Annotated in this window: 42 protein-coding genes (2 of these 42 cut by a window edge); 7 read left to right on the plus strand and 35 right to left on the minus strand. The window is 43.4% G+C overall.

The genetic code is table 11. From position 1 onward, the window contains the following. Positions 1-804, plus strand: the 3' portion of a protein-coding gene (locus tag J8L84_RS12240; protein ID WP_211070948.1) for a LacI family DNA-binding transcriptional regulator. 237 nt of this gene lie to the left of the window's left edge; the window shows 804 of its 1,041 coding nt (coding positions 238-1,041); its start codon lies beyond the left edge, outside the window; it ends in the stop codon at positions 802-804. A gap of 163 nt (positions 805-967) precedes the next feature. Here the strand turns inward: J8L84_RS12240 and J8L84_RS12245 are convergent, their stop codons facing one another. The 22 genes from J8L84_RS12245 to sdhC form a co-directional block, all read right to left on the minus strand. Continuing rightward, positions 968-2,602 carry an alpha-amylase family glycosyl hydrolase gene (locus tag J8L84_RS12245; RefSeq protein ID WP_211071095.1) on the minus strand — a complete coding sequence of 545 codons (1,635 nt, stop codon included), beginning with the start codon at positions 2,600-2,602 and terminating at the stop codon, positions 968-970. A gap of 119 nt (positions 2,603-2,721) precedes the next feature. Continuing rightward, positions 2,722-4,215, minus strand: a complete 1,494-nt coding sequence (locus J8L84_RS12250; RefSeq protein ID WP_211070949.1) for an MFS transporter — start codon at positions 4,213-4,215, stop codon at positions 2,722-2,724. A 38-nt stretch (positions 4,216-4,253) separates the two neighbouring features. Further along, the gene (locus tag J8L84_RS12255) at positions 4,254-6,149 is read right to left on the minus strand and encodes a glycoside hydrolase family 13 protein (protein WP_211070950.1); all 1,896 of its coding nucleotides are present in this window, start codon (positions 6,147-6,149) and stop codon (positions 4,254-4,256) included. 235 nt (positions 6,150-6,384) lie between these two features. Further along, positions 6,385-8,199, minus strand: coding sequence for an alpha-amylase family protein (locus tag J8L84_RS12260; RefSeq protein ID WP_247670750.1), 1,815 nt, complete (start codon positions 8,197-8,199; stop codon positions 6,385-6,387). A gap of 377 nt (positions 8,200-8,576) precedes the next feature. Continuing rightward, a complete protein-coding gene (locus J8L84_RS12265; RefSeq protein ID WP_247670751.1) occupies positions 8,577-9,467 on the minus strand; it encodes a PEP-CTERM/exosortase system-associated acyltransferase in 891 nt (296 codons plus the stop codon). A gap of 106 nt (positions 9,468-9,573) precedes the next feature. After that, a complete protein-coding gene (locus J8L84_RS12270) occupies positions 9,574-10,089 on the minus strand; it encodes an RNA methyltransferase (protein WP_057791637.1) in 516 nt (171 codons plus the stop codon). A gap of 151 nt (positions 10,090-10,240) precedes the next feature. Further along, positions 10,241-11,107, minus strand: coding sequence for a patatin family protein (locus J8L84_RS12275; protein ID WP_211070951.1), 867 nt, complete (start codon positions 11,105-11,107; stop codon positions 10,241-10,243). A gap of 372 nt (positions 11,108-11,479) precedes the next feature. Further along, positions 11,480-15,823: an alpha-1,6-glucosidase domain-containing protein gene (locus J8L84_RS12280; protein WP_211070952.1), complete on the minus strand. Its 4,344-nt coding sequence runs from the start codon at positions 15,821-15,823 to the stop codon at positions 11,480-11,482. 86 nt (positions 15,824-15,909) lie between these two features. Next, complete coding sequence (locus J8L84_RS12285) at positions 15,910-19,005, minus strand: TonB-dependent receptor (RefSeq protein WP_211070953.1); 3,096 nt, start codon at positions 19,003-19,005, stop codon at positions 15,910-15,912. Between the two features lie 509 nt (positions 19,006-19,514). Beyond that, positions 19,515-21,002 (minus strand): tryptophan halogenase family protein, encoded by a 1,488-nt coding sequence (locus tag J8L84_RS12290; RefSeq protein ID WP_211071098.1) that lies wholly within the window; start codon positions 21,000-21,002, stop codon positions 19,515-19,517. 166 nt (positions 21,003-21,168) lie between these two features. Then, positions 21,169-24,036: a TonB-dependent receptor gene (locus J8L84_RS12295; protein ID WP_211070954.1), complete on the minus strand. Its 2,868-nt coding sequence runs from the start codon at positions 24,034-24,036 to the stop codon at positions 21,169-21,171. Between the two features lie 304 nt (positions 24,037-24,340). Next, the gene (locus J8L84_RS12300) at positions 24,341-25,159 is read right to left on the minus strand and encodes a polysaccharide deacetylase family protein (protein ID WP_211070955.1); all 819 of its coding nucleotides are present in this window, start codon (positions 25,157-25,159) and stop codon (positions 24,341-24,343) included. Next, complete coding sequence (locus tag J8L84_RS12305) at positions 25,156-25,848, minus strand: GDSL-type esterase/lipase family protein (protein WP_211070956.1); 693 nt, start codon at positions 25,846-25,848, stop codon at positions 25,156-25,158. The genes J8L84_RS12300 and J8L84_RS12305 overlap by 4 nt, the downstream gene beginning before the upstream one ends. A gap of 4 nt (positions 25,849-25,852) precedes the next feature. Continuing rightward, on the minus strand, positions 25,853-26,761 hold the full coding sequence (locus J8L84_RS12310; protein ID WP_211070957.1) for a sialate O-acetylesterase: 909 nt from the start codon (positions 26,759-26,761) through the stop codon (positions 25,853-25,855). A 179-nt stretch (positions 26,762-26,940) separates the two neighbouring features. Further along, positions 26,941-27,813 (minus strand): succinate--CoA ligase subunit alpha, encoded by an 873-nt coding sequence (sucD, locus tag J8L84_RS12315; protein WP_032094181.1) that lies wholly within the window; start codon positions 27,811-27,813, stop codon positions 26,941-26,943. Beyond that, a complete protein-coding gene (sucC, locus tag J8L84_RS12320; RefSeq protein ID WP_159530111.1) occupies positions 27,813-28,979 on the minus strand; it encodes an ADP-forming succinate--CoA ligase subunit beta in 1,167 nt (388 codons plus the stop codon). The genes sucD and sucC overlap by 1 nt, the downstream gene beginning before the upstream one ends. Positions 28,980-29,131: 152 nt before the next feature. Continuing rightward, a complete protein-coding gene (odhB, locus tag J8L84_RS12325) occupies positions 29,132-30,628 on the minus strand; it encodes a 2-oxoglutarate dehydrogenase complex dihydrolipoyllysine-residue succinyltransferase (protein ID WP_211071099.1) in 1,497 nt (498 codons plus the stop codon). A gap of 9 nt (positions 30,629-30,637) precedes the next feature. Then, positions 30,638-33,457 carry a 2-oxoglutarate dehydrogenase E1 component gene (gene sucA / locus J8L84_RS12330; RefSeq protein ID WP_211070958.1) on the minus strand — a complete coding sequence of 940 codons (2,820 nt, stop codon included), beginning with the start codon at positions 33,455-33,457 and terminating at the stop codon, positions 30,638-30,640. A 173-nt stretch (positions 33,458-33,630) separates the two neighbouring features. Then, positions 33,631-34,341, minus strand: a complete 711-nt coding sequence (locus J8L84_RS12335; RefSeq protein ID WP_057791623.1) for a succinate dehydrogenase iron-sulfur subunit — start codon at positions 34,339-34,341, stop codon at positions 33,631-33,633. Positions 34,342-34,355: 14 nt separating this feature from the next. Then, the gene (sdhA, locus tag J8L84_RS12340) at positions 34,356-36,128 is read right to left on the minus strand and encodes a succinate dehydrogenase flavoprotein subunit (RefSeq protein ID WP_211070959.1); all 1,773 of its coding nucleotides are present in this window, start codon (positions 36,126-36,128) and stop codon (positions 34,356-34,358) included. 1 nt (position 36,129) lies between these two features. Then, positions 36,130-36,477 (minus strand): succinate dehydrogenase, hydrophobic membrane anchor protein, encoded by a 348-nt coding sequence (gene sdhD, locus J8L84_RS12345; RefSeq protein WP_211070960.1) that lies wholly within the window; start codon positions 36,475-36,477, stop codon positions 36,130-36,132. Beyond that, positions 36,471-36,845, minus strand: coding sequence for a succinate dehydrogenase, cytochrome b556 subunit (gene sdhC / locus J8L84_RS12350; protein ID WP_013783979.1), 375 nt, complete (start codon positions 36,843-36,845; stop codon positions 36,471-36,473). Before sdhC ends, sdhD begins: the two co-directional genes overlap by 7 nt. A 701-nt stretch (positions 36,846-37,546) precedes the next feature. Between sdhC and J8L84_RS12355 the strand changes: the two genes are divergently transcribed. Then, positions 37,547-38,824 carry a citrate synthase gene (locus tag J8L84_RS12355; RefSeq protein ID WP_057791619.1) on the plus strand — a complete coding sequence of 426 codons (1,278 nt, stop codon included), beginning with the start codon at positions 37,547-37,549 and terminating at the stop codon, positions 38,822-38,824. Positions 38,825-38,948: 124 nt separating this feature from the next. Continuing rightward, entirely contained in the window at positions 38,949-39,371 is a 423-nt protein-coding gene (locus J8L84_RS12360; protein ID WP_057791617.1) for a DUF3429 domain-containing protein, read from the plus strand. 294 nt (positions 39,372-39,665) lie between these two features. On the opposite strand, the gene J8L84_RS12365 is transcribed toward J8L84_RS12360, so the two are convergent. From J8L84_RS12365 to lhgO, 3 genes are all read right to left on the minus strand, one after another. Beyond that, the gene (locus tag J8L84_RS12365; RefSeq protein ID WP_211070961.1) at positions 39,666-41,126 is read right to left on the minus strand and encodes a phosphomannomutase CpsG; all 1,461 of its coding nucleotides are present in this window, start codon (positions 41,124-41,126) and stop codon (positions 39,666-39,668) included. A 150-nt stretch (positions 41,127-41,276) separates the two neighbouring features. Then, a complete protein-coding gene (locus tag J8L84_RS12370) occupies positions 41,277-42,245 on the minus strand; it encodes a glutathione S-transferase family protein (protein WP_211070962.1) in 969 nt (322 codons plus the stop codon). A gap of 117 nt (positions 42,246-42,362) precedes the next feature. Continuing rightward, a complete protein-coding gene (gene lhgO / locus J8L84_RS12375; protein WP_211070963.1) occupies positions 42,363-43,571 on the minus strand; it encodes an L-2-hydroxyglutarate oxidase in 1,209 nt (402 codons plus the stop codon). A 226-nt stretch (positions 43,572-43,797) separates the two neighbouring features. Here lhgO and tcdA point away from each other — a divergent pair, with 226 nt between their 5' ends. Further along, positions 43,798-44,574: a tRNA cyclic N6-threonylcarbamoyladenosine(37) synthase TcdA gene (tcdA, locus tag J8L84_RS12380; RefSeq protein ID WP_211071100.1), complete on the plus strand. Its 777-nt coding sequence runs from the start codon at positions 43,798-43,800 to the stop codon at positions 44,572-44,574. A 125-nt stretch (positions 44,575-44,699) separates the two neighbouring features. Further along, complete coding sequence (locus J8L84_RS12385; protein WP_057791609.1) at positions 44,700-45,107, plus strand: hypothetical protein; 408 nt, start codon at positions 44,700-44,702, stop codon at positions 45,105-45,107. A gap of 162 nt (positions 45,108-45,269) precedes the next feature. Here the strand turns inward: J8L84_RS12385 and J8L84_RS12390 are convergent, their stop codons facing one another. From J8L84_RS12390 to J8L84_RS12400, 3 genes are all read right to left on the minus strand, one after another. Beyond that, positions 45,270-45,743: a DUF2919 family protein gene (locus J8L84_RS12390; RefSeq protein WP_211070964.1), complete on the minus strand. Its 474-nt coding sequence runs from the start codon at positions 45,741-45,743 to the stop codon at positions 45,270-45,272. 107 nt (positions 45,744-45,850) lie between these two features. After that, positions 45,851-46,078, minus strand: coding sequence for a hypothetical protein (locus J8L84_RS12395; RefSeq protein ID WP_211070965.1), 228 nt, complete (start codon positions 46,076-46,078; stop codon positions 45,851-45,853). Between the two features lie 17 nt (positions 46,079-46,095). After that, the gene (locus tag J8L84_RS12400) at positions 46,096-46,260 is read right to left on the minus strand and encodes a hypothetical protein (protein WP_211070966.1); all 165 of its coding nucleotides are present in this window, start codon (positions 46,258-46,260) and stop codon (positions 46,096-46,098) included. 227 nt (positions 46,261-46,487) lie between these two features. Between J8L84_RS12400 and rimO the strand changes: the two genes are divergently transcribed. After that, positions 46,488-47,930, plus strand: coding sequence for a 30S ribosomal protein S12 methylthiotransferase RimO (rimO, locus tag J8L84_RS12405; protein WP_211070967.1), 1,443 nt, complete (start codon positions 46,488-46,490; stop codon positions 47,928-47,930). Positions 47,931-48,071: 141 nt separating this feature from the next. Here the strand turns inward: rimO and J8L84_RS12410 are convergent, their stop codons facing one another. From J8L84_RS12410 to J8L84_RS12435, 6 genes are all read right to left on the minus strand, one after another. Then, a complete protein-coding gene (locus J8L84_RS12410) occupies positions 48,072-48,731 on the minus strand; it encodes an SDR family oxidoreductase (protein ID WP_211070968.1) in 660 nt (219 codons plus the stop codon). 226 nt (positions 48,732-48,957) lie between these two features. Continuing rightward, a complete protein-coding gene (kdsB, locus tag J8L84_RS12415) occupies positions 48,958-49,707 on the minus strand; it encodes a 3-deoxy-manno-octulosonate cytidylyltransferase (RefSeq protein WP_211070969.1) in 750 nt (249 codons plus the stop codon). A gap of 7 nt (positions 49,708-49,714) precedes the next feature. Beyond that, positions 49,715-49,909 (minus strand): Trm112 family protein, encoded by a 195-nt coding sequence (locus J8L84_RS12420; RefSeq protein ID WP_013783967.1) that lies wholly within the window; start codon positions 49,907-49,909, stop codon positions 49,715-49,717. Between the two features lie 16 nt (positions 49,910-49,925). After that, on the minus strand, positions 49,926-50,927 hold the full coding sequence (lpxK, locus tag J8L84_RS12425) for a tetraacyldisaccharide 4'-kinase (RefSeq protein WP_211070970.1): 1,002 nt from the start codon (positions 50,925-50,927) through the stop codon (positions 49,926-49,928). A 9-nt stretch (positions 50,928-50,936) separates the two neighbouring features. Further along, positions 50,937-52,682, minus strand: a complete 1,746-nt coding sequence (gene msbA / locus J8L84_RS12430; RefSeq protein WP_211070971.1) for a lipid A export permease/ATP-binding protein MsbA — start codon at positions 52,680-52,682, stop codon at positions 50,937-50,939. Between the two features lie 71 nt (positions 52,683-52,753). Further along, a complete protein-coding gene (locus J8L84_RS12435; protein WP_211070972.1) occupies positions 52,754-55,372 on the minus strand; it encodes a DNA internalization-related competence protein ComEC/Rec2 in 2,619 nt (872 codons plus the stop codon). A 69-nt stretch (positions 55,373-55,441) separates the two neighbouring features. Here J8L84_RS12435 and J8L84_RS12440 point away from each other — a divergent pair, with 69 nt between their 5' ends. Next, the gene (locus tag J8L84_RS12440; protein WP_211070973.1) at positions 55,442-55,978 is read left to right on the plus strand and encodes a DUF2062 domain-containing protein; all 537 of its coding nucleotides are present in this window, start codon (positions 55,442-55,444) and stop codon (positions 55,976-55,978) included. A 205-nt stretch (positions 55,979-56,183) separates the two neighbouring features. On the opposite strand, the gene ligA is transcribed toward J8L84_RS12440, so the two are convergent. Beyond that, positions 56,184-57,671: the 3' portion of an NAD-dependent DNA ligase LigA gene (gene ligA / locus J8L84_RS12445; protein WP_211070974.1), read on the minus strand. The gene runs 546 nt beyond the window's last position; 1,488 of the gene's 2,034 nt are visible here — the last part of the coding sequence; its start codon lies beyond the right edge, outside the window; it ends in the stop codon at positions 56,184-56,186.

Below are 57,671 nucleotides of genomic sequence, written 5' to 3' on the forward strand. Positions count from 1 at the left end.
ATTAACCCTTTCTTCCTCGCCATGTTAGGAAGCATTACTCGTGCATGTGCGGCAGCGGGTTATGACTTACTGGTGTCGTTCCAAAATTTGGAAGATGACTGGCATGCAGAATATGAAGATTCGAATAAGGCAGATGGCATTATTTTATTGGGGTACGGTGATTACACCGATTATCGCAGCAAAGTGGCACAACTTGAGTCACAAGGCACTCACTTCGTTCGTTGGGGCGCACCCGATGCCGCCCACCCAGGTGTGAGTGTTGGCTGTGATAATTTTCAAGGTGGCTACAGTATTACCGAACATTTAATTGCGCTGGGTAGGACTCGGTTTGCGTTTATTGGTGATTCCGGCAATAAGGCTCCTGAGTTTATGGCGCGTTTTCAAGGGTATAATGAAGCGTTAACTAACCATAATCTTTACGAAAGCTCGTTGCAAAGCGATGCCGTTTCTACTGAAGAAGCAGGCTTTGATGCCGTTCAAGGTATGTTGGAAGATGCATCAGGTAAAGGTACAGAATTACCTGACGCTATCGTGTGTGCATCTGATTTAATTGCTATGGGTGTATTACGTGCGCTTAGACAAACAGACTTTAAAGTACCAGATGATATCGCCGTGGTGGGGTACGATAATATTGCAGTGTCGGCCTTCACAACCCCTGCGCTAACCACCGTTCAGCAAAACACTAAGCTTGCTGGTGAATTACTAGTAAGTACGTTGCTTAGGGCAATTTCTAACGAAACAGTAGAAGATTTCCTAATGCCTGCTGAAGTCATAATTAGACATTCGTGTGGGGTAAAAACTTAGCTTTCTAAGGCTGAACAGCAAGACTAGTAGACCAGACTCACTAGCGAGTCTATCTAAAAATACTTGAATACCCCGCTAAGACATAATTTGTAAATATTATAAAAAAGCCCTTATTATTACTATTAAAAAGAATAATAAGGGCCTTTATATTGTGGAATAAATATTACTGCGCCGACATCTGCTTGATAAGTGCCGCTTCTAGAGCATTTGAATCTAACGCTCCTTCCCTTACCCATACTTGAACACCATTGGCGGATACTGACGTTGTTAACGGGTCACCAGAAGCCAACTCACGTGTTTCACCAGACAATTGTTCAGTCCATATGCCAGCTTGCATATATTCATTAACACTGAAATCAGCAGGTTTATCGGCCTTATTGAGCAGTACCAACGCGGTTTGTTGCGCACTATCACTTTGCAACACACGGTAAAATGCGGCTTCATGCCCAGCTAACTCAAGGTTGAACTGCACACCTCGTTGAAGTGCGGGTGTGTTTTTACGCACATTTGCAATTTTAGCCAGTTCAATAGCAATAGGATGAGACTTTGCGTTGTCTATATTATCTTGGCCGAAGTAATTGCGGTTACCTTGGTGTTCAGACGTACCACGCATAAAGCCAATTTCCGAGCCCTGGTACACCACCGGAATACCACGAACCGTAAATAACCAGTTATGGGCATTAATAAAACCATTGTCGGTAGCGTTAATACGCGCCATGTCATGGTTGTCATAAAAGGTAGTTAAATCATAAGGGTTGTTGTAAGGCCCATGGGTTAGATACAAAGTGTCGGCTAAGGTAGCGAAGTCACTTTCAAGTGGCTTTTCGAAAACTTTCACCATGGCTTCTTGCATTGGGAAGTCAAGCACACTCACCGCGCCATTTTTTGGAAGGGTATGCTGCGCAATAAAGTTCGCATCATATTGGAAGCTTTCGCCGAACATGAAAAAGTCGGGATGCTCTGCCCTAACCCGGTCTGACATTTCCCGCCAAAAGTCATGAGGTACATGCCTGATGGTGTCGATACGAAATGCATCCGCGCCTTGTGAAATCCAGTAAAGGTAACTATTAATAAGATAATCTCTTACCTTGGGGTTTTGATCATCAAGATTAGACAGCTTAACTAGGTCTGGGTAATCATGAAAAAACTCATGAAGTGGGTTATTTTTTGGATCTAAGTCTTCAGGCGCTAGATTCTGGTGATCAGCAACTAATTCGTCTTCGGCGTTATAAATTTCACCGTATCCAGGTTGGTCAGAAGGCATGGTAAAGCTTGGCGTACCGTGGTTTGCCACAATATCGAATACCGATTTTAAACCGAAGTTTTCACGCATTTTTGTGGTGTATTGCTTCACACTTAAATCGCTACTTATCAAATGCTCGTCAGCTTTATAAAAGTTAGTTGCCCAGTAACCGTGGTAGCCCGTTTTGCCGCCGTCTTTGAATGCGCCACCATAGGTGATTTGCTCATCTCCACTAAATGACTGGTTTGGGTTTTCTAGCACGGGTGTCATCCACACTGCCGTAAAGCCCATATCACGAATATAGTCGCCGTTGTTCAGTACTCCTTTGAGGTCGCCGCCCATATAGCCGACATAGGCTTTTTCTCCGTCAGGACCTTCCATAGGTAGCTGCCAAGTTGGAAACTCTCCGCCTTGTGCTTCATGGTTATTACTTGGGTCACCATCAACGAATCTGTCGGTCATCACAAAGTAAATGGCTTCGCTGGCAAACGGCGTAGTGGTACCTAAAATTGAGACTTGTGTATTCTTATTAGTAGGAGCTGCTGAAGCTGACATGGCGGATTTAGCTTCTGCCTTGGGCTTTGGCGAATCTGCTGACGAATTAGCACAACCTGCTATTGTGCCTACACCCAATGCAAGTGTAATGGCAACGGTAAGGTTTTTTACTTTATGAATCATTGTGCTAGTTCCTTATCAGCGACTTCAGCGCCTATTACTTCATGTTCTTTTACAAAAAATACAGCGATGGCGCCCAATAACATTGACGCGCCAGCGACAACGATGATGTATTTAGCCTCGTTATCGAACACACTACTTAAAATCCAACCTGCGGTTAAACCAGACACTATTTGTGGTGCGGCTACCGTAAAGTTAAATATGCCCATATAAACGCCCGTTTTGTTGGCGGGTAACGCCCCTGCCAACATGGCATAAGGCATAGCTAAAATAGCGGCCCATGCAATCCCTACTCCGATCATTGGGATAAGTAACTTCACTGCCCCAAGGGGTACGGTAACTTCAGTTATGAGTAAGTTCACATTCACCATGGTGAGGTCTTGGAAGAAAAGGAAGCTAACATAGCTTACGCCGCCCAAAATTAACGCCCCGGCATAAATGGTTTTTCTACCAAATTTATCGGCAAGTCGGGCAAGGAATACTGAGAAGACGGCGGCGAATACCGAATAAGCAGCAAACAATATACCCACCCAGTCACCGGCTGCGCCTTTAGCGGCTACAATAGCGTCTGGTACTTGTGCCACTGAGGCAATGTGCGCTGGATCCCACCAGATTTTATCAACGCCCCAGATATGCTGGGTAATTGCTGGTGTGGTGTATACCCACATAATAAACAGGGCAAACCATGAGAAAAATTGTACAACGGCAAGTTGTTTCATGGTTTTAGGCATGTGAACAACTAAAGAAAAGAATTCTTTCATCCGCACGGTAAAGGGTGCTTTTGGCGTATTTTCTGGTTCAACGTTACTTTCAGCGCTTAGGCCTTTGTATCTATTGTACTCTTCTGGTGAGTACTCTTTGGTGCGAAACACAGTCCAAATTACCGTACCAAGCAATACTGTAGCACCAATGTAGAAAGCCCAAATAACAGAAGGTGCGACTTCGCCCATCTGTGCAGTATTTTCAAGACCAACCACGTTAGTTAATACGAATGGCAATATGGACCCTATAACGGCCCCAATATTGATGAGTAACGATTGGATAGAGTATCCAATGTTACGCTGCGACGGTGGCACCATATCAGACACCAAAGAGCGGAAAGGCTGGAAGCACACATTAAACGATGCATCCATTAGCGCGACCATCAGCGCCCCCATTAGCATTGGCGCTAAAAAGGCCACAAATAAAGGCGCATTAGGTAATAAAATCATACCTAGTACTGCAGCTACAGCACCGGCAAGAATAAAAGGTCGTCTTCGCCCTAAACGGTTCCAGGTTCTGTCAGATGCTGAGCCAACAATAGGTTGTACAATCAAACCCATGATTGGCGCGACTAGCCAGAAAAGTGATAATGAATGTAGATCTGCCCCTAGGTCGGAAAGGATTCGGCTCACATTGGCATTTTGCAGCGCAAAGCCAAATTGAACGCCAAGAAAGCCAAAACTGACGTTCCAAATTTGCCAGAAAGAAAGGCGTGGTTGAGTTGCTTGCATATTTTGCTCTATTTATTGTTTTACTATGATAATTCGCATTAATGCGCAATAAAAACGGTTGCGGACATAGCCGGTAAAGATATGGTATCAGTGGTTTTGAATGACTTACCATCGCTTACACGCGTTAACGTTTTGTGTGAAGACAGCATTTCGTCATAGGTAGTCATCGGTAAATCCACTGGTTCTTTATTTAAGATAACCATAAGTTTGTCACTTTGCGTTTCATTTGACGTTCGTGCGCCAATCTTACTATTTTTCTTGCTCTCGGGTGTTGAAATAGGTTCACGGAAAAACGTATAAACACCATCAGTTGGGGCGTAATGTTTAAGAGAGCCTTCAAATTGTAAAGGGTGCGTTTTTCGCAGTTGAAGAAGTTGTTTGATCCGTTGCTGAGCCCAACGTTCATCGGTAGTTAATCCTTCGCCAGTAAATGCATTTTTCTTACTATCAGAAGGCCAACCGCCTGGAAAGTCAGAACGAATAATGCCGTGGTCCTCACTGCCCTCGTTTTGCATGAGTATTTCGGTGCCGTAAAACACCTGAGGTATCCCACGAGTCGTAAGCAGTAACGACATCGCCATATTCCACTTTTCTACATCATGACCAAGTTGTGTATAAATTCGACTCATGTCATGGTTGTCAGGAAAGATAACCAAGTTGTTCGGATCGCCGTAAAGGAAATCAGTGGCGAGTGTCTCATAGATACTGATAAACCCCGAATTCCAACTTTCTTTGTTAGTCAGCGCCTTAACGACTGCTGCTTGTAGTGGAAAATCCATGACGGAAGGCAACGCGCTATCGTAGTCATCATGTCTCTTACTTCCTGCTTGCCAATAGGCTGTTATAGCAGGGTTAACTGACCATTCTTCTCCTACTATATTGAGGTTCGGGTACTCGCTGATTAGACGGTTTGTCCAATCGCTTAAAAAAGCTTTATCGGGGTACGAATACGTATCTACTCGAATCCCACTCAAATTAGCACTTTCAACCCACCAAATGGCATTTTGGATAAGATAGTTTGCAAGATGAGGATTGCGTTGATTTAAATCTGGCATGGTAGGCACAAACCAACCATCGCTAAACCCTTTGATATCACTCTTTATCGCATGAGGATCATGAAGTGACTCACGTTTATGCGTAGTACCAATAAACTTACTATCATTGTTTATCCAGTCACTTGAAGGGGTATCTTCCATCCATTTATGATTGCTACCTATATGGTTGAGAACCATATCCATGATAACACCAATACCCCGTTTATTTGCTGCGCGACTTAACATCAAAAAGTCTTCGTTAGTACCATAGCGAGGGTCAATTTGGTAATAGTCTGTAGTCGAATAACCATGATAGCTATATGTATCCATAGCGTTTTCAAGCAGCGGCATGGACCACAGTTGGGTAAAGCCTAACGCTTCTATGTAATCAAGATGCTGAATAATACCTTCAATGTCACCGCCATGCCGACCGCCTTTTAACGAGCGATCCGCCTTATCAATAAATCCCTCAACATCGTCGTTGTCTTTGTCGCCATTGACAAACCTGTCTGGAGCAATCAAGTAGATAGCATCTCGCGGACCAAAACCTTTTCGTAACGCTGAACCATCCCTTCTCTTTTGCAACGAATAACTAATGTCGCGTGTAGAGCCATCAGTATCGACAAATCGGAGTTTGACATCTCCAGCTTTTGCTTTTGAAGTATCTAATGTAACGAACAAGTAGTTCGCGCTTTCAAGTGCATGCTTTTCTCGAAGCACAACGTCGCTATTAACAATTGTAACCGTATCATCAGCTATATCGTCGCCATAGATCATCAGTTCAACATTACTATCATGCATACCTACCCACCAGTTAGGTGGGTAAACGTCTAAACTACTGTCTTGTGATGAATAACAGTTAAATACGGGAAGTATTAATGCAGATGTAAAAAGTGCCATTAGAACACTTTTTCGCTTTGAAATGCCTATTGGTCGAACGGCCTTATTTACGCGGTTTAAATTGAACACATCAACCCCATGTTAAAATTACGTTAAGTGAAAGACAGAATTCAGATACTAACCTGCGCATCGATTTGAACCAATGTTATGCATACGTATTCACGAATCGGCATGTAAGAATCCATGCGAATTAACATAAATAGAAATGCAATCGAAGCAAAATTCACACAAATAGTTAAAATTCGAATACTCTTGTTTCTAATCCGTTTAATGAAAGTGTCGCTGTGTAATTCGAACCACTGAGATTAAATGTTATTCCTTTATGAGAAAGTAAAGGCTCAAGAGTGAGTTCAGTGGTATTTTTTTGCAGTGACGAAATAGGAATAGTTAACGTTATAGGGCCAGTAGATTCTGTACTAAAGTTAGCAATAACAACTATACCATGCTCATTTTTTTCTCTCACAAAAGCAAATTGCATTTCCGTGTATGCTGTGCCGTCTGCGGCGAGATTCAATGCATGAAGGCTTTCATATTTTCCGGTTACAGCAGGATTAGTAGCAGCAATACCCATAATCTCTTTATAGAAATTGTGTAATGCTTTTTCTTCGCTTGAAGACTGACCTGCGTCAAACTTACCACCATTCATAAACCGCTGATGTGCGGGCACACCAATATAGTCAAAAATTGAAGTACGACTAGGGTCGCCAAACCCCGCTTCTTCACTGCCGTCCTCACCTAAATCCTGACCAAAATACAAGAGGGTTGGTGAAGCACTTATCAGTGCGCTAACGGCGAGCGCAGGTTTACCTTTTTCTGCACTTCCAGCAAATTCTGGACTAGCGATACGTTGTTCGTCGTGGTTCTCGAGAAAGTGCAGCATATGGGTCGCAATATCGCTAACTTCATCGTGCACACTTACCAACTCACTTACCTTACCCTCTCCTTTCATTATCGACTTCAATGTGTCATAAAAGCCCACTTTATCGTAGAGATAATCCATCTTACCTAGTTGAATGTAGTCTCTGTATTTATCGGGTTGATAAACTTCCGCTAGCAAAAACGCATCCGGGTTTCTTTGTTTAATGGCACTGTTTAAAAATGACCAGAATTCAACGGGCACCATTTCAGCCATGTCGAACCGAAAACCATCAACGCCTTTATCTAGCCAGTAAATGGCAATATCTTTAAATTTGTACCAAGAGTCCGGTAATGATTTGTCAGCCCAAAAAGCGGCATGCTCTGCCGCTGACTTTTCACGATAGGCTTCTGGTAACGCCGGAAAGTCATGAGTTCCGTCAGGTCTTACACCGTAATTTATTTTAACGGTTTCGTACCAATCATTAATATCAGGCTGTGATGCTCGACTGCCATTGCCCGTCCATTTAGCCGGAAATTCATCAAACTTTCCGTCAACCAACTGATGCTGATTTTTTTCATTAGCTTTGCCGCCTAAAACGGTATCTGCAACGCCCTCTGGCAATACGAAAGGTGTCTTGGGTATGTAATAGAAATTATTGTCTCGCGCATACTCTTGCGATTTATCATCGTTAGCACCGAAGTTATTATGGCGTGGCGAAAAGGATTGATAACGGCGTGCAACATGATTAGGCACTATATCAATAACCACTTTCATACCGTGCTGATGAGTGCGCTGGATAAGCGCTTCAAATTCATGTAATCGATTCGCAGGGTTGTCTGCTAAATCAGGATTAACATTGTAATAATCTTTAACTGCATAAGGCGAACCGGCACGCCCTTTTATAACATCAGGATCATCATCAGTAATACCAAAATTGAGGTAGCTAGTGGCAAGGGCATGATGTGGTACACCGGTATACCAAATATGAGAGGTACCTAAGGCTTTGATACTTTGAAGCGCTTGTGGCGTAAAATCGCTAAATTTTCCCACACCATTTTCTTCGATGGTACCCCAAGGTTTATTTGTTGTATTGGTATTCCCGAACAATCGAGTAAAGACCTGATATACCACGGGCTTGCCAGAATTAGAGGGAATTTCTGTTCGTGGGTGATTCGCGTTCTCATTTTTCATGAGATCGGCTCCTGACTGTGGGTAAGCGATGCATGATAGGAGGCCAAGTGATAAAGCCACTACTGTCAGTTTCTTAACCGTCGAGCTTTTGTTTACTTTTTTGTTTACGCGTTGAGGAGAAGTGTGTGCCGCATTTTTTGCCGCACATTTCACCGTGTGGAGGTGATTTGTCTTTTTGATATCTAACACTACAAGCATACCTTTGCATTGAATTGCCAATAGCATACTCGTTAAGGGAATGTTAAAACAATTCCATACGTATTCAGTACTAAATTAATACGATGTGATTGCTTTGTTCCGTTTCCCTTGTTCTTCGATTTTTCCTTTAATCTATTAGTCGTTTTTAAAAAAGAGAAGTGCGTAATACAATACTATTTCTATGCCGCTTTACTGGCAGTAAACTCTTCCTCTGCTTTCGTAGTGGCGCCAAACATATTTTCAGTTAAGCTGCCCGCAAGATCATTTTTAATCCGCAATAAAAAATCACGTAAAACTGGTGTTAAATCGTTTTCAATTGATTGAGTTTTAATCCTGTAAACTGCACGTAGGCCGTTATAGTCGATTGGATCACCAAGACATTCGAAATTAAATCCAAACATTTTTAATCGGCGAGCTAATTTAGGCTCCATTAATACATACCCAAATTCAATATCCTGCTCAACACAAATACTCAGAGCGATGAAGTAAAGGGCAAGAGATAAATAGGGAACGTTTTCAAGCAGAGCATTTTCCGCTTTACTCACTTTCTGTTTACCAGAAGGTTTGAACGGCGCTTTAGCTTTAAGCTGTCTAACTCTAAACGATTTAGGAATGGCTAAACGAGAGATTTCACAAATAGAAGTTCTACCAAGTTGAGCGGGTACTAACGCTTTGTCTTCAATGGCGTGAATACACTTTTCTTCCAGCGGCAGGGCTTGATTGCGAATAGCAGGCATGATGATACGAATCGTTCCTGCACAATCCCCTGTTGGTAAGTGTTTGATATAACAATTAACAGAATAGTCATCATATCTATCAATTTCTAATCCCGTAGAGCGCTCTTTTTCGAAGTTCATTTCTTCACAATAAACTTTGTGTCTTGTGCTGAAACATGTCTCTCGGTCTTCGTTGTTTTGTGCGACCACAAGTGAGTAACGACTAAAGAAAAAACTTGATAGTTCATCCATCTGTTTTTTCTTTCTTTTGTTTCTCAACTTCTTCAAGTTAGAAGAAATATGGCTATGAATTGTTTTTAATTTATTTAGCGAAGTAGCGACACGTTTTTTCAATTTTTGGTCCTCTATAGATTTAGCAGGCCCAGTTTGAAAAGAATGACAAAAGCTCACCTTGTGCTTACACACAATTTCACTCTCGAATACAACGATTCAAACCGATTTATAGTTTTGATTGATTATTATTATCCCGGCTCTCACGTATGAGGCTATTACCTGAGATATACTCTGATTTTGCTAAACGGTCGTAAAGTACGACGTTAGCGGTAGCAGCTAGATTCATACACGAATAAGTAGGTATGTAGACAACATGGTCACACCACTCAAGTACGCTTTTATCTAAACTGCCATCTTCTGGTCCGAAAATGTACATTGCATTTTCGGGATGTTTGAATTCTGGTAAAGGTAATGCACCTTCTACTAGCTCTATGGCTACTACACTTGCATTCTCGGGCACGACCTCTTTTAAGTCATCAACGCCGATAGTAGGGATCTTTTTATGGAAAGCCTTCGTATCAGCATTAAAGTTCTTCGCAATACGGTATCGGTATCCGGTGTAAAACACGCTTGATACACCGTAACAACCTGCCGCTCTTAAGATAGAGGCAACGTTTACGGGATTTTTCGGGTTTACTAACCCGATACTCACTGTTTGCTTTGATAGCGAAAGGGAACTCACACGACCTCTTTTTATTATTTGTTATTTTGTTATTTTGTTATTTTGTTGCGCAATAATGTTTAAATAGTGGCACTTTGGCCACTACTATGTCACGCCATTCTAATTTATTAGTCAGTTCGAAATCGCGTATTATCGTTATACTTTAGTTTAATTACGCGACGGCTTTATTACTTTGCGTGGTCTTCGGCACTACTTTCGAGTTCGCAATAGCTCGTCTCGCCATTCGCCTCCCCTGTCCGTAGCCACGTAGTAGTTTCTTTTTATCCATCGTTAAGCGCTTAACACAAAATGCTTCATCAGGCGCTATAACAGTAATTTTGCAATCAGACGGCGGATTTAAGAGAAAATTCAATGTTTCGTTATAAATATTTGATCTTTTCGTCATCTTATCTAGTAAGGCGGGTTGAGCGCCATACATTTTTTCTAAAAGCCACGCTGTTTTCACTGCTGGTTTTGTAAAGCCCTTAGGTTGAGATAGCACTACCGTTATATCACGTGCCCCCATCTCATAAGCTTTTATTGCCGGTATAGCATCAGCCACTCCGCCATCAACATAGCGGTTGCCATCTATTATGGGTTGTTCTCTAAACGCTGTTGGAATGGCGCAGGATGCCACCATCAACGCATCAACATTTTCTTCTGTAGCTTGTATGTATTCACATTCACCAGACTCGACATTAGTGATCCCAACATACAATGGCATTGCTGTTTTTTCACCTGGTGCAGGTATACCTAAAGACTTTTTAGAGTGATGCCATAACCAATGTACATCAGTCATGTGCCCACCTTTGATAAAACGTATTGGGCTAAAAAACTCTCTTTTAGTGGCATACTGCGTAATAATGGTCTTACTAAGACCTGGCATTCTAGCAACGTAAGTTGAAAGGTTGGTTGCCCCAGCCGATACCCCTATCGCGAAATCGAACGGATAGTGATTTTGTTCCATGAACTTATCCAATACGCCAGCTGCAAATACGCCGCGCATCGCACCACCTTCTACCACTAAAGCTGATTTCATTGTCTCAATCTCCGTTATAGCAATATATAAAATTACTGCTTAATTAAATCCCTCTATTGGAGCCCCCTAGCCATCTAAAAGCTCTGGTAAACAATGTTACTCAGCAATGCCTATTATTAACCACACCTATTGCTGAAGCGCCAAGGTGCATAAACATGCACTGTTGCTATGTTGCAATTGTGTGTAGCGTTCACCTACTACGTAAGTTGAATAAAGCAAAGTATGTTCCAATAGTGCGAATTTTTAATTTTGCCGTAATCAAGCGAGAAAGATGTAAGAGAAAAACTGATTGGCTTAATGGGAAAAGCTGTTTAAGGAATAAAAAAAGCCGTGAAAATCCACGGCTTTAGTTTTTTGATTCAACGCTAACGGTTATTTAGCGCTCACGGTGAGTGTAGGCGACTCACCATTAGGGCCAGACACTCTAAATTCGTAAAGCCCAGCATCAGTGACGTCAATAACAAGGTTGTTGTTGCTAAATGACAACACTTTTGGCAGATCCGGCGTTACAAGGTTAGATGCCGCATCATTAGGGTTACCCAAGTTAACCGTATTCCAATCTTCTGATGCCACTTTGAACTCTGCACTTCCTACGCTAAGTTCAATATCCACCGTGTATTCACCCTCACCTTGGTAGGTAAATAGGTCGGTGGTTCCCCATCCGTTCATACCACCGCGTATGTAGACTTCTGTGTCACCGAAATAGGCCTCTTTATATACACCTATGGTGGGATTGCTTTCGTCATTTACATCAAAAACAAACACATAACGGTCAGCGTCTTCAATAGTCAGAAGCAAGTTATCGTTTGTTCTCGCCAAGGCAGTTGTTTGACCAACATTCACATTTTTATCTGTATCATCAGCACTCAATGCGCCAAAATTGACCGTATCCCAATCCTCAGAAGCGACTTTGAATTCATAACTACCTGGTTCTATATCCATTGTCACCATATAGATACGCCCCCCTTGATAAACAAGTTCGTCATTCGTTCCCCAATCGTTTACTGCCCCTCTGATATACACAGGTGTTCCAACATAGGGCTCTTCATTAACAATAGTGAGTACAGGGGACTCTGAATCCGAGGCGTTTATGGTAAACAGATACGTAGCACCAATAGAAGGTGTGAATGATAGATTGTTATTACTTCTTGCCAAAATTTTAGGCTCAATTTCTACAAGTGCACCATCATCACCTTCTGCGGCACCAAAATTAACCGTTTCCCAATCCTCTGAGGCAAACTTAAAGCCGTAAGTAGTGCTCGCTTCAAGAGTAACAGCAACTTCATAAATGCCATCACCTCTATAAATAAATGGATTATCAGTGGTCCAACCGTTCATATCGCCGCGAAGGTAAGGCGTAGTTTCACCATAAGGCACAACATCCGGGGCACCAGAAGTGGCGTACGCCGACAAACCATAACCTTGTGCGCCTGATTGCGGCTTCACAAATACGGCAATGGTCAGTGCTGGGACCGTGAATATACCATTCCCGTCTTCAGCTTCGTTAAACGTAGCCCCCCTTACAGCTTCATCACTTGAGTTCATTTGCCGTGCATGTAATGAAAACCCGGTTGCGGTATTGATACTTATAGATTGCGTATCGTACCCCGTATTCACAAGTACAACGATGGCATCATTTTGCATATCGAGATCGACACGTGGGCTTTCAGTATCATCCGTAACACCATCATCAATACTCATGGCTATTAAGCCTTTTTGCTGGTTTGAACCGATATTATGAAAGCCAATACGGTCAATGATGTCCTCTGCGGTAGTTAAACGAAATAGCGGGCTTTCCATACGAATGGCAAGCAACTCGTTAAATACATCCGACGCAAGCATAATATCGGTCATAGATGCTGCTCGTTCTGGGCTATAAATAAATTCACCCATTTCTTCCCAGCGAACTTCATTGTCTTGTGCTAACGGTAAACCCACATTCCAGTTATTGGTTTCATAGGTAAAATCAACGAAGTTGAACCAATCACCTGCATCATAGGTGTTTCTGTCCATAGACTTAGAGCGCAGTAAATCACCGCCCATTTGTAAGAATGGAATACCTTGAGACACCAGCGGGATACCGATAGCAACATTCTGTGCACGGACGCGCTCACTCAACGAAATATCCATCGGCAAGGTGTAGTTCAGTTGATCCCATAAGGTTTCATTATCATGTTTAGACACATAATTAATAATGTCGGCGGGATCGAGTGCGTAGCCACCTAAGTTGCTAGTATTGCTCGCTACGCCAGCAGACGTTTCAAGCACATAGTCTTGTAGTGTACCTACCATGCTCATTTTAACCTTGTCCTGATCACTTAGTAGCGCGTCAGAGTCAGGTGAAAAGATATTCCCTTGGCGAATCGCTTCACGAATTCTATCGTTGTACGTGCCTATTTGCGTACCGGCCATATTCAGCTGGTTCGCTTGCTCATAACCTCTGTCAATGCGCGTCCAGCCCTCACCGTAGAAGTAATTATCTTCATCCAAAGCTTGAACGCTGTTGCGTAATTTCAACATCGTCTCTTTAGAAGCTTGGCTCATAATGTCGAATCGAAAAGCGTCGTATTTGTAATGCTCTGCCCACATAAGTAGTGAATCTTGCATCAACTTTTCCATCATTACGTTGCGCGGCTCAGTATCATCGCAGCAGGTTTCGCGAACAATAACTCCGGTGTCTGTTTCATAACGATGGAAATACCCAGGTACTACCTTGTCCAGCACAGATTTCGCAAACACGCCAGAAGCATTGGTATGGTTGTATACCACATCTAAAGCAACGCGAAGTCCCATTTCATGCAGCGCTTGAATCATGGCTCGCATTTCAACAATACGCTCTACACCTTCTGCGCTTGACGCATAGCTGCCTTCTGGGGCGTTAAAATGATGTGGATCGTAGCCCCAGTTGAAGCCATCAATAGCACGCATATCGCTTGTGAGTTGCTGTGCTTTCGCCGCTTCGGCTAATGGGTCGTAACTGTTGTACACATCAATGAGTAGTGTGGCACTGTTCTCTTCCTCACAAACTGCTGCGTCGGTATTAAGGCGACATAAGTCTGCAACCGTATCAAATAAACCAACCGTTTTAGTAGGGTCTTCGTCAATGGTGGCAATATCGTTCGCTGGCAGTATATGAAAGTAATTTAGCCCTGCTTCAACTAATTTTTGTAGGTGTAAAACGGGCGCCGTGTTTTGCTCAGTAAATGCTAAGTATTTACCACGATTTGCTTCGCTTGTAGACATATCGCGAATACTGAAATCACGAACATGACCTTCGTAAATAACGGCATCCTCAGGGTTTTCTAACGTAGGAATATTCTGAGTATCCCACCCTTCTGGTTTTAAATCGTCATCTGCTAAGTTAACAAAGCGAGAGAAACGGCCATTGGTGCTAAGGCTTACCGAGTAAGGGTCAGTAACTTCAAGTACTTCTACTGCCCCTGTTTGCGGATGAAAAACCGTCACTTCATAGCGGTAAAGCTGTCTATCTAACGACATGTCTCCTTCAAATTGCCAAATGCCTGTAACGGAGTCGCGTGACATGGTGTGGCGATTTGCGAGGGTTTTATTATCGTTGTAAGTTAGCAAGTCTACATTTTGGGCCGTGGGAGCCCATACCGACACAGCAATTCCGGTATCAGTATAAACAGCGCCTAAAGTAGCCTCATTCGCATCTTCATCACCCGCGGTATAGATAGCATCAATTACTTTTGCATTTTGTAAGCCTGTTGCTGCTACCAGTATGCCATCACTGTCATACCCGCCCACTACGGCTTGGGTGGTCAGAACCGTTTTAGCATCCTCTAGGCTCCAGTCTCCCACCCACGCCTGAAGACCCGCTAGGTTTTCTGCTTTAGCAGTTTGGCTCTCGTCTAACGTGGCAGGCATTAATGCTACTGACGTGCCGTTAATTCCACTTTCCAGTGAACTCTCTAAGTCAGCATTCGGTGAATAGTGAAGCTTCACCGTAGATACGGTATCAGCCACATCCCACAATATCGTATTCGCATCTAACCAATGTGCGCCAAACCCTTCTATATCCACTGGCTGTGGCCCAAGTGACATAATTGGGTATTCAAATAAAGTAGGCTCTCCCGATAAGGTAAAGTTCATTCGCACGTAAGTAGCATCATCTTGAACTAGCGAAGCTTGGAAGTCAGAACCGCCTAGCTCTTTACCTGCATCGTCAGTGCCTAAGTGAATGATAAAATTGTGGCAATCATCAAAATCATTTTTTAAATCTAAAACCCAATACGCACCATAATTAGGATCGATACCCGTATGTTGACGTCCATTGGCCCAATCAGTATCTGAATCGGCATAAGCGTCACATTCATCGTTATTCCAAGTATGTAAACGCCAGCCTTCGTACACGGGGTCGTTTGTTGAATTATCAGCATCAACTGCCGCGCGGTTGTAGTATAAAACCGCTTGATTGTCGGCGGGGAAAAATACCGGTAGTGGTAAGCTTGGATCGGCGCCAACTACACACGCATCATTAGTTTCATTTGGTACCGTAGGCGCGTCACATTGAATCGGTGGTGGGGCTACGCACGCTGTGCCGTCTTCATTCGGAACGTTTGGTACATTACAGGTAAGTAAATCGTTTGAGCCAGATTCAACACCTGAACCCCCGCAACCTACTACAAAAAGTGCCGTTAAAATAAGTGCTGCAATACGCCACACCTTTAGCGTTGGTAGTGGTATTTTTAACATGGATAACTCCAATTTTTTCTTTTTCATACACGCAGTATTGGCAGTTATTGCCATAGGATTAAGCTTTTGGGAGAGGGGTAAAATACTCATAATTGGTATGTCATCCCTAAGTAATACTGTGTACCGAAAAACTGAATGGTGCCGGTTTGTTCAGAAGAGGTGAAATAACTTTTGGTAGGTTCGTCGGTAACGTTGTTTACTTGAAACAATACACTCCAGTTATCGTTGATTTCGTACGATGCTTGGTAATCAACAACCAGTTCAGAATCAAAATTAACGGTTTGATCGTTAACTGCCACTTGTTCTGATACAAAGAAATCTCTGTAACGCCCAGACAAACGCGTTTCAAACCCTTCATATTCCCAAAACAAGGTTACCGTGGCGACATTTTCAGATAAGCCAGGCAAGCTATCCGAATACACCGAACTGCTCAGCGTACGTTGGATTTCACTTTCTGTGTATGAGTAACTAGCCGTTACCCCTAAACCAGACCAGAATCTTGGCAACTTGCTATAAATTTCAGTGTAGGCAATTTCAACACCACGAATATAACCACCTTCAGCGTTATTTACTGCCGTGCTATAGCTGCCATTTTCGGTAGGAACCGTTACAAAAATAGGGTTACCATCGGCATCCCGAGACAACTCAGCCTCTTGCCCTACAAATTCAGGTTCAAGATAGACAGGGACTTGAACCGACTCGGGAACCACAATGCCGTTGCCGCTGAAGTCATAAGGCTCTATGTTTATTTCTTCAATGAAGGATTCTATATCTTTGTAGAATGCCGCTAATACTAACGCTCCTTCGGTATCCTCAAAGTAGTACTCCCATGAAATATCATATTGGGTGGCATAAAAAGGCTCTAGGTAAGGGCTATTTGTTGCGTTCCCGTTTACCTTGGCGGTAGGTTGCGACAAGGTCACTTCTCCCGAGTCTCTATCTTGCACAGCAGTCACCGTTTCAACGGTGGTAGAAGCATTTGCCGCAAATCGATTAATCGGTGCACGACCCATTACTTTCGCTGCTGCAACTCTGAGCTGCGTATTATCCGTAAGCGCAAAATTAAGGTTAATAGACGGCAAGACATCATCGTATTCATGGGTAAGCGTTGTGAAGCGGTAAAAATTGTTAATTAAGCCGGCATCATCGGTAATGTTTTGTGCGCCCGCAGTAGGATCACTTATCTCTATTGTGACGCCCGTTTCTGGATCGGTAATTAACGACGTAGCACGCTGGTATGTGGTAGAACTTTGTTTTGTTTTTACGTAACGAACACCCACGTTACCGGTAACTGCCATACCAGCTATCTCAGTATTGAGGCCCGCCATCAAATAAGCGGAGTTTACGGTTTCAAAGACCTGCCCACTTTCTTGCATAGTCCAAGAAGTAGACGGGCCCGTACCTGGGCCATTAATCACACCAGCAGCCCCTGGTCCCCAGGTTTGAACGGGTTGAGGGTATCCGCTCGGAAACCATGCATTGAGCGCACTGGTTAAATCTACCGACAAATAGCTTGGGAAATAGCTGAAATCGCCAGCCCAATCAACTCGCTCCACCATATCGTTAGTTAAACGTAGCGGAGGCTGACTTGCAGAAAACGCACTGTCGTTGCCGTATTCAAATACCGAACGATCGTTGCTGTACTCTCTATCGGAATAGCGATAACCAAACTCCAAGCCTGTCACGATAGGCATGTCGATAAAGTATTGGAAATCGACCTTGTATGCATCAAGCTCATCTTTGTTCACAAAGGGGTAAATGCCGTATTTACTCACCATCACCCTATCGATATCGGAAAACGCATCTGCTTGATTAAAGGCTAAATCAGGAAGATTATTGCCATTCAGCAAATACGAAATTTGAACGTTCTCATCAAACACTGGGCTCACGGCGTTGGCATCTTCACTGACTAACGACCATAGCAAGCCATTACGGAAATCACTTTTCGCGGTGGAACGTGACACATCAAATTGTACCGACAAGTCAGCACTAATTTCCCAATCTGCGTTAATACCGAAGTTTTCAACGCTATCGAAATCTTGGTTGTCATCGTTAACTAATTCAACCCGTGTAAAGCTAGTATCTGTGCGAGAAAAGGTGCCACCGATAACACTATTGTTCACAATGACAGGGTTCGTGATGCCTGCCGTTATCCCACCTAATTTCACTCGATACCCACGGGCAAACTCTTCTGAATCGAACTTAGAAATAAACGCATCGGCTTTTAAGGTGAAATTTTCTAATGGAGCCCACTCTATTGCTGCGACATATCCGTCGCGAGTTTGCTCCCCGCCTTTATGCTGAATTTCGAAGCCTTCCGAAATAAGCTCACATTCTGGACAGTCTGTGCCCACTCTGTCGTTGTCCCCCTCAATGCCATCGACGTCCACGGCTCCGTTGTACGCTAAGCCAACGAACTGGGTAGATACACTGGGTTGAAACAAACGTGCATAACCAAGAGATAAACCGACGGTATCGTCCATGAACTTACCTTGATAGGAAAAGCTCAATCGATGACCAAATTCACTGGCATCTGATATCTCACTGGCTCGGTCGTTATACATACCCCGCATGTTGGCACTAAATTTATGCTGCTCCTCCATGGCTAATGGGCTGGCTGTTTTAAGCTCTACCGTTCCCGCAATGCCCCCTTCAATCAGCGATGCTTTAGGCGATTTATACACACTGGCTTCGGTGATCAATTCTGAAGGGTACTGGTCAAACTCAATGGCTCGACTTCCACTCGTAGACACTTGCTCACGACCATTGAGTGTAGAAAACACAAAGTCACCCGCTAAACCACGAATGTTTATTTCAGCCGCTTGGCCTCCAGTACGCACTGCAGATATACCCGGCAATCGTGTAAGAGCATCTGCCATAGATACATCAGGCAAACCGCCCAAATCATCAGCAGAAATTTGTTCTGAAACTGTGTCAGAAAAGCGTTTTTGATTGAGTGATTGTATGAGGCTAGTACTAAACCCCCTAACCTCTATGCGTTCCAGCGTTTCCTCAGATATATCATCAGCAGCTGGTTGACCGCGCGATTGTTCAATTGAGGTTTCATTACTGACTTCATCAATAGTGTCTTCCGACGTTTGCTGTGCGTAAATTGGCAGGGAAAATGCCAACCCACTACTGACTAACGCCACCATGATAGGCTTAAGTTTGAATGTTCTCATTGGTGCCCCGTTCCTTGTTTTTTTATCAACGGTTCGGGAATACCACACCCAAACTCGTCACTTATGGTTCTGCCATAAATAGTATCGGGTTGTATAAAAAGAGAGCAACACCATGCATACGTATTCATTCACATTTAAGTAACATTAAATAAACATATGAAAAGAAAGAATTACTTTGAAAGCTTTTAAGAGTAACGTTGAGCGGTAAGTGATTGCGTTGCCAATTAAAGAAAAATTAACTATGAATGCCGTCCGAGATATTCTGAAGTTGAGTTTCAGTCCTTGAGTGCGAGGTTGTAATGTCTAAAATTTAACGCGAGACCTTGAACAAAGCGCTAAAGCGCAGGTGTGGCCCCCTCGCCCACACCAGTAATTCCTATCTCGGAAGATTATACGAGCGTCACCTTGATCTTGTTTGACGACCATTTATTCGTGAAATAATTGGCTGCAATTTAAGTAGCGGTTTCATCGTCTGTAATAATTTGCATAGGTTAAATCATAAGAACCTACTAACCACAAAACTGCTTTAAGAAATCATCATGGCTAGCAATTTTGCCAATAGGCTCATTTTTTATGCGTTTAATATTTTGCATTAATTCTAGAAGTTTTTGTTCAGACAATGCATTGGCTAGCGGGTGGAAATCGTTCTGCGTTATACCCTGTCCGTTAAGCACTTGTAGCCAAGAACTCTCAAGGAACAAGTCATTTTGCTCTCTGAACAAGTTACCAGACTCCCTAAACAACTCTATTTTATGCGTCAGACTATCTGGTACATCCATCTCCCGAAGGTCTTTCCAGAAATGTGAATCGGTTCTTTCATTAACATGATAGTGTAAGATAATGAAGTCTCTTATTTGCTCATACTCAAGCTGAGACTGTTTGTTGTACTCATCAATTTGATACTGTTTAAAGCCCTCGTGCGGGAACAAATGAATAAGTCTTACCACAGCAGACTGAATAAGATGAATACTGGTTGATTCTAACGGCTCTAAGAATCCGCTAGAAAGGCCGATTGCAACAACGTTCTTGTTCCACTGCTTACGCCTTCTGCCGGTTTTAAAACGAATAAAGTTAGGGTCTGCCAATGGTTTTGTATCAAGATTATTCGACAATACATCTAGTGCTTGCTCATCCGTGTAATAGTTGCTGCTATACACCAAACCGTTACCGTTACGATGCTGCAATGGAATACGCCATTGCCACCCAGCAGAATGAGCAATAGAACGTGTATAAGGAAGCGTATGTTGGTGACGCTCTGAGGGCATAGCTACGGCGCGATCGCATGGTAGCCAATGCGACCAATCTTCATACCCTGTATTTAAGGTCTGCTGAGTGAGCAGCCCTTTAAAGCCAGAACAGTCAATAAACAAGTCGCCTTCAATATGCTCGCCGTTTTTCAATATTACGCCGGTAATAAAGCCGCTATCCTTGTCCTGTTTGACCTCGGTAATAATACCTTCTTGGCGCGTTACCCCCATTGTTTCACACTTTTTACGTAGAAAGCGCGCATACAATGACGCATCGAAATGATATGCGTAAGGCATTTCTATAACTGGGTCGGGCGATTTTATATGGGCAAATTTACCGGCTTTACAAGCAAGGTAATTTAGATCGTAATCCCACAATGAGTCAGTTAAACCCATTTTTTGGGCGCGTTTAAAGTAGTGGTGAAAATGACAAAAAGCATAGCTTTTTCCTGCCGCGCCAAACGTGTGAAAGTAGCTCTCACCTTGCACCCGCCAGTTTTCAAACTTTATTGCCAACTTCATGGTAGCGTTGGTTTCGCGTAAGAACTCTTTTTCGTCGATACCCAATACGTTATTAAGGGTAATAATAGGCGGAATGGTTGCTTCGCCAACGCCAACTGTGCCAATCTCTTCAGACTCAATAAGCGTTACATTTACGCCTTTGCCGATAAGCCGTTTGATTACTGCAGCCGATATCCAACCCGCAGTTCCACCGCCAACAATAACTACATTTTTAACCGTTTGATTCATCATATATTCGCCGTCACCACATTTCGTTTTGGCACACCTCAATTACCACCTCATATCATGGCATTAACTGGTATACAACAAAAAGCCCCAACACATTACGTAAATTGGGGCTTTTTAATCTTACTACATTTAACACTCACATTATTGTGGTGCTCGTTTGTGACACTTAGAAAGTGTAGTTAAAGCCAAGTAAGAAGTTACGGCCGTATGATTGATACTCCGTAATTTGGCGGTCATCGCCCGGATTAACACGAACAGTAGGCTCATCAGTTAAGTTCTGGCCTTGAAAGGTCACTCGAAGGCCTTCAAGATACTCAATGCCTGATTCACTGAAGTCATAACCGATCTGCGCGTCTATCTGCTTAACGCCGTTATCTTCTATTGGTGCTAGTGAAAGGCTGATCGCACGGGTCTCGGTAGCAAAAGCATCACGCTTGGTACCTGAAACGCGGATTTCAAAACCATTACTCTCGTAGAAAGCGGTCAGTGAATAACTCTCTTCAGAGAGACCCGGTACCGCTTCACCATTTTCAAGTTCTCCATCAAGGAATGTCGCACTTGCAAATACACCAAACCCTTCAAGTGACTCATGAAGTATTTCAAACGGCAAGCTACCTTGTAACTCCCAGCCACGAACAAAGCCCTCAAGACCATCTTCACGGAAGCTTACGATTCCGTTAAATGTCGCTGGAGGAACAATATCGCTTTCATCCAACACACCATCGCCATTGATATCTGTTTGACCTGAAGTTTCGTGAAAACCTTCAATATAAGATTCACTAAAGTCGCCAACTGTTTGTCCGGCTACGTGCCAGTTAGTCAGGTCTTTATAAAAGAAACTAACTGCATAATATCCTGAATCTGCAAAGTAGTTTTCGTAGGCAATATCAAATTGGTTTGCTTCAAGAGGTCTTAGGCGTGAATTACCTGCACTTGCTGCCCACGGACCATTCGCAACATTTTCTGAGATTATTTGCTGGTCATTAAACGTAAAGCTAACCGTGTTATTCGGGCGCATGTCGTCCATACGTGGACGACTGATAACTTTACCTAATGCAGTACGAATAAACTGGTTTTCAGCAATTTCGAAGCTTAGGTTAAGTGTTGGTAGTACGTCAGTATATGAGTCACCATCAGAAATCGGTGTTACTGCTGTAAATCCAGTTGGACCGGTAGTCGTATTGAAACCAGAACCTGACTGGTCAACATTTACAACTTGAAGACCAAGGTTACCAAAAACTAAAATATCGCCAATTTCCGTTTCGATATCTAATTTAGTATAGGCAGTCAGAATATCTTCTGAGATAGAATATGAGTCACCAAAACGACCATTTTCGAAAAGTTCAGCCTCTGTTTCAATGTAATAACCGCTTCTGTACAAACCAAGACCGTCGTAGGCAATCACGCCTTCAATCCCAATATGGCTTAAATCTGCTGTACCAATAGGGTTAGGCACGAGTTCAGCGTCAGGCCATGTTGGAGCGGTCAAATAAGCCCCATTGTTATCTTTAGATTTTTCACGCTCTTGATAGTTAACACCGGCTGTTAACTTAGTAAAGATACCCCATTCAACGTAACCTTCTAGGTCAAGACGAATAGCATCAAGTGATTCATCAAAAATTGGCTCGTTAACGAAACCGTCCTGTGCTGTATTAGGTCCAAAACCTTCAACGCCTTGAAAGCGCTCCACAGGACTCAATGAACCACCCCATGCCTGCGGACCGGCTAAGAAGATTGAGTTTGGATCGGCGAGATCAACACCATCTAGTGTTGGGTGATCGCTATATATAGCACCAGTTGATGTCATCGTCCACGCTCGTGGCGTAAGTGGACGTCCATCTGCACCCGCACGACCTACTCCTGAATAGCTTTCAATGTCGGTGATAGTCTTATCAACTTGCCCCGATGAAATATCTAACGTCGCAGTCCAATTATCACTGATAATGTATTCGACGTTCAAACCAAAGGTAGTAAGTTCTGCCTCTTGCTGACGAGAATCGTTACGAATAACAGAAAGGAAGCCGTCGTAGTAACCCGAAGTAACAAGGCCATCTTCTACCCCAGTAATTGTATATGCACCTGTACCCCATTCAGCGCCGCCTTCTTCCACGCCACGTCTTGCATCATTTTCTTCAAAGTCAATATAGAGTGCGTCGAATTGCAATTTAAGCTTATCTGAAGGTGCATATTCAATTACCCCCGCAATCGATGTACGTTCCAACATGGCTGACCGCGTGAACGAGTCGTGCCCACCAAGAATTACTGTTCCTTCTGGTACGTCAACACCTTCTGCGGCGTTCGCTGGGTTTGCATTTGCATATCCCCAACCGCGGAAGTACTGCTCTTGACGAGGCGATTCCATATCAGCAATTACCAATGCTACTCCCAACTTGTCATCTGCAAACTGGTCTACATAGTTAAATGATAAACGATGACCGTCGTTTTCGAAGTCAGGGTTACCTGCGTCTTGTTGGTTTTTCTCGTAAGAACCATTAAACGCGACGGTTTTCTGAGCGCTCAGTGGACTTACAGTTTGAATGTCTACTGTACCACCAATACCTTGAGTCATAAGACCCGCTTCTGGTGTCTTGTATACAAGAATGTTTGAAACGATTTCAGTTGGATAAAGGTCAAATTCAACACCACGGTTGTCACCCATACCTAAAAGCTCACGGCCATTCAGCGTTGTGCCTACGTAGTTCTCATTAAAACCACGTACAGAAATACCACTAGTACGACCATTACGACGCTCACCAGCTAGACCAGGAAGACGAGCAATTGACTCAGCGATACTTGTATCTGGTAGCTTACCGATGTCTTCAGCAGAAAGCGCTTCAACAATAGACGTATTGTCCATTTTGATTGCTTGAGCACGCTGAAGGCTGCCGCGAATACCACTCACTTGAATAACTTCAAGGTTTTCTTCATCAACAGCATCAGTGTTTGCTTCTTGAGCAAGTGCCGGTGCACTACCAAATGCCATTCCACCAGAGATAAGCGCAGCTTTAATAAGGTTGGGTTTAAAATGTTTCATAAAACGGGTGTCCCATACAGTTATAGTTGTTGTCTTTTTGTTATTCTTATGACAAATAAATGACAATACATCTCACCGGGACAATGCTATAGAGGTGCCAAGGTTTGCACAATTGCCTGCATACGTATTCAATAAAATTTATGCAACATCAATTTAACAATACAAGTCGCAAATATGATGTAATTTTACAACAGTTACAGACCACAGTTACAAAGCTGAGCTAATTACCATTGTGATGTTAACAATGAAAACTAATGCTAGGGTTGATTGTTATATGAACTTGAAATAAATACTTAGTTAATATTCATTTAATTTTTGGAACTTGTGATGGAATCACAGGCATTTTTTCTGAATTTTGATGATAAAACTCCGCAAATTCGCCTGCAGTGGTAAACCAAATATTAGTTTCCTCAGAAAGAACTTTTAGAATTGACTCAAAATAGTCCCAATTATTAAATGCAATATTTTGATCGAATTCCCACGAATGTCCCCAAATAACAAAGACAGATAATGAGTCAGTTTTATTTTCCACATATTTCTTGGCAAGCGGGTATGCGTCAGAATGATGTGCGCTAGGATGCCATTCGAATAAGTTTTCAGGTAACTCAAAATTCAGGGTGCTGTTTACCGTTCGAGCGTTAGTGAAACCAGCTTGTTTCAATGTTTGGATGACTTCGTCATCATATAGCCCTAGAGGATATGCAAAAGATGTTACGGTATACCCAGCAAATAAACTTAAACGTTCTTTGTCAGACTCAACTTGATGCTGTATTTCCTGTTGAGGCAAGCCGGGAAGTCCTGGATGCGAAAAGCTGTGACCTGCTATCTCGTGTCTTTTATATAGCACAGCTACTTCGTCATGATGTACATAGGTACCTTTAATAGCTAAGTATTCTTTTAACCACGGGGCATGTTGCGAAAAAAGCCCCGAACTTAAGTTAAAAGTTCCTTTAACTTTGTACTTATCCAATAGGCTAACTAACCGCCTATCTTGTACCATCCCATCGTCGAAACTAAATACAACAGCCTTTTTATTTCCATCTGGATAGGTAAGCTCCGCATATGAAGAGTTGGCAATAAATAATAAACAGATAAAGAGAAAGTATTTCTTAGATGTAATCATAAATTTTTTAAGTACGGCATCAATTGCTCTTTGAAAACTTGGTAACCCGCTTCGTTTAAATGCGTACCGTCAGTAGTAAGCGCTGGGTTCATCGTTCCATCAATGGAAAATGAATCGTGAAAATTCAAAAAAGTAAAATGGTCTGAATTACTTAACTCTATTTGTCTATTTACCTCTTTTGCCATAACGGTGATGTAGTCTCTATGATCGGGGAGCAGACCCAGCACAAAAATTTTTGTATTAGGTAAAGAGGCGTTAATCTTCGAAACAATTTGTCTAATGTTCAACGCTGTATTTGATAAATTCTGGATCTCTCGTTCATAGTAGAGGTTAAAGATATCGTTGATACCAATTAAAAGGAAAACCACTGCTGGGCTATTATTTTCAATTTCTTGTAACCGTTCTAAAACCCCATAGGTCGTGTCACCGCTTATTCCTCTATTACGTACCTTTAAGTTATCAAACCTGATAGACCAGTTGGCACCTAGTTCTGTTAGACTATCACCTATAAAAACAACATCTCCGGTTTTAATAGGCTGGGTATCAAAGAGCGCCATACGGCTCTGGTAATGTTCTTTCAACCATTCGTTTTGATAGGGTATGCCTTGCTCGCCTGCGAATAAATTAAAGGCTGTACAAGTAAACGTTAGCGTAAATAGTATTCTTAAAACATTCCGTCTTAGCCTCATGCTGTTAATCCTTAATTAAACCGCAAGCTTCGACCAAATTCTTATAAGATAATGCGAAGTCTTTACCCATTTGAACGAAACTTTCGCTGGTGTAATGCCATGGATCATCACCATAAGTATAGCTATCTGAGTTAGACATGTAAGTAGCGCAGTTGTCTGACTCAACAAACAATTTTTGAGCTAGATGCACACGCTCAATGTACGGCATAATATCTTCTTCGCCTAACTCAGAATCGGTAATCTTACCGATAACAACCGGCAGATCATCCATCCTTAAAGCGGCACGAAATAGGTTCATCAAAGAGGTTAAATTACTTAGATATGCATTAGCTGATTCTTTACTTGCGTGAGCATCTGCCTCACCCTGCATCCAAATAATTCCCATGGGTTTTAACGAGTCTGGTTCGCCATCGCCATCAATATCATTTGCAGCATAAGCGTTGTTGATTGCTTCTAACGCAAAATCATATTGATTATGACCTTTACCGTCAGTGAAATTCGGGTACCAGTTACTGTATCCCGTATTGAGCGCTAGGCCAGTTCCACCTACCGCATATTTAATAATGGCAATTTTTTTATCAGGATACTGCTGTTGAATCGACTGAGCGAAAGTCAACTCCGCGCCAAAGCGCTGTGACAGTGTATTTGTAGTGCCGTCAGATTGAAAGCCAGTCCCGTGACCAGGCTTAAGCTTGTCCCACTTACCTACGCCTCCATTTTCTTGATTATCGAAAACACCATTACCATGAAAAATAAGCACCTCTTGTTCTTTTGCTATGTTACTTGGTAACTCAGAAACATAACCATAGCCGTCCATATTTGATTGCCCTGCCATAAAAAAAGTCAAATACTCATCAGCTATGGTTGAGCATGAAAACAATGAAGCTATACAGACTAATGCGGTGTTTTTCATAATAAATATCTTCGTGTGATTTTGTTAACCAATCAAGATTACTATTAAACAAATTCATAACAAGGTGAATACGATTGCAAGGTGCCTAAAAAGTAGAACTCTATTAAGGTTGGTCGCTACATACAAAAAAGCCCGCTAATTTGCGGGCTTTACTTAAACACTTGCGTGCGCTTTGCTTACTACCAACCAGTAGTTTCGCGAAGTGCCTTGCCGATATCAGCAAGAGAGCGAACGGTTTTAACGCCCGCATCTTCTAGTGCTTTGAATTTCTCGTCAGCTGTACCTTTACCGCCAGCGATGATTGCACCAGCGTGCCCCATACGCTTACCTTCAGGTGCAGTTACACCCGCAATGTAAGAAACAACAGGCTTAGTTACGTTAGCTTTGATGAATTCAGCAGCTTCTTCTTCTGCTGTACCACCAATTTCACCAATCATAACGATAGCTTCTGTTTGAGGATCATCTTGGAACAACTGTAGGATGTCGATGAAGTTTGAACCAGGAATTGGATCACCACCGATACCAACACAGCTAGACTGGCCGAAACCTTCGTCAGTAGTTTGCTTAACCGCTTCGTACGTAAGTGTACCAGAGCGAGAAACAATACCTACTTTACCAGGCTTGTGGATGTGACCAGGCATGATACCAATCTTACACTCTCCAGGAGTAATAACACCTGGGCAGTTTGGTCCAATCATGCGAACGCCTTTTGCGTTTACGTATTCTTTAACGTAAAGCATATCAAGCGTTGGAATACCTTCAGTGATACAAACGATAAGCTCGATGCCAGCATCAGCTGCTTCAACGATTGAATCTTTACAGAACGCAGCTGGTACATAGATAACAGTTGCAGTTGCGCCTGTTGCTTCTACCGCTTCACGTACTGTATTGAATACTGGAAGACCTAGGTGCTCAGTGCCGCCTTTGCCTGGTGTAACACCACCAACCATTTGCGTACCGTAAGCAATCGCTTGCTCAGAGTGGAAAGTACCTTGACCACCAGTGAAACCTTGACAGATTACTTTGGTATCTTTGTTAATTAATACAGACATTATTTGCCCTCCGCTGCAGCAACAACTTTCTGTGCTGCATCAGTTAGCGACTCAGCAGCAATGATATCAAGACCAGAGTTCGCTAGAACTTCACGGCCAAGCTCTGCGTTTGTACCTTCAAGACGTACAACAACAGGAACACTAACGCCAACTTCTTTAACCGCGCCAATGATACCTTCAGCAATCATGTCACAACGAACGATACCGCCAAAGATGTTAACTAAAACAGCTGAAACGTTGTCGTCAGATAAGATGATTTTGAATGCTTCTGCAACACGCTCTTTAGTCGCGCCGCCACCAACATCTAGGAAGTTAGCTGGCTTGCCACCGTGTAGGTTTACGATATCCATCGTACCCATTGCTAGGCCTGCACCGTTAACCATACAACCTACGTTACCGTCTAGCGCAACATAGTTAAGTTCAAACTCAGCAGCATGCGCTTCACGTGCATCTTCTTGAGTAGGATCTTGCATAGCTTTAACTTTAGGCTGGCGATATAACGCGTTGCCGTCGATAGCTAGCTTAGCGTCAAGACAGTGAAGATCACCATCTTCTTTAATTACAAGCGGGTTAATTTCAATCAAAGCAACATCAAGATCTTCAAACATCTTAGCTAGGCCAAGGAAAATCTTAGTGAATTGCTTAATTTGAACGCCAGAAAGACCAAGTTTAAACGCCATTTCGCGCGCTTGGTAAGGCTGAGCACCAACAATTGGGTCGATTTCAGCTTTAAGGATTTTTTCAGGCGTTTCTTCAGCAACAGTTTCAATCTCAACGCCACCTTCAGTAGAAGCCATAAACACAACACGACGGGTTGTGCGGTCAACTACTGCACCAAGGTACAATTCGTTAGCGATATCTGTGCAAGTTTCAACAAGGATTTTGCTCACAGGCTGACCATTTTCGTCAGTCTGGAAAGTCACCAAATTTTTGCCAAGCCAGTTTTCTGCGAAAGCTTTAATTGCGTCAGTATCTTTTACTAACTTAACGCCACCTGCTTTACCGCGACCACCTGCGTGGACCTGACATTTTACTACCCACTCACTACCGCCAATGCGGTTAGCGGCCTCTACAGCACTTTCAGGAGTGTCTGCTGCGTATCCTTCAGAAACAGGTAGACCGTATTCTTTGAATAGCTGCTTACCTTGGTATTCATGCAAATTCATGGTGTTTCTATCCGATTTTTAGTAAGACAAAAGCCGCTCGCGCGACTTGATTAATTAGACTGATATTATAGGGCGAATATCAGCGTTGTGGCAGTAACGCATCTTACCTCAATAAGAAACGCCGCTGCGCACAATAACAAGAGAGGAAAGCCTTACACGTCTAATAGAAGGCGTGTTGGATCTTCAAGCATCTCTTTGATTGTTACCAAGAAGCCTACTGACTCTTTACCATCAACAATACGATGGTCGTAAGACAGGGCGAGGTACATCATTGGCAGAATTTCCACCTTACCGTTAACAGCCATTGGGCGATCTTGGATTTTATGCATACCCAAAATTGCGCTCTGTGGCGGGTTAATGATAGGCGTAGACATCAATGAACCAAACACACCACCGTTAGTGATAGTAAAGTTACCGCCTTGAAGGTCTGCCATCGACAATTTGCCATCACGGCCTTTAATTGCCAATTCTTTAATTCCTTTCTCAACACCGGCCATACCTAGTGTATCCGTATCTTTTAAGATAGGCGTAACTAGACCGCGAGGCGTTGATACCGCGATAGAGATATCGAAGTAGTTGTGATAAACAATGTCATCACCGTCAATTGATGCGTTCACATCTGGGAAACGTTTAAGGGCTTCAGTTACCGCTTTCACGTAGAAAGACATGAAACCTAAACGAATACCGTGACGTTTCTCAAAGCTCTCTTGATACTGCTTACGAAGTTCCATAATTGGCTTCATGTTAACTTCGTTGAACGTAGTTAGCATAGCAGTAGAGTTTTTAGCTTCAAGTAAACGGGTTGCAATCGTTTTACGAAGGCGTGTCATAGGTACACGTTTTTCAGTACGGTTACCCGTAGGTAGTTCAGCAACATCGGCTGAAGCAGCCGGTGCTGAAGCCGCTGGTGCACTTCCACCTTTAAGGTGCTTTTCTACGTCTTCTTTAGTAATACGGCCATTTTTGCCCGTACCTTTAACTTTTGCTGCGTCTACGCCTTTTTCCGCCAGTAAACGGCGAACTGAAGGACTAAGTGCATCGCTGCTTTCATCTGAATCATCAGAAGATGCTTCAGACGACTCAGATGCAGCTGCACCTGATGACGCGCCTTCAACAAATTTTGCAATTACTTCTTCAGCTGTCACTGTTGCGCCTTCTTCGGCAACAATATCAGATAGCGAGCCATCAGCTGGCGCGACGACTTCTAGAACAACTTTATCAGTTTCGATATCAACCAAGTTTTGGTCACGGCTTACCGCTTCGCCTACTGCAACATGCCACGTGGCGATGGTTGCATCAGCTACCGACTCAGGTAATACAGGCACTTTAACGTCTGACGTTTTACCGCTAGATGCAGGTGCTGCTTCTTTTTTAGATTCAGCTTTCGCTTCAGATTTAGCTGGCGCAGCGCCACCCTCTTCTAATTTAGCAATAACTTGTTCGCCTAGTACCGTTGCACCCTCTTCATTAAGAAGCTCACCGATAGTTCCGTCGGCTGGTGCTACAACTTCCAGCACAACTTTATCAGTTTCAATGTCAACCAGGTTCTGGTCACGCTTTACCGCGTCGCCGGCCTTTACGTGCCAAGTTGCAATGGTGGCATCGGCAACTGACTCTGGTAGGACCGGAACTTTTATCTCAATTGTCATCATTGTTCCTTATTTAATAGTGAGTGCGTCTTCAACCAGCGCTTTTTGCTGCTGATTGTGAACGGAAACATAACCTACTGCAGGTGAGGAGGATGCTTCACGACCTGCATATGTTAATTTGGCGCCATCTGGAATTGCTTGCCAGAAGTGGTGCTGACTGCAATACCAAGCTCCTTGGTTTTGCGGTTCTTCCTGACACCAAACCCAATCTGTAACGTGGCTGTATTGTGCCACAACTTTAGCGCATTCTTCTTGTGGGAATGGATAAAGTTGCTCCAATCTTACGATTGCAACGTCTGTTTGTTCATTTTTACGGCGCTGGTCAAGCAAATCGTAGTAAACCTTGCCTGAACACATCACCACACGCTTAACGTCTTTCGGATTAATATCGTCAATTTCGCTAATCACGTTGTGGAATTTGCCTTCCGCTAACTCTTCAAGAGAAGAAGTGGCAAGCGGATGACGCAACAAGGATTTAGGCGACATAACGATAAGCGGTTTACGCATAGGGCGAACCACTTGACGACGAAGCATGTTAAATACTTGCGCGGGTGTTGAAGGTACACATACTTGCCAGTTGTGATCAGCACACATTTGCAAGAAACGTTCAAGACGCGCCGAGCTATGCTCAGGACCTTGACCTTCGTAGCCATGTGGAAGCAACATCGTTAGACCACACAACCGGCCCCACTTCGCTTCACCTGAACTTAAGAACTGGTCAAATACAACCTGTGCACCGTTCGCGAAGTCACCAAACTGGGCTTCCCAAATGGTTAAACACTCAGGTTCTGCCGTTGCGTAACCATATTCAAACGCCATCACTGCTTCTTCTGAAAGCACAGAGTCGTAAATTTCGATCTCGCCTTGGCCTTCACGAATATTTTGCAGTGGCATGAACGTCGAGCCATCAGCTTGATTATGTAATACCGCATGACGGTGGAAGAAAGTACCACGGCCAGAATCCTGACCTGTCATACGAATATCTTCACCCGCATCAACTAACGATGCGTATGCTAAGTTTTCTGCCATTCCCCAATCAAGTTTCTTCTCACCACTCACCATGGCCTTGCGGTCTTGGTATAGTTTGTTTACACGAGATTGAAGTTTGTGACCTTCAGGGAAAGTCGTCAGTGCTTCACCAAGCTCTTTAAGTTTTTCGACACTAATAGCGCCGTCATAGGGAGTATCCCAATCGTGACCTAAGTACGGAGACCAGTCTACACTGTGCTCTGTCATCGGACGCCATTCTTCAACCACACACGCACCATGATCAAGTGCAGCGCGATATTCTTCTATAAACCGATCGGCATCACGCTGTTCAATAACGCCTTCAGCAATGAGCTGGTCGGCATAAATAGCGCGAGGTACAGGATGTTTCTTCACTTTTTGGTACATAAGGGGCTGAGTTGCATTTGGCTCATCAGCTTCGTTATGACCATGACGGCGATAACAGACTAAATCGATAACTACGTCACGCTTGAATTTATTACGATATTCAAGGGCAAGTTGAGTCACAAAAGCAACCGCTTCTGGATCGTCAGAGTTAACGTGGAATATAGGCGCCTGAACCATCTTAGCGATATCAGTACAATATTGCGTAGAACGGGTATCTTCAGTTTTTGACGTTGTGAAACCAACTTGGTTGTTCACCACAATACGTACTGTTCCGCCCACGGCGAAACCGCGAGTTTGTGACATATTGAAGGTTTCTTGCACTACGCCCTGCCCAGCAATCGCTGAGTCACCGTGAATGGTGATAGGAAGTACGGCATTGGTATCGTCGTTTCGGCGTTCTAGACGCGCTCGAACCGAGCCCATCACTACTGGATTAACAATCTCAAGGTGAGATGGGTTAAACGCAAGCGCAAGGTGAACGTTGCCGCCTGGGGTAGCAAAGTCTGATGAGAAGCCGGCGTGGTATTTAACATCACCAGCACCTAATGAATCATCATGCTTACCTGCGAATTCGTCGAACAATACCGATGGGTTTTTACCCAACACGTTAACCAGTACGTTCAGACGACCACGGTGAGCCATACCAATAACCACTTCTTTAGTGCCGGCAGCACCTGCATTAGTAATTAGGTTTTTAAGCATTGGAACCAACGCATCACCACCTTCCAGTGAGAAACGTTTTGCACCCGGGAATTTAGACCCAAGGTATTTTTCCATGCCGTCAGCAGCCGTTAGCCCTTTAAGTAGGGTTAGTTTTTCATCTTTAGAAAACTCAGGCTTGGCTTGTACTGACTCAATTTTTTGCTGTAACCAGCGTTTTTGGTCTGTATCGGTAATGTGCATGTACTCAGCACCGATAGAGCCACAATATGTTCTATTAAGTGATTTAAACAACTCACCTAATGACATCGAATCTTTACCAATGGCAAAAGACCCTACGTTGAACACACTGTCAAAATCTTTATCAGAAAGGTTATGGTGAGAAAGTTCTAAATCACGAACGCGCTCTTGTTTCCATAATCCTAGCGGATCGAGGTTGGCATGCTGGTGACCTCGGAAGCGAAAGGCATTGATAAGCTGTAACACTTTAACTTGCCTGTCATCCGAGACCGGAGTGCCTTCAACTGGTGCGCTCGACATTCGTGCTGTCGGGCCTAGAGCAGCTAGCTTCCTGAACTGATCTTTAACACTAGTATGGTTGGTTTCAAGTTCAACGCCTTCGACCTTGGGGAGGCTATCAAAGATTTGACGCCAAGTATCGGAAACGCTCTGCGGGTCTTCCAAATACGATTCGTACAATTCTTCAACATAGGCAGCGTTGGCACCTGCCATATGCGAGGAATCCCACCACGCTTTCATCACGCTTTCTTGCATTTAATTTGCCTTGCTACGTTTTGTAAATTCTATTAACCATCGGTTTGTATTATAAGGTTATTCGTGACATAACCAAGCGTTATACCGATGAATACAAAAAAAAATAGCCATCACATCCGGATGGCTATTTAGAGCATTGCTTTCTGTCACTCAGGAGTAAACAGAATATAGTACTAAACAGCCCGTTGTAAAAGCATAGACTTAATGTGTCCAATTGCCTTTGTCGGGTTTAATCCTTTCGGACATACACTTACACAGTTCATGATACCGTGACAGCGGAATACGCTAAATGCATCATCTAGGTCGTTCAAGCGTTCATCGGTTGCAGTATCACGGCTATCGATAAGGAAACGATAAGCGTGAAGCAAACCAGCTGGCCCGATAAATTTATCCGGGTTCCACCAGAACGATGGGCACGACGTAGAACAACATGCACATAGAATACATTCATACAGTCCATCAAGCTTAGCACGTTCTTCAGGAGACTGAAGGTGTTCTCTTGCAGGAGGCTGTTTATCATCGTTGATTAAGAATGGCTTAATCTTTTCATACTGGGTGTAAAACTGTGTCATATCAACCACAAGGTCGCGTACTACTGGCAGACCTGGAAGTGGACGAACAACAACTTTACCTTTACCTAATGCAGACAAAGGCGTAATACAGGCAAGACCATTCTTACCATTCATATTAACACCGTCTGAACCACACACACCTTCACGGCACGAGCGGCGGAAAGATAACGTTGGATCTTGCTCTTTAAGAGCAATTAATGCATCCAACACCATCATGTCACGACCTTCCTCTACTTCTAGAGTGTAGTCTTGCATGCGTGGCTTGTTATCAACATCAGGGTTGTAACGATATATCGAAAATTGTAATTGCATGATCGTTGCCTCTCTTAATATGAACGCACTTTAGGCGGGAAAGCTTCCCGAAGCTTAGGCGCCATATTGACATCACGTTTAAGCATTTTTTCAGTATTCGGATCGTAAACGCTGTGGCATAACCAGTTCTCATCGTCACGGTCCGGGAAATCGAAGCGGCTGTGTGCGCCACGGCTTTCCGTTCTGAAGTTCGCTGCTACTGCTGTGCTGTACGCGGTTTCCATAAGGTTATCAAGCTCAAGACATTCAATACGCTGAGTATTGAAATCGGCACTCTTATCATCAAGGCGAGCATTCTGAAGACGTTCACGAATTTCACCAAGTTGCTTAAGGCCGTCTGCCATGGCTTCACCTTCACGGAATACTGAGAAGTTAAGCTGCATGCATTCTTGCATATCTTTTTTGATTTGAACCGGATCTTCGCCCTTACCTTTCTCTGAGTTTTCCCAGCGATTGAAGCGAGACATAGCCACTTCAAGGTCAGACTCTGATGCTTCACGAAATGGTGATGCGTCAGAAAGGGTTTTACCTAAGTGTAGACCAGTCGCACGACCGAATACTACAAGGTCAAGTAGTGAGTTACCGCCTAAGCGGTTAGCGCCGTGTACAGATACACAAGCAATTTCACCACAAGCGAATAAGCCATTTACCACTTTATCGTTACCGTCAGCATCTACCGTTAGACATTGACCATCGACAGTCGTGGGAATACCACCCATCATATAGTGACATGTTGGTATTACAGGAATCGGTTCTTTAACTGGATCAACGTGAGCAAACGTACGAGAAAGCTCAAGAATACCTGGTAAACGAGACTCAAGTACGTCTTTACCAAGGTGATCAAGTTTAAGTTTACAGTGAGGTCCCCAAGGGCCATCGAATCCGCGGCCTTCGCGAATTTCTGTCATCATTGAACGTGCTACAACGTCACGACCAGCAAGGTCTTTCGCGTTAGGCGCATAGCGTTCCATGAAGCGTTCACCGTCTTTATTAAGTAGGTAACCACCTTCACCACGACAACCTTCCGTTACTAGCGTACCAGCTCCGGCGATCCCCGTAGGGTGGAACTGCCACATTTCCATATCTTGTAGTGCAACACCAGCGCGAATTGCCATACCAACACCGTCACCGGTATTAATGTGTGCATTGGTAGTAGAAGCGAAAATACGCCCTGCTCCACCTGTCGCGAGTACTACCGCTTTAGACTTGAAGTAAACTACTTCGCCTGTTTCGATATCGATAGCAGTACAACCAACAACGTCACCGTCTTGGTTTTTAACTAGGTCGAGTGCATACCACTCAGAAAAGACCTTCGTTTTATTCTTTACGTTTTGCTGATAAAGCAAATGCAGCAAGGCGTGACCAGTACGGTCAGCAGCGGCTGCGGTTCGAGCTGCTTGCTCGCCACCAAAATTTCTTGATTGACCACCGAAAGGACGCTGGTAAACCTTACCATTCTCAAAGCGTGAGAAAGGTAAACCCATGTTCTCCATCTCAATGATGGCTTCTGGGCCGGTTTTACACATATATTCAATAGCGTCTTGGTCACCAATGTAGTCCGACCCTTTTACAGTGTCGTACATGTGCCATTCCCAGTTATCTTCATGGGAATTACCTAGCGCAACAGTAATACCACCTTGCGCTGATACCGTATGTGAACGGGTAGGAAATACTTTAGACAGTAGTGCACATGATTTGCCAGATTCTGAAATCTGCAATGCTGCACGCATACCAGCGCCACCAGCACCAATAACTACTGCGTCAAACTCGTGAACGGGTAAACTCATCTTACACTCCCCACAATACAAACAGACCAACAGCGACGTAACCAAAAGCAATGATGTTTAGAACATACTGAATGATTGCACGCAAACCAGACGCCTTCACATAATCGGTAAGTACTTGCCATAAGCCAATACGAACGTGGATCATGATGGCGATAAGTGCTGCCAATGTGAACACTTTCATCGCTAGCCCAGAAAATAATCCGCGCCACTCAATGAAAGTAATATTTTCAGTGGATATAAAAAACCACGCCATGAATACCGTATAAGCAAAAATGATTGCAGCGGTAGTACGTAGTGACACGTAATCTTGAATACCATTACGCTTTAAGCTTGCTTGGTTTCCTAGCATAGTGCTACTCCCAATACTACTGTCAGCACAATCCAAAGAGCGATAGCTATTTTGGCGCTGAGGTTTCCTGACTCCAACTCTTCCCAGTGACCTAAATCCATAACAACATGTCTTAGGCCGCCTAAAATGTGGTAAGTCAGCGCTGATAAAGTGCCTATTGCGATCACTTTTCCAATGATACCGTCCATCATCGCTTGTACGTTCGCAAACCCTTCAGGCGAGGAAACAGAAACTGCCCATGCCCAAATAACAAAGAGTAATGCAAAAAACATTGCGACACCGGTAACACGGTGGAGAATTGACGAAATAGCGGCAGGCGGAAATTTAATAGTATTGAGTTCTAAATTTACTGGTCTTTGCTTTTTCACAATGTATGCCTGTTTAATCCGTAGGGATAATGAATTACTCGCCGTTATAATGTCCTGTGCGAGTTAATTCGTTTATTACCTGTTAATTACCTCATCCAATGAGTTGTTAACAATTTGTGAATTATTCTTTAATGCAATTTACAGAATAATTATTCTGTTTTAATGCACTGCTGAGTATATCCAGCACAGTATATAATTACAATTTTTTGTGCTGCAGTAAGACTTTAGTCTTTTTTGACAAATCTTCCTGATAAATACAAAGAAAAGTAGTCACAAATACTAACAACAAGCATGGAATGCTTAATAAACAAGGCTGTAAAGTGTATCAGCACTAAACCAGAATAACACTATTTTCACTAGTAAAATTAAGGTCTTTTAATGAAAACGAGCAATTCTCAATCGACAAAAGGTTAATATTTCAGCTAAGCTGTTAATAAATTTGGTAAACGGTGGTTTACCTTTTGCGAAAAGACATTGATAATTACCCCGAAACGGGTTTAGTGCGATTACCAAAATGTTAACGATATAGATTCCGGCTGAGTATTATAAATCTCAGTAATTCGGAATATTTATTGTGCATAAATGCAATTAAATTGACTTATTGGTACATAATAAAGTACAAATACGCCACTTTTCCCCAACGAAACGAGCATTTTCGCCCGTTTTCGCTGCAAACAGAACCATTCTGAGGAGAGCATTTTATGGCAGATCAGAAAGCCATTCTTAAAGCCGGCGGTAAGGAAATCGAGCTTCCTATCTTGTCTGGCACCGAAGGACAAGACGTAATCGACGTCCGTTCACTGGGTCAACACGGGTACTTCACCTACGACCCTGGTTTTATGGCGACAGGATCTTGCGAGTCAGCTATTACTTATATTGACGGCGCTGCTGGTGTTCTTTTACACCGTGGTTTCCCAATCGAAGAACTAGCGCGCGATGCAGACTACCTTGAAGTTTGTCATATGCTTCTACACGGTGATGCGCCGTCTAAAGAAGAATATGAAGAATTCAAATCAACGATTACACGCCACACCATGGTACATGAGCAAATTAACATGTTCTTCCATGGCTTCCGCAACGATGCCCACCCTATGGCAATGTTATGCGGTACTGTTGGTGGTATGTCATCTTTCTATCACAGCGACTTAGACGTTTCTAACGATGAAGAACGTAAACGTAGTGCACATCGCTTAATTGCGAAAATGCCTACATTGGTAGCCATGTGTTACAAATACAACATTGGCCAACCGTTCGTTTATCCACGTAACGATTTAAGTTATGCAGCTAACTTTTTGAACATGATGTTCTCAGTTCCTGCTGAAGAATTTGAGATTAGCCCTGCGGTTGAACGTGCAATGGATCGGATCTTTACGCTTCATGCTGACCACGAGCAAAACGCATCTACCTCTACTGTTCGTCTAGCTGGTTCATCTGGTGCTAACCCTTACGCATGTATTGCGGCTGGTGTTGCTTCACTTTGGGGCCCTGCCCACGGTGGTGCGAACGAAGCATGTCTAAATATGCTTGAAGAAATTGGTACTGTTGACCGCATTCCTGAGTTTATTGCACGTGCTAAAGATAAGGCAGACCCGTTCCGTCTTATGGGCTTTGGTCACCGTGTATATAAAAACCACGATCCACGTGCAACAGTAATGCGTGAAAGCTGCCACGAAGTACTAAGCGAACTTAATGTTAAAGATCCACTACTTGAAGTAGCAATGGAACTTGAAAAAATTGCATTGAGCGACCCGTACTTCGCAGAGAAGAAATTGTTCCCTAACGTAGATTTCTACTCGGGTATCGTACTTAAAGCTATTGGTATTCCTACCAACATGTTTACGTGTATCTTCGCATTGTCTCGTACAGTGGGTTGGATTTCACACTGGCATGAAATGATGAGCGATCCAAAACAAAAAATTGGTCGTCCTCGTCAGCTTTACACTGGTCACAACCAGCGTAAGTACACGCCTTTAAAATAAGCGTGAACAGGTAAATATTTGTTCATAAAATAGCGCCTTACGGCGCTATTTTTTTAGCTCTGTTTTAGTGAAATCACTGTTGTAAAACAAGTTTATTAAAATAACCGCAGAAGGATTATGTTACATGCCCTACTCTGTTGTGTTACTTGGCGTGGCTGGGCTCATCCCATTTTTAGCTATGCCAATAGCCTATTCTCTTAATCTTTTGTCATTAACCCAAAGCGCTATTTACTTTATGCAGTACTCAGCGGTTTTGCTGTCATTTTTTGGTGGTATTCATTGGTGGGATTCCATCAGTAATCAGCGCTATGGCAAACAAATGTATATCGCCATGCTACCCAGCATTATCGGTTGGCTTTGTCTAGTGTTTAGCCACGACCCGAAAACCTTAGGGGTATTATCGCTTAGCTACGTTGCCATTTTAGTTTACGATAAATTCACGCTTAGCCTTCCTAAAGGCCAAATTGTGAGTTACATCAGTTTACGTATAGCCCTTACCTCAGTTGTGGTGATTAGCCATGCATGGATGATTTACCTCATTACCTAATTGCCTAATTGCCTAATTGCCTAATTGCCTAATTGCCTAATTGCCTAATTGCCTAATTGCCATGGTAGATATACACCGCATGTTGTCAGGACAGCATCGTAAGTAGTTGCTAAGGCTGCACGTGGTAACTAATGGCTAAAACGGCACTTGCCAGTAAGACACAAAAAAGCGCAGTCATTATTAATGATGACCGCGCTTTATTTTTGTTCTAATTTTCATGTTCCGGTTTTTATCTTTTCATACTTACTCAGTTTTTTAGAAAGTCAGCAGTAAAAATAGTAAAGAAGCGGAATATTATTCGTCACGTATTACCGAAAGCAACTCAGCCGTTTTCTCTTCCATTAAAGCAATATCACCACGACTTTCTACGTTTAAGCGAATAACAGGTTCGGTGTTCGATTTACGCAAATTGAAGCGCCATGTATCAAATTCCAATCCAAGGCCGTCGGTAGTATCGATAACTGTCGCAAGTGGCTTATATTTAGATGTCGCGCGCTCAAGTGCAGCATCGGCGTCTTTAAGCTTGCTGTTAATCTCACCCGACGATGGAAACGCTTCAATGCGCGCTTTAACCATGCTGGCCAATGATTGCTTTTTAACACACACGAGTTCGGCAATTAATAGCCAAGGTATCATGCCTGAGTCACAGTAAGCGAAATCTCTGAAATAGTGGTGCGCACTCATTTCACCGCCATAAACAGCATCTTCTTTACGCATACGCTCCTTTATAAACGCATGCCCTGTTTTCGACTTAATGGGTGTACCGCCAGCATTCGCCACGATGTCTTCGGTATTCCAAAATACCCGTGGATCATAAATAATTTTGCTGTCTTGGTTTTTCTCAATGAACGCTGCGGCAAGCAAACCAACAATGTAATAGCCTTCAATGAAGTTGCCATCGGCATCGAACAAGAAACAACGATCGAAGTCACCATCCCATGCCACACCAAAGTCCGCGTTATGTTTTATAACAGCATCGGCAGTGTCTGCTCGGTTTTCAGGTAACAAAGGATTAGGAATACCATGAGGGAACGTGCCATCTGCTTCGTGGTGTACTTTAATAAAGCTAATGGGAACTTGTCTGCTTGCTAACTCGGCTTCAATAGCATCTAGCGCAGGACCTGCAGCACCATTGCCCGCATTTACCACTATTTTAAGTGGCGTAAACGAATCAAGGTTAACGTAAGACAACATGTGATCTACGTAAGCTGACATACAGCTGTCTTCTACATAGCTTCCTGTGTCTGTTAAATGTGAAACCTTAATGTGTGCATGACCATTATAAAAGGCGTCAGCATCGATGGCTTCGCCTTGGGTGTAATAGGCAAGGCGCTGTGATACAGCTTCATCGCTTAACTGTTCAGCACGTGTTTTAATCGCATTTAAGCCAGTGTCGCCACTAATGGGCACAGAGTCAGCTTTTACCAACTTCATGCCATTGTAATTAATGGGGTTGTGACTAGCGGTCACTTCTATTCCGCCATCAACACCTAAGTGTTTAGTCGCGAAGTATATTTCTTCCGTTCCTGCCATACCAATATCGGTAACGTTCGCGCCAGCATCAATTAGCCCTGCGCTCAAGGCAAGTTTTAAGGGGGTGGACGTTAAACGAACATCGCTGCCTACCACTACCGTTTTCGCATTCAACTCTTCAGCAAAGGCGTAACCAATGCGGTAAGCCGTTGCTTCATCAAGTTGGCTGTTAAGCTCACCGCGTATGTCATATGCTTTAAAGCACGTAATTGGTTTAGTCATGTATTAGAGTCTCTGTTCCCTGTTAAAGCTATTATTGGTCACTTGTGTGACAAGAAGAAGTGTTACAAGAAAAGTAACCAATATCATTCTAAAGTAGATGGTATAAAACCCCTCACCTTCGCGCAATGTGCTTTTGAAATTACTCAGCAATTAAACTGACTTTATTGCTTCTCTGTTGTGTGGCGCCATTAAATCTTGCTTTGGGCCAACGGGAATAACTTGGGTAGGGTTAATCATGGTGTGACTATAATAATAATGACGTTTGATATGGTCAAAATTCACTGTACTCGCCACACCAGGATATTGATACAACTCTTTCATGTAGCCAAACAAGTTGGGGTAATCCGCTATTTGGCGAATATTGCATTTGAAGTGGCCATGGTACACCGCATCAAAGCGAATTAAAGTGGTGAATAAGCGCCAATCTGCTTCGGTAATTTGATGGCCAACTAAATAGCGCTGAGTAGACAATCGCGTTTCTAACGTATCTAACGCTTCAAATAACGTGTTTACAGCATCTTCATAAGCGCTTTGAGTGGTAGCAAAACCCGCCTTATACACCCCATTATTAATAGCGTGATACACCATTTTATTAATAGCGTCTATTTCTTCACGCAGTGGTACAGGGTAAAAGTCTTGTTCGTCACCGGTAAGGGCATTGAAGTCGCTATTAAAAATACGAATAATATCTGCCGATTCATTATTCACTATGGATTGGGTTTGCTTATCCCACAAAACCGGAACCGTTACCCGGGTGGTAACATCATGCTTTGCTTTGGTGTAAAGCTGGTGCAGGTAGTCAAAGTGGTAAAGCTTATCGCCAGTGCTACCTGGATAATCTGAAAAACTCCAACCGTCCCCCAGCATATCGGGGTTTACCACTGAAACATCAATGTGTTCAGTGAGCCCTTTAAGTTGCCTTAAAATTAGCGCACGATGGGCCCACGGACATGCATACGCGACATAAAGGTGATATCGACCAGATTCAGGCGGGTGCTGCGCACCGGCTTCACCGCCTATTGCACCTCTAAACTTAGACGCTTGACGTTCAAATTTACCGCCATTCTCACTCGTGTCATACCATTTATCTTGCCATATTCCGTCTACAAGCAATCCCATTTAGTTCTCCAAGCATTCATTTTAAAACGTGATATTCAAACATGTATAGCTTTGAACGTAATGCCTGTATTTTTGGATTTAACTTCCTAGTTTTTAGAACGAATAGATAGAGCAAATCTACGTAGCGTCCATTTTATCGATGATGGCTTTGGCAATGGGCATGGCGCTAGTAGCTGCAGGAGAAGGCGCATTGCCAACGTGTAATACCCTGTCAGTTGATAAGAATTCAAAGTCGCCCATCATTTTTCCGGTTTTAGACACCGCTTGCGCCCTTATCCCAGGCCGGTAGTAGTGCAAATCCTCTTCATTAATTGACGGGCAATATTTTTGTACCAAACTTGCGTAATAAGACTTGCTTACGCTACTTTTGATTTCAGATATTACACTGGATTTAAATTGCCAGAGCAGCCGCCACAACCCTTGGTATGATAAGGTTCTGAAAATTTCGCTGTAGGATGGAAGGGTATCATAGGCTTCTCGACCAGGTGCTAATACCGCATTTGGCCCTACCGTCGTATAACCGCCTATCATTTTTGTTAAATGAACACCTAGAAATGGCATATCTGGGTTGGGTACAGGATATATCAATCTTTCGCTTACGTTATCGTACTTAGAAGATAAGCGATAATATTCCCCTTTGAACGGCACGATTTTAAAATCTGGGGTTATTCCTTGCTTTCTAATTAAGTCATCTGCATACACTCCCGCACAGCAAATAACCCTATCAGCTTCTATGCGTCGTTTTACACCATTTACTTCGGTTAACAGCGATACACATTCGTCATGTTCGTCGATGGCATGGACCCGTGTATTGAATTGCGCAGTCACGTTTGAATTTTCGGTTGCAACCGCCATTAGCGATTTTGTGATAGCCGTGTAATCGGTAATGCCTGTTGAATTAACGAAGATTGCTTCTTTACCCGTAATATTAGGTTCCATCGAGTGAAGCCTAGATTGGGTAACGCGATCGGGACTTAAATCGTTTATTTCGCAGTTATTGAAAAGGTTATCAAGTTTATGCACCTCATCAGTGGTGGTCGCCACTATAAGCTTACCGCATTGCTCAAACGGTAAATGATGATCTCTACACCACGCAATAGTATCTTCTAAACCTTGCCTACAATACTGTGACTTTAACGAACCAGGCGGGTAATACACCCCACCGTGGATCACTCCCGAGTTTCTGCCGGTTTGATGAAATGCAGCTACAGGCTCTTTTTCAATTAAGTGAACCTTGTGCTGTGGATAGCGCTTTTGATACTCATAAAGTACAGCCGCACCCACTATTCCAGCACCTACAATGGCAATATCGTACCGTTTTGACATGTCTTACTTGTTGTTTAAAGAAGATCCCTTGCAATATTACGCTTTTTTGCGATCATGCGCCCCTTAACTAAACGCATTTAATTTTTGTTTAAACTGTTGGGTTTATTCGCCGCCTCCAAGTGTTGGCTGAGCAGTGTTCGCAGAACATTGTCAGCAGAGTATCGTTGACCCAGCGGTTTTAACAAAGCGGCTATTGGCATAGCAAGAACTGGAATACATAGTGAGTATATTGGAAGATCAAAGGTTTGGCGGCATCGTTCGCCTATACGGCGCAGAAGCCGCAGAAAAACTTGCAGTGAGCCATGTGTGCGTTGTGGGTATTGGTGGTGTTGGAAGCTGGAGTGCAGAAGCACTTGCGCGCTCTGGCATTGGTAAAATCACCCTGATTGATTTAGATGACGTATGTGTAACTAACACCAACCGACAAATTCATGCCATAGCCGATACTATAGGCGACGCAAAGGTTGACGCTATTGCTGAGCGTATTAAACGTATCAACCCAAATTGCGAAATCGTATGTATTGAAGACTTCGTCACGCCTGAAAACACGGCAGAGCTGTTAACCCAAGATATGCATGCCGTGATTGACGCAACTGACAGCATTAGAGCGAAAGCTGCCATGGTAGCTCATTGTAAACGGGCTAAAATACCCATTGTGACTGTTGGTGGTGCCGGCGGACAGATTGACCCAACCCAAGTCACTCGGGGCGATTTATCGAAAACCACCCAAGATCCTCTTGCGGCTAAATTGCGCAGTGAATTAAGACGCCATTATAATTTCAGCAAAAATCCTAAACGCCGCTTTGGGGTTGAATGTATCTATTCAACTGAACAGTTGCGCTATCCCCAACCAGACGGCAGCGTGTGTTATAACAAATCGGCGATGGAAGGCGGTACTCGGCTAGATTGTGCTGGCGGTTTTGGCGCGGTGGTATCAGTAACGGCCACCTTTGGTATGTTCGCATCAGCCAGTGTAATCAATCGCTTAACCGGTCATAAATAGACAAACGAGAATAACTACCGCACAATGTTACAAGCTGGGTTATAAGCTGGGTTATCAGCAGGTTTAAAAATGACGATAGCTAACATCACACTATCGCGTAAAGGTTAAAGGAGAAGGATAATAAAATGTCACCCATAGAGCTCGAAAAATTAATGAAGGACTGCGCAGAAGATGCGGTTGCTACAGCCCAAGAAGAGTTCAGTTTAACCTTAGATTATTCTGCTGAAAGTATTTCGCTTGTAGATGATATTTTACTTAGTTTTTTAGACAAATATCATGACAGCGCGCTAGAAGATGAGGCAGTTTTCACCATTTGTAATATCTTTGGAGCCTATGTAGGAGAAACGTTCCAGCGTTTTGTAGGTGGAACCTGGCTTTATGACCAATCAAATCCCAAAGCGCCTTATGTGTTATTAGTGGTAGGTGAAAACTCTTATGCCTTCGCTGGTATTTGCTACGAGCGACTCGTGAACGACAGCCAAGTTAGTGTTAAAGCTTATTTCGACCAATCTGTAAGTAATCACCGCCAGTAATCGGTCTGTATTGCACTTCTTCGTGTGAGGCTTTTATTTCTTGCCTCACGCGCTAGCTATTTGCGATTTGCGATTTGCGATTTGCGATTTGCGATTTGCGATTTGCGATTTGCGATTTGCGATTTGCATGTAATTAATATCGATATGTAATCTAATGGCAATTTACTCGCAATGAGGCTTTTTCCAGTCTTGTATCATCCAGCGCAAATGCCGACTTCGGCTAATACAATATAAACTGATAGTCGACACCACCACTTTGATGGCCGTTATCATCTCAAACCCCCAATGTACCGACACAATATGATAAAACTGCACACTCAATGACGCTATCACTCCCACTAAAATAAGTGGCAACAATGCAGTAGACCAACTTGTGTATCCCTTTTTCCACAGCCTTTCACGTTGCGATATAAGCGCAAGCCCTAGCACTATCGGCACACTGCTTAATAATGCCAAGCCTAAACTTTCACTTTGAGGATAAAACAGCTTGAGTAATGCTTCTGTTTGCGAACGCGAGGCTAACGAAAAAATAAAGGCAATCCAGTCCAAACTAAAAAGTGCCAGTATGACGTACAACCATTTCGGCGGTAAAATTCGGCCAGATTCATCGTAGTATTTTAATGGCAGTTTTAGCATGAAAAACGAGTAACCTTGCTTAAAAGAATAATTAATAACTCAATTATTATTGGGCTAATAATACAAACTTAAAGCGCTTAAAAAAAATATCTGGCAATTTGAGAGATTTATAAATGTTGTAATATAAACGATATGGCATCAGGTGATTTAAATGAGTTATGTTTAGACACAACAATGAGCCTTTCTAGCGCTTCTGGTATATCTGCACTTTCGTAGGTCACCACGCCATCAGTAAGTAGTAAACACACTTCCCTTTTTTCACATTCTGTTTCTTTTTTTGACCCAATAATTGAATAAGCTTTTCCCTGAATGCGCATAGGATACAAGGTGTTCATTAAAGGGTGGCCTGGCTTTAACGAGTCGAGGCTTTTGAATTTAGTGTCGTTAGATAGCTCTGCATGTCTGACTGAACAATATCTACCCCTTTCGCATCAAGTAAACCAACAAACATATTTTTAAGTTCATAGGGTATTTGTACTAACGATGAGCCAATATAACAGATTGCCGATGCCGCCAATGCCGAGCCCTTATGGGGCGTATCTAAATAAAAAACCGTGTTTGTTTTAAACCCAGTTGAGAAGAGCGAAAGAGTATGATGAATTTTTGTTCAGTATTCCACTAATTGGCAGTATTGTCGTTAGTTGAAAAAGTTTTACCTCAAAGAGCTGCGAACCCGTCATACTTACTGTATAATCCGCGGCCATTTTAGGCACAAGTAGCGTCGTTTACCGGGTGATATTTTAGATGACTGTAGAAACCTTCAATCCAAGTAAAGCAGCAAACAAAACCACTACTTTAGAAACGCCAGTGAAAACACTGACTGAAAATCGTAGTACAGGTGCAAGCAACGGCGCCCGCATTGGGTTTGTCAGCTTAGGCTGCCCTAAAAACTTGGTAGACTCAGAGCGCATTCTTACGCAATTGCGTACCGAGGGCTACGATGTTGTTCCTACATACAACGATGCTGATTTAGTTATTGTTAATACCTGCGGTTTTATTGATGCCGCGGTGGAAGAGTCACTTGATACCATTGGTGAAGCGTTAAAAGAAAACGGCAAAGTCATCGTAACTGGCTGTTTGGGCATTAAAGAGGATGAAATTCGTGAAGTACACCCTAATGTACTGGCTATTACCGGTCCTCACGCTTATGAGTCAGTAGTTGAGCAAGTTCACGAACACTTACCTAAGCCTCAACATAATCCGTTTGAACATTTAGTGCCCGATCACGGTGTTAAACTTACCCCTCGTCATTACGCGTATTTAAAAATATCAGAAGGCTGTAACCACAGATGTACTTTCTGCATCATTCCTTCGATGCGTGGCGACCTGGTAAGCCGCCCTGTAGGCAGTGTGCTTGATGAAGCTAAGCGATTAAAAGCTGCAGGTGTTAAAGAGCTACTGGTTATTTCACAAGACACCAGTGCCTACGGCGTTGATGTGAAACATAGAACAGGTTTCTGGGATGGTATGCCCGTAAAAACACACATGCAGCAATTGTGTGAAAAACTTGGCGAAATGGGTATTTGGGTACGCCTTCATTATGTTTACCCCTACCCACATGTTGACGACCTTATTCCATTAATGAATGAAGGTAAAATTCTGCCTTACCTTGATATCCCGTTTCAGCATGCCAATAAGCGCATCTTACGTTTAATGAAGCGCCCTGGTAGTGCAGATCGTACGCTAGAACGGGTTAAGAAATGGCGTGAAGCCTGCCCTTCATTGGTTATCCGCTCAACCTTTATCGTAGGTTTTCCGGGTGAAACCGAAGAAGAATTTGAAGAGCTACTCGACTTTATACGAGAAGCACAGCTAGATCGTGTGGGTGCATTTGCCTACTCACCGGTAGAAGGTGCTCGCGCCAACGACTTACCTGATCCTGTGCCAGAAGACGTTAAACAAGAACGCTTAGCGCGCTTCATGGAAGTTCAAGGTGAAATTAGCGCCCAGCGCTTACAAGCTCGCATTGGTAACGAATACCAAGTGGTTATCGACAGCGTAGACAGCGAAGGTGCTGTAGGGCGAACGTACGCCGATGCGCCTGAGGTTGATGGCTTAGTTCATCTTAATGGCGTTTACGATGTAAAACCGGGTCAACGAGTGTGGGCTGAAGTCATTCATGCTAATGAACACGACGTGTGGGCTGTGCTGTCTGAAGACCAAGACGAAGACGAAAGCCAAGGCTAATTTTAGAAGCAGCCAGCAAGCTTTCAACTCGCTTGCCACACTAAATACAGTTTAGAAAAACCGGTAAGCCCTAAGGCTTTACCGGTTTTTTTATGTGTTTTTTAATCTAAAAAAACTTTCTTTTAAAGATTTACTTAGGGCTTACCAAGGCAACTCATCGCCATTGGAATGAATGAAACGCCCTGCATTATCAAGGGTCATCTCTTCTATTCGAGCCACTAACCTTTCAGCTGAAGTATCGGCGTCAATATCACCGCTGCCGTTCACCATTTCAGTTTGCACAAACCCTGGGTGAAACAAACCTACCGCGATTCCTTGTGGCTTGAGATCGTTTGCTAATGAAACACCAGCAGCATTTAGCGCGGCTTTCGACATTCTATAGCCATAATATCCGCCAGAGGTGTTATCGGTCATAGAGCCCATTCTGCTGGTGATCATGGCTATCTTACTGTTTTCAGCCATTGATGAAAGCAGCGTTTGCGTGACGAGCAGTGGCCCCATCGCGTTTACTCTAAACTGATAATCTATGGTGTGAGGTTCCCAGTCATCTAAGGTTTCTCTGCCTAACACACCAGCGTTATTAATAAGCAGGTCAATCTTAACGTCTGTTAATTCCGCTAAACTATCTGCCAGTGTATCTGGCTGCGACACGTCAACACCCGTAATGACTTTAACGCCAGAAGAATTGAGCTCATCACAGCTATTACGACAGGTGGCGTACACTGTTGCACCTTGCGCTTTGTATTGTTTAACGAGGGCTAAACCAATACCACGGTTGCCCCCTGTAATGACTACGTTCATGTTAACGCTCCCTATTTTTATGCTGCACCCAATTTAGAATATGCCAGTCGTACTTCGAGATAACTAGGCTGCATGCACTAACAATGAAAGTATGTTTTAACCGTTTTTTCAAACAGTAAGATTTGTCTTTAAGCAGGCAAATCGTAATGCTCTTTAACACGTTATATCACGTAGCTTTTTATCTTTACTGGTTTTCAGCCACTAAAAAAGCAAGTAAAAATGCGGCCTACCCTAGCGACGCTAGCAAACGCGCAAGATCTTCAGGTGTATCAATACCTACTGGTGGTTTGGCATTTGCCACAGCACAATGGATTTTGTCGCCATACCACAAGGCCCGAAGCTGCTCGAGAGATTCAATTTGCTCAAGAGCACTAGGCTGATAACTTACGTACTGCTGCACGTATTGTGCACGGTACGCATAAATGCCTATATGTCGAAAATACAATTTAGGATCAGCACTTTGACGGTTTTCCATCATACGATCACGCTCAAATGGAATAGCCGAACGAGAAAAGTACATCGCTTCTTGATGTGCGTTAACGAGTACTTTAACCATATTAGGATTGAATACATCGTCGCTTTCTAAAATGGACGTAGACAAGGTAGCCATCACACATTGAGGTGCATTCGACAAATTACTTGCCACTTGCTTAATGTTCGCCGCTGGAATAAAAGGTTCGTCGCCTTGCACATTAACCACTATGCTATCAGCAGCAATGTTTTCTTTCTCAATGACCTCGGCAATACGTTCGGTGCCCGATTGATGTGTATCGGCGGTCATACATACATGAGAGAATTCGTTTGCAACGTCGGCAATGCGCATATCGTCAGTGGCGACAATTATCCGCTCCGCCCCCGCCTCAATGGCTCGCTCCACCACATGCTGAATCATGGGTTTGCCGTTAATATCCGCTAGGGGTTTGCCTGGAAAACGACTAGAGCCATATCGTGCGGGAATAACTACTGTAAATGCCATCACACACCTATCGCGTTGCGTCTACTTCATCAAGTGTCATTACCGTTGCTTTGCTTTCGATAAGCACCGGAATACCGTCTTTAATATCGTAAGCTAAACGGTCAAAGCGGCAAATTAGCTTATCTTTTTCATCATTAAGCACCAATTTACCTTTGCACACTGGGCATGCCAGTACTTCTAATAATTTATTATCAAATGCCATTGTATTTCCTTGCTTGCTAAGGCGTCATTGTTAAGCCAGCATTAACCAGCTTATTATCTATTTGTGTGAAAAAATTCTGGTCGATACTTGCCGAAACCGGCAAATACCAACAATCACTGTGGGCGATATCACTAACCTTCACTGCATCTTTTTCGGTCATTAATACCGTACCCGATGGAATATCGTTTGCCGTAAATTGGTGATGATCAGGAAACGGTAATGTGCTGGACAAGTTCACCCCCATACTCTTTAACTGAGAGAAAAAACGTTCAGGAGCACCAATACCCGCCATTGCGGTAATATTTTTACCAGTAAAGTTAGTCAGTTCAGTCTGCTCGGTGGGCTTTGTAACAGAGCACACTTCACCGGCTACCAACTTCATAAGGTACTGAGGAGTTTTTCCTGCTTTAAGCTCTGGCTTTTTGTTATCAGCACGGTTATGCACGATAGCATCCACCGTGGCCAGCCGCCAATGACCTTCTCTAAGCGGCCCCATAGGTATTAAGAAGCCACTGCCGGTTAAACGTTCGTCCATTACCAGCACTTCAACATCTCTTGCTAACGCATAATGTTGAAGCCCATCATCACAGATAATTAGGTCGCAATTAAGATCATTTGAAAGGTAATCTGCTCCCCGACTGCGAATGGGGTCAATGACCACTGGCACTTGACTACGAATGGCCAGTAATCGAGGTTCATCTCCTACTTCACTGGCATCATCGTTACCGGTAACTTGTCGAGGATAGTAGCTAGACTTACCGCCATACCCTCTACTTAAAATACCAACTTGCATACCCTTATTGCGATAATACTGCGCGAGTGCAAGTACTACGGGTGTTTTACCGTTACCGCCAACCGAAATATTGCCTACGACAATAACCTTAGCACGGCCTCGATACACTTTTTTCAGGCCTGTAGAAAACAAAAACCTTCGAAAAGCGGATATCACCCAGAAAAGTATCGCAAGTGGCGATAACAGCCAAACTAACGGGTGACCAGCGTACCAGCGCTTCACCATACGGCTCACTTAGTTATCACCAAACTGCAGCGCGTGAAGCTGAGCATAATGCCCACCTTTCTCAAGTAACTCGTGATGCTTACCACTTTCAATGATGCGACCTTGCTCAACCACCATGATGGTATCGGCATTTTCAATAGTCGATAACCTGTGTGCGACTACAATACTGGTACAACGTTGCTGTAGCGTTTCTAACGCATCTTGAATCAATCTTTCAGATTCGGTATCAAGCGCTGAGGTTGCTTCATCTAAAATCAAAATAGGTGCATCGGCCAAAATAGCCCGCGCAATAGCGATACGTTGACGCTGACCGCCCGATAACATAAGGCCATTTTCACCAATAACGGTATCGATACCTTCAGGTAAATTACCTAAAAATTCATCGACATGAGCCATTTTACAGGCTTGCTCGATTTGCGCTTGCGTCACCGTTTCTTTCGCACCATAAGCAATGTTATTGGCAATAGAATCGTTAAACAATGTCACATTTTGCGATACCACAGCAAACTGCGCCCGTAGTGATTTCAAATCAATACTGTCTAAAGGATTATCATCCAACCTGACTTGCCCACTTTGCGGCGAATAGAATCGGGTAAGCAACGACGAAATAGTCGACTTGCCGCTTCCTGAACGCCCGACCAAAGCAACTGAATGGCCAGGCTCTGCGGTAAACGAGACGTTCGTTAACGCAGGAGAATGCTTGCCAGGGTAAGTAAAGGTAACATCATCGAATTCAATTTTACCCACTGCACGCTCTACTTTTATGTCGCCGGAATCGGCTTCGTTTTCTCTGTCTAATATTTCAAATACGCTCACGCAGGCAGTCATGCCTTTTTGAAATTCATTATTAATTGTCGTTAACTGTTTAAGTGGCTTTAATAGCATCACCATACAAAACACTACGTTAATAAATACACCCGCAGAGAGCTTTTCTACCATGCCAGGCGTACTGGCAATATAGAGCACTACGGCTAACGCAACAGACGCAATAACTTGAATAGACGACACACTTAAAATTTGGGTAACCGCCAGTTTCATGGTTTGTTGACGATTATTGTTATTTTTCTGCTCGAAGCGTTTTTGTTCGATGGTTTGTCCACCAAACATAATGACCACTTTATGGCCTTTTACCGCTTGCTCTACCGCAGAAGTTAAGTTGCCCATGGCTTGCTGAATGTTTCGACTCACCACCCTAAACCGCTTACTAACAAATGAGACAATAACGGCAACCAAGGGGCCAATTAGTAAGAAGATAATAGATAACTGCCACGAGTAATAAAACATTACCGCGAGTAATCCAATAACAAGCGCCCCTTCCCGAACCAAGGTTAACAAAGCTTTACCAGAAGCATTGGCAACTTGCTCTGTGTCGTAGGTCACTTTACTTATTAACGCGCCCACCGCTTGCGTATCGTGGAATGACACTGGCAAATGGATATATTTATCGAACAACTGTTGTCGCATGCGCATGACAACCTTCGCACCAATCCACGTTAATGTGTAAGTACCAAGGAAGTTGAATAGGCCCCGTAACAAAAACAAAGGGACTATCGCATAGGCGGCCAACCGCAGGTACGCATGATCGTTTTTCCCTAGTGACTCGTCAATCATGGGCTGCAATTGTGCAAATACAAAAGTATCTACCGCGGAGTAGCCCACCATGCCAATAACGGCAACGAAGAAAGGGAGTTTATATTCACGCAGATAGCGTAAAAAGCGTTTAACCTGGAAGGCCGACGGATCGGTTTGTTGCATCAAAGTGTTTTAACCTGTTCGTTATTCATTACTTTCACCCTAGCTATTGTACTAGTACTTGAGTCATTTCCCTAATCAACCCTATGCTTTGCTTGGAAAATGTCCGTTTTCTTCACTTCAAACTCTGAAGAAATAAGGTGCCTTGGCGTATAACGTGGCAAATACCAACGGTTTTGGGCGTCTTTTCGTTCTGAACTAACTATATAGCCACCTTCTGCGAACTCAAGTCGAATGAAACCAAATTCGCTGGTGGTGAATTGGCGTACGCCATAATGTTGGTAGCGAGAAAATACTGATTGGCTTGGAAATTTCCATCTATTTTCATACCCTTGGGTATAAATCACCACATCAGGGGAAACACGTTTAATCCATATATCAGTAGATGAGGTTTTACTGCCATGATGAGGCGCAATTAACACATCAGCATCTACTACCACTCTTTTGAATTGGCTTTTATTATTTTGAGCACTGCTTACGCCCGCATTAGCACCCACAGTCATTTGCTTTTTTTCTGCATGCAATATGGCGTACTCACTGGCACGCTCAATATCACCAGGTAGTAGAACACTGTGATGTCCATCATCAATTTTTATCACGCAAGACATGGCATTACTGTCTTCTTGATTTCCTTTTTCAGGCCATAGAAAAGTCAGGGTTAAGCCTTGCCAGTTAATTCCCCTGCCTCGCTCACACCCGTCTATCGGGCTTATCCATGAGGGTTGTATACCTTTGCTGTCTAACCAATCTTTAAAAGCCGTTTTTCCGCCAGCGTGATCAGTATCGCCATGACTATGAATAACCATGTCTACTTGTTCACTGTTATTTCGTTTAAGAAATGCCGGTATTACCTGACTTGCTAACGGCGCTTCACCGTTATACATAGGCCCTGTATCTACAATGATGGCATGTACACCTTTAGTTAATGCAATGGCAGTCCCCTGCCCAGCATCAAATACATTTACAAACCATCGGGTTGGAGAAGAAGGAATAAAAGAGAAGATAACAGGCAGTATTAGCACTAACACACATGCCCATTTGTAGCGCCACTTGGGTAAAAACGCTAATAACATAGCAATAAGCAGGCACAGCATTGAACCCGTGCTGGGATAGAAGTGAATTGCACTTATTCGCCAAGATGCCGCTTCACTTAAACAGGTTAAAAGCCAGCCTAATACTGTATCTATTTTAAGAAGCACCCAAACAGAAAAGTCTACGCTTGGAGGAACTAAGCTTGTAGAAAGATAGTACCCTGCCATTAAAGCAATTAGTGCAACAGGAAGAATAAGTGTAATAACCGGCAATACAAAGAGATTAGCAATAATGCCAATTGTACTAGCCGTACCAAACCACAAAAGAGTGATAGGCGCCATCACAACACTCACGCCTAACTGCATGCAACATAATGCTTTGTACCAAGGCATCCCTTGAAATCGAAACCGCCAATTAAGCAGCCAAATACTTATCACCGCGCCAATACTTAAATAAAAGCTGGCTTGTAACAACGACAAAGGGAACAACACAATACAGGTAAACAACATGAAAACGCCCATGTGTAATGGCCGTAACACATTATTGAACACGGCAAAGCCTACGCCCATCACCAATAAAACAAACGCCCTCACCACGGGCAGTGCCATACCACTTAGCATGACATACAGCGCCGCACTACTAACCAAAGTTACTAATACGTAACTCCTTAGGTTTATAAAAGCCGATTTTCGTTTCATTATGCTGCTGACAACAAAAATAAACGCGCTACATCCATAAAACGCTGTCATGGCGATTATGGATAAGTGCATTCCCGATATACTGAAAATATGCGCGGTACCGGTTTGACCAATCGTATACCAGTCGTCTTTAGTTAACAGACTACGTTCACCAATCAATAGCGCCTGAAACCAGCGCATCTGATTAAGAGGTAACGTAGATAAAAAAACTGACATGTTATGACGAGTACTATGATTATGAACCACGGAATCATTGTGTAGCTGTTTTATATAGCCCGTGGCCACAATCCGTTGGCTGGCAAGGTATTGTTGCCGATTAAAACCTACTGGGTTAAGCGTGCCGTAGGCTGGTTTTAATTTCACCGTGGCCGTAAATTTATCACCGTTGTGTAAACAGGCACCGGTCACGCGGTGACTTAATGTCATTTTACGAGTGAATCTGAGTGCTAAATCATCTAGGGCGTTAACCTTTACGGTGTACGCCATAAATCGCTGTTCGCCTGCATCATGCCCTGCGCGTTGAGTCGGTTTTAATTTACTTGAGTTTGCCGTGCTTTCTATATTTTCTGCATTTAATGCATTTACACTATTTTGTAAGCTGAGCTCGGCGTTTTTTTGACCACTTAGACAGCCTCCTTGGTCAACCACCGCATTAATTGTGACATCTTGTTGAATTTTGCTCTGTGGTAGTTGCCAAGATAGGTGCCAATACCCTAAACTCGCCAACCATGTAGCACCTATAAAAGCGCCACTAACTGCAATAAGCACAAACTTTATCCAAGACGTTTGTTTCTCACCGCTTATTGTTTGAAAGTGAAAATTGCACTTTGATAGGAACAGCAGTACACCACCACCTATGGCAAGCGTCATCACTAGGTTTAGCGATGGCAACTCGGGCCATAAAGCAGCGGTTGTTGCGCTAACACAAAAACTGCCACACCAAATTGTGATACGATTTACCATTGTTTTACGTAGCAATAAATATAGCTGGCTGAATGTAGCCCATATGTTGATAGTTAACGAACGAGTGTTATGCCTAAGAAATTGATTAGACGTTTCCTGCCTGAACCGCAGGCTATAAAGAACAACAAAATTCTGCGCGTGTTCGGCAGCGTTTTGCACGAACCTAATTTATGGCATTTAAACAGACGTTCAGCGGCAGGCGGATTTTGTATAGGGCTGTTTTTTGCATTTTGGCCTGTACCCTTTCAAATGTGGCTTTCTGCGGGTGTCGCCATTCCTTTTCGTGCGAATTTACCGTTATCGGTAGCCACAGTGTGGGTAACCAACCCCTTCACCATACCGCCTATATTTTATGCTGCTTATAAAATTGGTTCTACTGTACTTGGGACCAAGCCTGAGCACTTTGAATTCCAATTCAGTTGGCAATGGGTAGTAGAAAGCATCAGTACCATTGGCCCCGCATTTTTAGTTGGCTGCGCAATTTGTTCCATCATCGCCAGCGCTGTGGGTTACTTCACCCTGAACTGGATTTGGCGTTTTCAGGTTAAAAAGGCATGGGAACGCAGAAGATTGGCGCGTGCAAAAGCCAAGGTACAAACACAGTAGCGCGCTGTCCCTGTTTTTAGACAGAAGAGTACAAGACGGGTGCAGGCGAGTACATGGCCTACCAAATATGTTTTGAATACACAGCTGTATACCCAAAAAAAACCACACACGCATACACGAAAAAGGCGCTCTAAGCGCCTTTTTACGTTTGAATGGTAAGCATGCTATTAATACTGATTGCTCAAGCAATGCTAGTGATATAGTGCTAGTCATGCTCTGCTAAAAAGGCGAGTAACGTCGCTTCATCCCACACTTCAACATCTAGCTCCTGTGCTTTGGTCAGCTTAGATCCCGCTTTTTCACCCGCGACTAAAAACGAGGTATTCTTCGATACCGAGCCGGCTACTTTTGCACCCAACAATTGCAGTTTCGCCTTAACGTCAGAGCGCCCCATCTCGCTTAAGGTTCCTGTTACTACGCAGGTTTGTCCATCAAGAGGTAGCGCACTTTGTGGCTTTTTCTCAATGGCAGGCCAATGAATACCCGCCTCTAGTAAGGCGTCGATAACATCGGTGTTGTGTGGCTCATTAAAGAAGTTATGCAAATGCGCTGCTACAATCCCGCCAACATCTTGCACTTCAATGAGTTCGTCTTCGCTCGCGCTGCGAATAGCCTCAAGGGTTTCAAAATGCATCGCTAGATTAGCCGCCGTGGCTTCACCTACTTCTCTAATACCTAACGCATATAAAAACTTAGCTAACGTGGTAGCTTTCGATGCCTCTAGTGACTGCAACAACTTGGCAGCAGACTTTTCAGCCATGCGCTCAAGACCCACTACATCGCCCAATTTAAGATTGAAAAAATCTGCTGGGCTATGCACTAAATCGGCATCAACGAGTTGATCTACCAACTTATCGCCTAACCCGTCGATATCAAATGCTTTTCGAGAGGCAAAATGCTTTAACGCTTGCTTACGCTGCGCTGCACAAATAAGGCCGCCGGTACAACGAGCAACGGCTTCGTCTTCCAATTTTTCTACATTAGAGCCACAAACTGGACAATCTGTAGGAAAGACAATGTCTTTAACGTTGTCATCTCTTTTGGCTTGCACAACTGACACCACTTGAGGAATAACGTCACCCGCACGGCGAATAATGACGTAGTCGCCTACCTTCACCCCTAAGCGGTCTATTTCATCTTGGTTATGTAAAGTGGCGTTTGACACAGTAACACCACCCACAAACACGGGCTCTAATCTTGCGACAGGCGTTATTGCACCGGTACGCCCCACTTGAAACTCAACATCTAACAGTTTGGTAATTTCTTCTTGAGCAGGGAATTTCTGTGCAATTGCCCATCGTGGCGCCCGTGCTACAAAGCCTAATGTTTGCTGTACGCTTATATCATCAACTTTAAACACTACGCCATCGATGTCGTAAGGTAAGTTGTCACGAAGGGTTAATATGCGCTGGTAGTACTCTAAGCAGCCTTTGCCACCCTCTGCAGTATCGATATCAGGGCATAAGGGTATGCCCCAGTCACCTAATTGCGCTAATCGCGCACTATGATAACGTGGCAGCTCGAAATCCTCAGGCGTAACCACACCTAAAGAATAAGCGTAAAACATTAATGGACGTTTCGCTGTTACTTTTGAATCAAGCTGCCTAAGGCTGCCAGCGGCAGCATTACGAGGATTAGCAAACACTTTACCATCGTTAGCACGCTGATAATCATTAAGCGCTTCAAAGCCCTT

It is taken from the genome of Alteromonas sp. MMG017, from assembly GCF_018100795.1.
Taxonomy (GTDB): domain Bacteria; phylum Pseudomonadota; class Gammaproteobacteria; order Enterobacterales; family Alteromonadaceae; genus Alteromonas.

Excerpts from the sequence above, each read along its gene's own strand:
- J8L84_RS12260 (WP_247670750.1), bottom strand. The coding sequence starts at position 8,199 with ATGAAAAATGAGAACGCGAATCACCCACGAACAGAAATTCCCTCTAAT.
- J8L84_RS12255 (WP_211070950.1), bottom strand. The coding sequence starts at position 6,149 with ATGGCACTTTTTACATCTGCATTAATACTTCCCGTATTTAACTGTTAT.
- J8L84_RS12360 (WP_057791617.1), top strand. The coding sequence starts at position 38,949 with ATGCCCTACTCTGTTGTGTTACTTGGCGTGGCTGGGCTCATCCCATTT.
- J8L84_RS12285 (WP_211070953.1), bottom strand. The coding sequence starts at position 19,005 with ATGAGAACATTCAAACTTAAGCCTATCATGGTGGCGTTAGTCAGTAGT.
- J8L84_RS12395 (WP_211070965.1), bottom strand. The coding sequence starts at position 46,078 with ATGAACACCTTGTATCCTATGCGCATTCAGGGAAAAGCTTATTCAATT.
- J8L84_RS12295 (WP_211070954.1), bottom strand. The coding sequence starts at position 24,036 with ATGAAACATTTTAAACCCAACCTTATTAAAGCTGCGCTTATCTCTGGT.
- J8L84_RS12370 (WP_211070962.1), bottom strand. The coding sequence starts at position 42,245 with ATGGGATTGCTTGTAGACGGAATATGGCAAGATAAATGGTATGACACG.
- rimO (WP_211070967.1), top strand. The coding sequence starts at position 46,488 with ATGACTGTAGAAACCTTCAATCCAAGTAAAGCAGCAAACAAAACCACT.
- J8L84_RS12420 (WP_013783967.1), bottom strand. The coding sequence starts at position 49,909 with ATGGCATTTGATAATAAATTATTAGAAGTACTGGCATGCCCAGTGTGC.
- sucC (WP_159530111.1), bottom strand. The coding sequence starts at position 28,979 with ATGAATTTGCATGAATACCAAGGTAAGCAGCTATTCAAAGAATACGGT.
- sucD (WP_032094181.1), bottom strand. The coding sequence starts at position 27,813 with ATGTCTGTATTAATTAACAAAGATACCAAAGTAATCTGTCAAGGTTTC.
- J8L84_RS12310 (WP_211070957.1), bottom strand. The coding sequence starts at position 26,761 with ATGAAAAACACCGCATTAGTCTGTATAGCTTCATTGTTTTCATGCTCA.
- J8L84_RS12385 (WP_057791609.1), top strand. The coding sequence starts at position 44,700 with ATGTCACCCATAGAGCTCGAAAAATTAATGAAGGACTGCGCAGAAGAT.
- odhB (WP_211071099.1), bottom strand. The coding sequence starts at position 30,628 with ATGACAATTGAGATAAAAGTTCCGGTCCTACCAGAGTCAGTTGCCGAT.
- J8L84_RS12305 (WP_211070956.1), bottom strand. The coding sequence starts at position 25,848 with ATGAGGCTAAGACGGAATGTTTTAAGAATACTATTTACGCTAACGTTT.
- J8L84_RS12290 (WP_211071098.1), bottom strand. The coding sequence starts at position 21,002 with ATGAATCAAACGGTTAAAAATGTAGTTATTGTTGGCGGTGGAACTGCG.
- kdsB (WP_211070969.1), bottom strand. The coding sequence starts at position 49,707 with ATGGCATTTACAGTAGTTATTCCCGCACGATATGGCTCTAGTCGTTTT.
- J8L84_RS12440 (WP_211070973.1), top strand. The coding sequence starts at position 55,442 with ATGCCTAAGAAATTGATTAGACGTTTCCTGCCTGAACCGCAGGCTATA.
- J8L84_RS12250 (WP_211070949.1), bottom strand. The coding sequence starts at position 4,215 with ATGCAAGCAACTCAACCACGCCTTTCTTTCTGGCAAATTTGGAACGTC.
- sdhA (WP_211070959.1), bottom strand. The coding sequence starts at position 36,128 with ATGAGTTTACCCGTTCACGAGTTTGACGCAGTAGTTATTGGTGCTGGT.
- J8L84_RS12355 (WP_057791619.1), top strand. The coding sequence starts at position 37,547 with ATGGCAGATCAGAAAGCCATTCTTAAAGCCGGCGGTAAGGAAATCGAG.
- J8L84_RS12410 (WP_211070968.1), bottom strand. The coding sequence starts at position 48,731 with ATGAACGTAGTCATTACAGGGGGCAACCGTGGTATTGGTTTAGCCCTC.
- J8L84_RS12335 (WP_057791623.1), bottom strand. The coding sequence starts at position 34,341 with ATGCAATTACAATTTTCGATATATCGTTACAACCCTGATGTTGATAAC.
- J8L84_RS12280 (WP_211070952.1), bottom strand. The coding sequence starts at position 15,823 with ATGTTAAAAATACCACTACCAACGCTAAAGGTGTGGCGTATTGCAGCA.
- J8L84_RS12435 (WP_211070972.1), bottom strand. The coding sequence starts at position 55,372 with ATGGTAAATCGTATCACAATTTGGTGTGGCAGTTTTTGTGTTAGCGCA.
- J8L84_RS12245 (WP_211071095.1), bottom strand. The coding sequence starts at position 2,602 with ATGTCAGCTTCAGCAGCTCCTACTAATAAGAATACACAAGTCTCAATT.
- lhgO (WP_211070963.1), bottom strand. The coding sequence starts at position 43,571 with ATGTCAAAACGGTACGATATTGCCATTGTAGGTGCTGGAATAGTGGGT.
- J8L84_RS12390 (WP_211070964.1), bottom strand. The coding sequence starts at position 45,743 with ATGCTAAAACTGCCATTAAAATACTACGATGAATCTGGCCGAATTTTA.
- J8L84_RS12275 (WP_211070951.1), bottom strand. The coding sequence starts at position 11,107 with ATGAAATCAGCTTTAGTGGTAGAAGGTGGTGCGATGCGCGGCGTATTT.
- J8L84_RS12365 (WP_211070961.1), bottom strand. The coding sequence starts at position 41,126 with ATGACTAAACCAATTACGTGCTTTAAAGCATATGACATACGCGGTGAG.
- msbA (WP_211070971.1), bottom strand. The coding sequence starts at position 52,682 with ATGCAACAAACCGATCCGTCGGCCTTCCAGGTTAAACGCTTTTTACGC.
- sucA (WP_211070958.1), bottom strand. The coding sequence starts at position 33,457 with ATGCAAGAAAGCGTGATGAAAGCGTGGTGGGATTCCTCGCATATGGCA.
- sdhD (WP_211070960.1), bottom strand. The coding sequence starts at position 36,477 with ATGCTAGGAAACCAAGCAAGCTTAAAGCGTAATGGTATTCAAGATTAC.
- lpxK (WP_211070970.1), bottom strand. The coding sequence starts at position 50,927 with ATGGTGAAGCGCTGGTACGCTGGTCACCCGTTAGTTTGGCTGTTATCG.
- J8L84_RS12300 (WP_211070955.1), bottom strand. The coding sequence starts at position 25,159 with ATGATTACATCTAAGAAATACTTTCTCTTTATCTGTTTATTATTTATT.